This window comes from Microcoleus sp. MON1_C1, assembly GCF_036701945.1.
GTDB lineage: Bacteria > Cyanobacteriota > Cyanobacteriia > Cyanobacteriales > Microcoleaceae > Microcoleus.
Genome location: NZ_JAUBRO010000026.1, coordinates 1 through 57,671 on the forward strand (window position 1 = coordinate 1; position 57,671 = coordinate 57,671).

The window sequence follows — 57,671 nt, forward strand, 5'->3', positions numbered from 1 at the left end:
GCTAAATATAATCTTTTCAATTTTCCTAACTTGAAAAGATTTGATGCCTTTTCACAATTCATATAGGATTGCTATATGAATTGGCTTTATGGGCTAAAAGAGAATTTAAGTGTTCTATTTGTGAAAAATCAGCAGCCGATGCGGGAAAGTTAAAATTTGGACGCAAAAATCCCAATGATAGTTGGCATTTCTTAAATATAGAGATTGTTTGCGAAAAACATCACAAAATAAGGGGATAGTTATGACTGAACATAGGTGTTATTTTGGCAGTTTAATATCACAGCGCGCCGATAAAAATGTAACTCGTTTTTTTGTTTTTAATGCACGCGCAAAAGATTTGAAAGAGTGGTTGGGTATTCGACGAATAAAAGATGTCAAAAAAGGAGCGCAACGTGTACTAAGAAAAGCTAGAGCTAGTGCAGTTACAAAATTTATAGAGGCTAGTTCAATCAATACAATTCCTAATAGTATACTTATAGCTTTTGATCCCGGCAAAGCAAAGTTTACTTCTTTAAGTAAAGAAATTATCGAAGGTATTATTCAAACAAATAGTCCCTTAGAAAACCCTGTAAACATATTGAATGGCTGTGAGAATCAACTCAATTGGGGAGTTATTGAGTTTTCATTTGAACGCAATGAACAAGAGGATGCTAAACCAGCACTTATTGTAGACGGACAGCACCGTCTTTATGGTATGTCTAATTTTGATAAAGAGGATTTACCAATAACAGTTGTTAGCTTAATAGATGCTAATCATCAAGAACAAGCTTTCCAGTTTATTGTAGTAAATAATAAAGCAGTACGAGTTTCAGCCGAAAATGTCAAATCTATTATTGCAGATTTTGATGAAGATGAACTTGAGAAACGACTTGTACTAGCGCGTGTGAAATATGGTGATAAGCCACTGATACTTAGATCTCTTAATGATTCTCCATCAAGCCCATTTCAAAATTTATTAAATTGGTCTTATAACAGAGAGATTACAGAAGAAACTCAGCTAGTGCCAATTACTGCCATAGAACAAACAATGCGATATATTCGTAAGTCATTTACAGTGCTTGAAAATGATGAAGATTCCTTAATCGAGTTTTTCTGTGCAACCTGGAGAGCGGTGAAAGGAAATTACCCAGAGCTTTTTGGAAAAAATAATCAATTTATGACGAAGGCAAATATTAGTGCTTTCAATGAGTATATCACTGACCGATTAGTATATTTTTGGGAGATGGATTTACTAGATGTATTTGAAAGTGATGAAATTGAAGAAAAAGTGTTAGATATCATTAAACGTTTACCTAAAGAATTTTGGCTAAAAAATTGGAAGCTTAGAATTCAAGACACTCCCAATTTTAGAGACATCATAAAAAATGATTTAAAGACTATAATTACTAATTCAAAACTAGGCAAGGATTGGATGAATGGTTTAGAGTTGATTGAAACAGAGGAATAGAGAAGCTCCATATATTTGAAGCATTTGTTTTGCCCTTAAAAATCAAGTTCCAATTGTCTAACTAATCGATCGCGCCAGACAGACCTGGGCGGGCCGCGGCCCACCCTACGCCAGATCCGTTTACTTGACAGCAAGCTCGATCGCAGCCCCAACCAACTGCTCGTAATCCTCCAACAACCACGGAGGCAAACAAGTATTCGCATCCTGAACCCGCAACTGTCCAGGGCGACAATACAGCATCGCCGCCAACAAATTATTCACAGCTTTAGGCGCTCCAAACCCTTTACTCAACTCAACAACCAACGAGTTAAAAAACTCGCGATCGCTCTCATTCAGCGGCTCGTTAATAAACCCGCTGCCCAACATTGCTTTGTAACCCTTGCCAAAATCGCTCCGGTACAAAAGTTCCAGTTGTTCGTCGGAAACGCTCAGCCACAAATCAGCCATTTGCTTGCGAATATGCCGCAGATCTGCTATTGCCAATTCAGCCGTCGGATCGATTTCATAGAGATTGACGGCAGCAGTTAATTGATTGAGAAACTGCGGCAGATAATCTTGTTTGACAAGTGTTGGTTCTGTTGTCGCGAATACGCTTTCAAACACCTTTTCGTAATCTTCAAGCAACCACTGCGGCAAGCGGGTGCGAGCATCAGGAACCCGCATTTTTCCCGGAACAAAATACAGCATCGCACCCAGCAGAGCATTGATTGCTTGAGGCTGCACCAACCCTTGGCTAATTTCCGTCAATTTCTGCAAAAACTGCTGTTCGGCTTCAGTCATGGATTCTGCTTGCAAGCCGCAGCTAAGTATTGCTTGATATCCCTTGCGAACTTCTCCTCGGTAAAAACTTTCGAGTTTCTCTGAAGGAACAGTCAGCCAAAAATCAGCCATTTGTTTTCTGATTTGGCGGAGTTCCAAAACTACCGATTCGTCAGACGGATCGATGCGGTAAAGATTGACGCATCCTAACAGTTGATTCGCAAATTGCGGGGAGTGAATGTATTGAGCTAACAAGTCAGAAGTTGAATCATACTTGACAGCGGCTTCACTCTCAAAAACTTGTTCGTAATCCTCAATTAACCAGTGCGGCAAACGGTTGCGAGCATCGGGAATTCGCATGGTTTCCGGCGGGAAATACAGCATCGCCGCGAGCAAGGCGTTCACAGCTTTGGGATGCACTAATCCTTTGCTAATCTGGGTTAATTGCTGCAAAAATATTTGTTCGCTTTCGATCATCGGTTGACGTTGGAAACCGCTCTTGAGCAGGATTTGATAGCTGTTACCTGAGGCGCTTCTGTAGGCGGTTTCGAGGTTTTCGGCGGGAACGTTCAGCCAAAAATCAGCGATTTGTTTGCGGATTTGACGCAGTTCGGATATTGCTGAGATGTTTGAAGAGTTTCTTTGGTAAAGGTTGATGGCATTCGAGAGAAGATCGCCCAAGTCTGCCTGTTTGGGAATGCTATCCTGTAAGCTGCGGGATGCTTCCAGGTGGCTGGTTTGCCATTTACCAAAGAGTTCTTGGAATAATTTGCCGATCGCCCCAGAGTATGCAACACTGTCAAAACAAGCCGGATTAGCTTGCATTTTTTGCTGAATTTCCTGGCGATAGCGTTGCCGAAGTTCAGGATTAGTGCCGAGAGTAACTGCTAGCTGAATGTAAGATCCTTCGCTATTGGCAATTAAATCAGGTATAGAGAGCGATCGTAGCACCGCCGCCCCCATTCTCGATCGCAAAGTATCGCCATCCCTAACAACAGTGGGAAGTCCCACCTCTAACGGATCTACAAGGGAAGTAGTCCCCGCATAGGGATAGGAATCCAAATAAACATCCCCCAACTTCAAAACTTCTTTAACATCCGCACGGTTAGGAAAACTCTTCAACACCCGCAAACGATTACTCTCAATGCCATACTTAGCAAAAACGGCTTTCATATTATTCACAAAAGCCCCTCCAGGATAATGATTAGTCCAGCTAGGACCGAAGGGCATTAAAAACAGCACCGAATTAGGAACAGCAGCCATAATTTTGGCCCATGTTTCCCTTAACTCCGGCACTAGCTTATACAAATTAGCACTCGAAATAAAGACAACCGACTCCTCTGAAATGCCGATACTATTTCTGGTGAAATTAATGTTAGGAGTGTAAGGTTCGAGGGTATAGCTAAAACAGCAGCCAGGCCCGTCAATAGTGGCTAATTCCTCGCGATAATGCTCCTGTCCTTCAGGTGCAGGTTCCATCAACTTACCAGCAATGTAATAGTCAATGTGTCGCATTCCTGTGGTAACGGGAGAATTAAAACAGGTAGTTTGTACCCGCGCCAATCGATGCAATGCTAATAAACTAATCGGATGAGTAACCGCAGTAATATTGGTAGCAATCAGCAGAATATCTAAGTCATCAGCGCGGATTGTCTGAACTTGACTTGGCAAGTCATTAGACAGTTTAACCAGTCTGTCAGCACGACTCTGACAATACTGTTCTAGTTTATTCCCGTCGAGATTGAGAGCGTATAAAATAATTTCAAATTGCTCTCGATTCAGATATTCAAAAGCTGGCAAGGTAGCGAAAGTTTCCGTCATCGCCCCGAAATGTTTAGTCAGGACACCAAGGCGAATTTTCGGTCTGTTCGCAGGTCTAGCCGGAAAAATGCAATCAAGCGCAGCGCCACGATTTTTCATGGCATATTCAATAATATCTGCCCGTTTTGTGTATATATCCTTGAGATTTTCACTATTGAAGTACAGAGGAATAAAGTTAGCGCTTTGCGTGAAGAACGAGGCGATTTCCTGCCACACTTGTGAGTTTTGGTTCTTGAAGATATTGCTATGCAAATAACTGACCCATCCCTGCACATACCGACAATAATTGTCAGCTTCTCCTATTTCTTGAAAGAGAGTAGGCGCGGCAAACATAAATTTGAGATATTCGTTGACAAACCAATTAGGTATAGCTGCCTTTTCATAGTTCAGCATTAACTGATCTGCACGACGATAGAGGGCGGCTGCTAGTAGGTAGTTAATATCTTTGGGATTTTTAACTCCCTGGGACAGATGTGCTGCTAGTCGATCGATAACAGTCTTTTCGGCATCTGTCAGCGCTTCATCTTTGATGTTACTGTTGAGCAATAGCTGATGCGCCTTACCAGCATCACCGCCATAGGCATTTGCCAGTTGTTCTGCAGGCAGATTCAGCCAATAATTGGCAAGTTGCTGCCGGGATTGGCGGATGTTAGCGAGGTTTACTTCATTAGCTTGGTCTTTTTGATACTCTCCCACATATTGGGACAGCAAAGTTAAAAATTCTTCAGGTTGGTTAAATTCAACTAATTCATTAGCTATTAAATTGCCGTGTTGCTGCAAAATTTGCTGTGACCAACGCACTTCTTCTGGTTTGTAAAGTTGAGAGTGGAGGTGAATAATTGTGGCTCTCATTAAGTCTAATTTTGGGCGATCGCCAGCCATTTTTTGGGTTCTGCTAGATCCGTCGCCGTGCTGCCTGTAATAGAGATAAGGCTTAGGTAATCGATCGCCTAACCAGCCTTTTTCATAGGCCGAAACCCAAAATTCCCAATCTTCGCATCCCAGCTTCATCACTTTTTTCAAGCCGCCTACTTGCTCGTAAATCTCCTTTCTAAATAGGGAAGTAGCAGGGGCTTGATTGTCTCTCAAAAACCGATTGACATCAAAGTCACCGTGAACCACTAAATCGCAATTTGCTCCGAAGTGCTGCACATCTGTATAGACAAAACCAACATTCGGTTTTGCTAATAAAATTTCCACGCACTCCTCGATAAATTTGGGATGAAGTTTATCATCAGCATCTAGGAATAAAATAAACTTTCCTGACGACTGCTGAACGCCAACATTTCTCGAATCTGCGGGTCCCGTGTTGGGTTTATCTATGAGGCGAAGCGATTTTTGAGGATACAGTTTGATTAAATAATTGGCGAAGTTGCTGGTATCATCAGTGCTGCCATCATTGACAATTATGCACTCCCAGTTTGGATAAGTTTGACGGACAACACTTTCAACAGCTTCTCTGAGTAAAGTTGCGTGGTTGTAGCAGGGAATGATTACGCTGACGAGTGTTTCTGCGGAGGTGCGGTAGGGCATGGCATTTAGCTGTGATGGAGAGATTGAAACAGGTAATGTAGTGGCTGGTTTTACACCTCGGCGGGTGATCCCATATTCATCCCATATTTGCCGAGTTTCTTGGTACGATATTGGCGATGAATGTTGCAAACCTTGTTGATTTTCGTAGTACAACCCGAGAAGTTCTGGCAAGTGCACAATATTTTCGGTTTTGCCAATCCGCAGCCAAAATTCGTAATCGCCAGCCGCCCTAAATTCGGTTCGGAAATAGCGGTATTTTTCGTGCAGCAATTTTCTCCACATCGGCTGAGGGCCAATAATGCAGCGCCGTTCGAGTTCGCTGTAGTCAAATGCTGGCCAATTCCAGCACTTTTCTGCTTGGGTTTTTGCAAAAGTATCGTTAGCTGTGCTGGTGATTAATTGATCCGCATAAACCAGACTTACTGTGGCATTTTCATCCAAGTATTTCGCCATGATTTCTAGGGCATCGGGGCGGTGTCTGTCATCGGTATTAGCATTAGTCATGTAAGCTCCGCGCGACATCTTAATGCCTCGGTTCCAGGCGGCATATAGTGTTTCGCGCTCCGAAGAGCGATCGTACACAATATTCGGATATTTCGCTTGAAATTCCCGCACAACAGACTGTTCATTTTCTTGGGAACCGCTGTCAATCACTATGATTTCCAGTTTGCCTTGTTTGTACAGCGTTTGCTCTACCAAGTCCTGCAAGCAGCCGCGGATAAATTTTTCGGAATTGTAAGTAGAAACGATCGCAGATACTTTAAAAGCCGACGGGACAGGCTGGGAGTTCTCACCATTCCCTAATTCCCCCTGCAAGCCTGCATCAGTTGGCTGTTGAACGGAAGGATTCTCCGAATGTGCGCGCTCAGCTACTTGAAGCAAAAGTGAGCTAACAGTTGCAGCCATTTTCGACCAAGAAAACTTCTTAGCTTGCTCTAACCCCGCCGCAATTAATGAGTTGCGGACAGCGGGCTGCTGTATTTCCTGCAAAGCATTGACAAGCCCAATAACATCATCCCCGTTTACATAAACCGCTGCTTGTCCTGCTACTTCTGGAATCGAACCGTTTGGACAGGTGATGACTGGACAACCGCAAGCCATTGCCTCAAGGACTGGCAACCCAAAGCCTTCATATTTCGACGGATAAACTAACACTGAAGCACCAGAATAAGCAGCTCTCAGTTCGCTGTCGCTTAGTTGCAGCGTGTGGACAGTATTCCCAGAACAGTACAATTTCAACTCTGGTTCTAATACAGGTTTGCCACCTGCACAGACTATATCAAAGTCAAACTTGTTGGCAAGTTGAGAAAAGGCTTTGAAGAATAATATCCCGTTCTTGTAACCATGCCAGCCTACCCTTTCGCCTACCAAAAGAAAATAGGGCTTGGTAATGCTGTATTTTGACTTAAAGCCTGAAACTTCTTCTCTATCGGCTGGCGAAAAATTGGCATCAATGCCACAGTGCGCTACAGCGATAGAATTTGAAGAAATCTGCGGAAAAACCTTAATTAAATCGCGGGCTGTATTTTCCGAAATGGTGATGTAAGCAGAGGCGTGGCGGATACCGCAATGCTTTTCTCTCCACTCGGGATGACCAATATTTTGTCCCATCAACTCTGGAATCATGTCATAGGCCATGAATACCGATGGCGTTGACAAAGGCGTTGTATAATAAGTAGAAATAAATAAATCGGCTTTTTCTTCATTGCAGATTTGTTGGAGCATCGCGCGATCGCGATCGGTATTACCATAATCGTAAAGGGGAATAGTACGATAACGAAGACCGGGAATTTTTGGGGCAGTTCCCTTACGGTCTAAAAGGATAATATGTTGAGCAAAGTTCGTATTTGCCCATTCTTGCCAGAGGGATTTCCAAACGCGAGCAATGCCTGTATTATTATGTTGAAAAAATACACCATCAATGACAATTGTCGGATATTTTTGACTAGGGTTAACACCAAGTGCAGGTAAAGCAGACACAGTTTTAAAGTGCCAATTTTTTGTACTAATATCTCGTTGTGCAAGGGGTTCTACTCCACAAGCGATCGCGCTATTGACTTGACTCTCATCCTTAACCCAATCAAAGTATTGACGCAATAAGACAGGAAATTGAGTCTGTTGTTGCAGATTTAACCATTGAGAAGTCGCATTTTTATAACCATAATATTGCTCTTTAAAGCGCAATTGATTCGGGGTAACGTAGGCAAAATGTTGGAAAACTAACCCCTCTTTTTCGGTTTCTTGATGTCGAAAAGGATTAACAAACGCGACATCACGCCATTTACCGTTAGGTAAGGGTTCCGCTAATCGGGGCGGTTCATGGGTTGCCCATACCATACCTGGTTTAAAACGCCAAGTGCGTAGCCATTCATATTGAGGATTATTTGCATAACAATTACGAGTGCTAATAACTAAATTTTCCCCAACAAAATACCAACACCAATAAAAAGCCGCTGTTTTTTCAGGATGTTCAATAAACATCTGTCGAGTTTGGCAAATCTGCTCAAAAGTCCAGAGTTCATCTACATCAATTTGCCACAATAAACACTCTTCAGAAATCCGGGCAATAGGAGCATTTATCATTTCTCGTTTCCCTTCCCAAAATTGGCCTTCTGGCTTACGATAAATGCTAATATTTTGGGGATAAAGACGAGCCAGTTCCTCTAAATATTCGGTAGTCCCATCCAGGCTGCGCCCGTCGCGATGAACATCATCAGAAATGTTACCGCCCAGAGTTACACTCCAAGCCGTATCATGTTTTAAATCTGCCACCCCCTCGACAATATGCCAGTGCCATCGAAAGGGTAATTTTTTCAAGACATCAATATGATAACGGATGAACGGTTCACCATTGAGAACGATGGTAAAGAAATGAAGGGGAAGTGATGGAAATGCAATATAATTTTCATAGAAAGCATTAGAGTTGACAACTGCTCGACCAATCGCACCCGTTTTTTCTATACAATGACACTCATAACCATTGGCCATCAGGAAATCAAAAGTTTCTTTGGCGGTGTGCTGCATTCCCTCTAACATTTTTTGAGATATTTCAAATTGAATAAACTCAATTGCTTTTCTTGCTAAAAGATTCAGGCAACCATTAAGAACATCACTTTCAGCTCCTTCTACATCGATTTTTAAGTAATCTATTTTCTCAATCTTATGTTTTTGACAAAATGAATCAACTGTAATCCCGCTAACGGTTTCGCTTTTTACAATAGGTACATATTCCTGGGGATTTTCTGGATTTTCCATCTGCGGTCTGCCGATGCTGTTCCAAACCGAAAACTCATCAGGAAATTCATTAAATTCAATCAGTTTATTCTCGGACAATACTGCAGTCTGAAACAGGAAAATATTCGGCTTATTTTCTGTTCGTTGTTTAAGTGTATTAAAAGTAGTTGAATTAGGCTCAAATGAATATACTTTTCCTTCACGTCCGACTAAATTACTAAACAAAAGAGAATAGTTACCAATATTTGCTCCAATATCAAAAACAGTCATCCCTTGACGAACTAATCTTTGTACAAGCCGTTGTTCGATTTGTTCTTCATTAAACGCAAATTTTTCTTTCTGGAAAATGGCATAACCATTTCGCAGATGAACATTCTGCAATAAGAGTTGATAATTAGGATCTTTGAGAAGTTTATGGTAATTTTTATGGTTTTTAAAGGTATTAATATCATCTAGTAATATAAATTTAGCCCCATAGACTTCATCTAATTCCGCTTCCCCGGTAAATTCAGAACCATCTATTAAGACCACATCAAAAAAAATGATTTTATTTTCTGATTTTATTTGCTTAATTCCTGCCTGAGATCCTCCCGAATCTTGAAGATACTTGAGGTCCTGTTTGAGCCAATCTAATACTCGTTCTCTGGGGTATTGATTCAGTGCTGTTTGGTAAGAATTATAAAAATCAATAACTTCTTTTTCTTGAGCAAATTTATTCATTCCTACTGAGGAAACATTATAACATTTTACAAAACCATCCTTAGCATATCTGTTTTGTAATGCGGTAAATCTTGCCTGGGAAATTTCCATGCAAAAAAGTTGAGGATGATGGGGATTTTCTCTAATTCCTGTGACAAATGCTTCTGTACTTCCCTCACCGGAAGATGACCCTATTTCTAAAATGGTTTTGATATCTTCTTCTTTGGCTATTTGTTTAATAGCCTGATAAAATTGATCGTACTTAATTTCTGCGGGAATGATTTTATTGATTTCTGAAGTCATGATAAAATTTTCTCCTTTATTCATTGTGTTATTAATCTGGGAATGCGTTTTCTAAAAACAACCCTGAAGTTAAATTTAGTTACGAAAGAAAGCAGATTTTTGAGATCAGAGTATTGGGGTAAATGACGATTTGTGATAAACACACTTGGTTTCTGGGTCAGTCCTACTTTACCTTACCTAACAGTTTAAAATAACTTAGGCGTAACTACCACATCAACCGGGTTGTTCACTCCTGTTAAAGACTCAAGTGCAGTATTTCCGTCAACCAACCCGGTTTCTGCATGGCTATTTAACCGAAAAAGGGATTAACGCGATCGCCACCAGTTTTGATAATCTTGACAAATTATGCCTTATAGTGTAATAAGACACCCAAAAATTAGGACAACACCCAACTCTCCTGACGCCGCGCAGGGCTGTTCCGTTCCCGCGACCTCAGACCGCCACAGCATGGCCGGGATTCCTCACCACACAAAAACAAGTTACAATTACGTTAAGATTGATGAACATAAATAAAAATTCCCAAATCACAGGGACTAAAAATTAGGAGGATCGACCTCGGTGAATAAACGCTGGAGAAACGCTGGCCTGTACGCACTGCTGGCTATTGTAGTCATTGCCTTAGCAACGGCATTTTTTGACAAACAGCCCCCAAGTAGGGAAGTTTGGAAGTACAGTCAATTCATTCAGGAAGTCGAAGGCAAGAGAGTAGACAAAATAAATATCAGTTCAGATCGCAGCAAAGCCCTGGTCACAGCCCAGGACGGCAACAAGGTACTCGTTAACCTGCCGAACGACCCCGAACTGATCAACATCCTGACCAAAAATAACGTAGATATTTCAGTTCTGCCCCAAAGCGACGAAGGCTTCTGGGTAAAAGCCCTCAGCAGCCTGTTCTTCCCGATCCTGCTTTTGGTCGGACTGTTTTTCCTGGTGCGGCGCGCCCAAAACGGGCCCGGCAACCAAGCCATGAACTTCGGCAAATCCAAAGCTAGAGTCCAAATGGAGCCGCAAACTCAGGTGACTTTCGGCGACGTGGCCGGCATCGAACAAGCCAAGCTAGAGCTCGCAGAAGTCGTGGACTTCCTGAAAAATGCAGACCGCTTCACCGCAGTCGGAGCAAAAATCCCCAAAGGCGTGCTGCTGGTCGGCCCTCCCGGAACTGGCAAAACCCTGCTGGCAAAAGCAGTGGCTGGAGAAGCAGGCGTTCCCTTCTTCTCGATTTCCGGTTCAGAATTTGTGGAAATGTTCGTGGGTGTCGGTGCTTCCCGCGTCCGCGACTTGTTTGAACAAGCTAAATCTAACGCTCCTTGTATCGTATTTATCGATGAAATTGATGCCGTAGGCCGCCAGCGGGGCGCTGGTTTGGGCGGTGGTAACGACGAACGGGAACAAACCCTGAACCAGTTGCTGACCGAAATGGACGGCTTTGAGGGCAATACTGGCATCATTTTGATTGCTGCCACGAACCGCCCCGACGTGCTTGATGCAGCGCTGCTGCGTCCGGGTCGCTTCGATCGCCAAGTTGTAGTCGATCGCCCCGACTTCGGAGGCCGCCTAGAAATTCTCAACGTTCACGCCCGCGGCAAAACTTTGTCGAAAGACGTGGACTTGGAAAAAATCGCCCGCCGGACACCCGGTTTCACCGGTGCGGATTTGTCCAACCTACTCAACGAAGCAGCAATTTTAGCCGCCCGCCGCAACTTGACCGAAGTCTCGATGGATGAAGTCAACGATGCGATCGACCGCGTGCTCGCTGGCCCGGAAAAGAAAGACCGCGTGATGAGCGAAAAGCGCAAAACTTTGGTAGCTTACCACGAAGCCGGTCACGCTTTAGTCGGCGCGCTGATGCCCGATTATGACCCCGTGCAGAAAATTAGCATTATCCCCCGCGGCCGCGCTGGCGGTTTGACTTGGTTCACACCCAGCGAAGATCGGATGGATTCTGGCTTGTATTCTCGGTCTTACTTGCAAAATCAAATGGCCGTAGCTTTGGGCGGCCGCATTGCTGAAGAGATTGTCTTCGGCGAAGAAGAAGTAACAACCGGTGCGTCGAACGACTTGCAGCAAGTGGCAAGAGTAGCGCGGCAAATGGTGACTCGCTTCGGAATGAGCGATCGGCTAGGCCCTGTAGCTCTGGGTCGCCAACAAGGCAATATGTTCATGGGTCGCGATATCATGGCTGAACGGGATTTCTCGGAAGAAACCGCAGCGACGATCGACGATGAAGTGCGTTTGTTGGTAGAGCAAGCTTACCGCCGCGCTAAAGATGTACTCGTCGGCAACCGCCACGTCCTTAATGCTTTGGCAGATATGCTAGTGGAAAAGGAAACTGTGGATGCGGATGAATTGCAAAATTTGTTAGCTAATAGCGATGTGAAAATGGCGACGATCGCCTAATCGATTTTGGGTTTTGGATTTTGGATTTTGGATATTCGAGGAAATCTAAAGTTTGAAATCAATAATTGGGGTGATTCTGGGATGTCTGGAATCGCCCCGATTTTTTTATGAGTGCGATCGATTTTAGATTTTCAATTGGGGATTTTAGCTTGAATCTCAAGAATGACCAAGTAATCAGACATTCCCCCTACCTTTTTCCTGAAGCTGCCGCTTAACTTCTTCCCTGGGAAATCTTCTTTCATCTTTTCTCTATTCAATAATCCGACAGTCCTCAACATCCTCCCAGAGCTCGTCTGGGTAGTGGAAGTCAAGCAGCACCACGAGTTTTTAGCATTGAGAATCAACTAAAAAGTGAAAGTGTGTCGGTTCGTGGCATTCAGCCAGAACCTCAGCCAAAAATTCGCTGTGTTCTTTGAGATCAACAATTGCAGCAGTTTTTTTGCCTAGATTTTCAGTTCAAAATTGAAGGTGGAGCATATTGTAATTTGGCATATATCGAAGTTAGTAACCTGTATTAAAATTATATGCGAGTCAACATGAGACGAGTTCCCAATTCGGGAGCATTCCCAAATCTAAAATCTAAAATTTCCAATTGTATGAATCAATGATACAACTTCCCAATCCGGGAGCGTTCCCAATTCTAGAATCTAGAATCTAGAATCTAAAATCTAAAATCTAAAATCTAAAATTGTATGAATCATCTATCTTGGTTGACACTACTAAAAAAACATCGGGCGATCGCCGTCATCCGTTCCTCCGAAAAAGAACTCGCTCGGCACATGGCATCATCGGTAGCAGCCGGAGGAATCCAGTTTATTGAAATTACTTGGAACACCGACAAAGCCGCTGAATTAATTGCCGAACTCCGCTCGGAATTCCCTAGTTTTAGTATTGGCACTGGCACTTTATTAAACTTAGAACAGTTGCAACAAGCAATAGACTGCGGCGCTCAGTTTCTGTTTACTCCCCACACCGATTTAACTATGATTAAAACAGCAGTTGATGCCGGAGTGCCGATCGTCCCCGGTGCTTTTTCTCCTACGGAAATTGTGACCGCGTGGCAAGCAGGCGCTACCTGCGTTAAAGTGTTTCCGATATCGGCTTTGGGAGGCGCCGCCTACCTGAAAAGCCTGCAAGGCCCCCTGGGAAACATTCCTTTAATTCCCACTGGCGGGGTGACGCTGGAAAATGCGAAAGTATTTATTGAGGCCGGGGCGATCGCCGTTGGTTTAGCCGGAGACTTATTTCCTAAACACTTAGTGGAAAATCGCGATTGGCGCGCAATTATCCAAATTGCCCGAGATCTTACCCAAAACTTAACAACTTGTTAAGCCCTGTTTCCCAATCCAACATTTCAAATCTACAATCTAAAATAGGAGAAGCCAATCTAAAATCTAAAATCTAAAATCTAAAATAGTACGAGGTGTAAGAAATGAACAGCATTATCAACTCAACTTACTTCCGCCGCGTTGGAACTTTCTGTGCCGGCTGCGCCCTCACTTTTGCTACATTCGGCGGCGGTTCAATGACGGCATTTGCCAACGAACAGCACAACATAATTGCCAATAAAATTATGTTGTTGCAGCAATCCAGCGAACGCTGGATTGAAATAGATTTGTCAAGACAAAGGTTAATAGCTTGGGAAGGAAATACACCCGTTTACGCGGTAGTTATTTCCAGCGGCAAATCATCGACTCCCACCCGCACGGGAACCTTTGCCGTTGAAACCAAACACCGCGTTACTAGAATGACTGGGCCGGACTACGACGTGCCGGACGTTCCCTATACAATGTATTACGACGGAGGCATGGCAATTCACGGCGCTTACTGGCACAATTTGTTTGGCAATCCCGTTACTCACGGCTGCACAAATGTAGCTGTTAATCACGCTAAATGGCTATTTGAATGGGCCTCGGTGGGAACACCCGTGGTGGTGCACAAATCTCAGGTTTAGGGCATTGGGCATTGGGCATAGTCAAACACTATTCAATCTGTTAGAACCCCGACCTCTTAAAGAAGTCGGGGTTCTGGGTATTATGTTATTTTAGGGGTGCTTACTTAACTGCTGCTTTTAACCACAATCCCAATTGTATAAAACCTTACTGAAATCTAATTCTCTGAGTGCTGATTCATCAATAAAAAAGTTACCTACACCACTGTCTCCCCACATGATATCTACTGTCTCATTGGAATCGGTATCCATTTGTAACAGAAGAATGTCTGGCTTTTGTTTTTGATCGGAGTTACTACTATATTTTCTTACGTCGTCTTGTGTAAAATCAGGATAACCACCTATTTTATGACCAAAGGAATGCGATATTTATCGGTACTCATCCTCAATTTCAGGGTTCATAAATAACTCGTTAATTTCTTCTCCTAATAGTTCAATAAATTGGTAGTCATTGGTACTAATCGGCGCAGATTTTTTAGTAAATTGCAAGCCGCAACAGCCATGAACAGGAAAATATGCTGGTTGCGGAACAAAATCATAATTGGTAATGATGTTTTCAACTTGGAAGTCGGGCTGAGGAAAATAGATTATTTTGAATCTGTCTTCGGCTGTGGGATTATCTACATCGGCGGAAGTGTCCAAATCTAAACCATATAGGTCATCGTCGGCTATATAAAACTGCAAAATTCCCCGATCGGGAAAACCATCTAAAGGCGGTATTTCATCAAAGTTGAGTTGCGCTAGCAAAAATAAATATTTACCCTCACAAGTTTTGGGATATTCAAAGCCTTTAGGTAAATAAGGAAATCCCCCAAATTTACTCTGCCACCAATTAACGTCATCATTATTCTGGGTTTGAATTTCGATGTAAGGTTTAATGGTAGCTTCGATTCTGTCGCGATACTTTTCTAATTCGGGAGAGAGGGGAAATTCTAGTTTGTAGTTCATTTACTTTTAAAAATATGTTTTGAACGCAATCAGTAGGGTGCGCCGAAGCGCACCTTACCTGTAAAGCCTATTCCTAACTTAGCTGCGCCACGGGTTTATCCTGTAACGATGTTTGATTTGTCAGCAAGTCTTCCACGGTAATTCGCAAAAAGCGCTGTTGGTCAACGCGGAACAAAACTTTTATGCGATCGCTCCCCGGATACCCAGGCCGCGTCAAGCGAAAGCAAGCGTCTCCCTCGCTTTCGCTACTTATAGCGACGGAGACGCTTGCACTGCAACTCGAACAATTATTTATAATTCCGATTCCAGCGGAAACGATATGACCTCTTCCTTTGATTAATGACTCACTGGACATCCTCCTGTCGTTAACCCTGTTAAGAAATTATTGGTGTCAAAGAAATGTTCTACAGACTCAATCTTTAAATCCTCTGTGACTTTAGCAATGCTAAGACCAATAATTTCAATAGTTTCTCCTGTCCCTTGATGATCTTTGTAAGCTCCCCTAAAAGTACCCCAGTGTCTCCACTTAAACACAACGTTAGGAGGCCCTGCAACGACTTCAACTAATTCCCAGAGAAAGCCATCGGGAAAAGCTGTGTGAAAGAGGTTGTAGGAGGATTGAAAGGTTTCATCAGAGGCGCGGTAGTGCTCTGAGTTTTCTAGAAAGAGATTATAGGTTCCCTGATCTACAACTTCTTGGGCTGTGTATTCTTTTCCTCCATTAGTGCTCATACGGAATTTATCCGTAACTACAGATATCCATTGTTGGGGATTGGTTTTGAAGGATGCTTCCATTTCAAATGTTCTCACCAAATTATAGGCGATCGCATTCAAAGACCCTTCGGCATGATTGTGTTTCTTTTCCTTTTCCAAGAAAGCATTAGTGCGAGAATAGTTGGGACGATTCCCGTCCCGCCATTCTACTCCCTCATCCTGTTTCAGAACTTCTTCTCTATCTTGCACCCAGAGGGGTAAGCCGGGAGTTGTACTCATACCTGTTAATCTCCTAGGATTTGGGTTAATAAAAATCTTGATACTACAATGAAAGACTGGCGGTTTTGAGGCGGGTGGATTTCACAAATTAGTATACACGAAAATTGTCCCCATGTCAAGCCACGCCAGACATAAACTTAACTATCTGCATAGGTTGTCGTCTCCAATAGACATCTCCAAAAACTAACTGGTTCCTAGGAAGAGCTTGGGAAGCGATGTCCAGAGGAAGAGCCTCGCTTTCTGAGCCGGAAAATTCGAGGCTCTTCCTCCGGATCTGCATTCCTAGGAAGAGCCTGGGAACCAGTAAACCAGTAATTTCTTAGTCCCCCTCTGCTAGGACTAAAGTTTGACTCTATGCAGGGATTTCAAGAGCCGAATTATCTACCAAATTATCTAAAGTCTATCCTTAACTTAACTGCACCACGGGTTTATCCTCTAACAATGTTTGATTTGTCAGCAAATCTTCCACGGTAATTCGCAAAAAGCGCTGTTCGTCAACGCGGAAGAAGATTTTGATGCGATCGCTCCCCGGATACCCAGGCGGCGTCAATTGAGCGATGCTGCGTGCTCCGTCTTTATCATTTAAGGGCTGTACCGATGTTTGACCCGCGAGTTGCCGAGTAATTAGCCTGTCCCCGTCAAAATATATCTCCGTGCCACCTGTTTCCGCTCCCAATTCGCCGATAATTAATTCTATACTTGGCTGATTTTCTAAAGAAGCTCCCAAGACTAATTCTACCGGTTCGCTCATCGGATAGGACTGGCCGGATTTAATTAAACTGTGCCAACTGTGGCAATTGTCGCGGCGGTTCCAGTAGCGAATTCCGTAACTGTGATAGAGAAAATCTTTGATTTCTATGCCTTGACTCAGTTGCAGAGCACCTTGGGCGATCGCCTCAAAGGGTTTGTCGCAGCGAATTTTTGCCTGATCGAAATATTGCTGCACCCAACGCCCGACAGCGGGAATTTGTACAGTACCGCCAACTAGCAAAACTGCATCGATATCCCCAATTTCTAAGCCTTGGCGCCGCGCTTGCTGCAATACTTGATTCATGCACTCGTCGAGTTTGTCAAAAAACTTATGTTCAGCGAGGATAGATTCAAAACGAGTTCGGTCTAATTCTAATTCGTAACTCTCAAAATTTTCGTCATCAAAATAAACCTCAACTGCCTGATTCACTAAAGACAACTGAATCTTTAACCGTTCTGCCAATCTCGTTGTAATCGGAGATTTTGCCAGCCCTTTTGTTTGAACAAAATAGTCAACCAGCCAATTATCAATATCAGAACCGCCTAAATTTTGTCCGGCTTTAGCCAAAACCCGGGCAACTTTTGTTTTTTGCGCTGAAGATTCAGCTAATAGCTTTTCGCCCCACTTCAGAATAAAACCAAGGGGCTTTTTGTCGGCGGAAGCGTCCAAACGCACCAAAGAAAGGTCTAGAGTTCCGCCGCCGAAATCAATGACTAACAGATTTTCGCGATCGGCCAAACCGTAACCCAAAGCAGCCGCCGTAGGTTCGTCCAACATCCGCACCTGTTCTACTTGCAGAGATTGTGACACTTTGCCCAACCAATGGCGGTAAGCTTCAAAACTATCTACCGGCACAGTAAAAATCAAAGAATCGATCGGCAAGGGAAGTTGGCGAATTGAGTTCACAATTTGGCTCAAATACCACTCACCTACTTGTTCAAAAGTAATAAGTTGCCCGTCAAGTTCCGGCACAAAACCCTGAACTGAAGTGCCAATTCCTCGCTTAAAATTGCGGAAAAACCGAGAATCTCCACTCAAATCCAGGCCTCTGTCGCGGACTTGCTGACCGAGTAAGGCTTTACTTTGAGCAGCGTCCTCAACGTAGAGTAAACTGGGAATTAGGGGCGGGTTTTGAGCCGAGATTGCCGACAATCCCGGTAATTTCAAAGTTTCGGGCTGCTGGAGGACTTGATTCCAGCGAGCGACGACGGTGTTGCTAGTTCCAAAATCAATTGCGATCGCCATTCAGCCAAAATACACAGCTACGAGGGATTAAATCATATTATGGTATTTGGAGCCCCAAATGCAAATAGATATCAAAATTATGCTTGGATAAATACTTTGTTGCAACCAAAACTGCTTTAGTGGCGGAGTCTTCCATTTTGTGCAACTGCATATTTTTCGTTGCAACAAATAAGCGCCACTTTTATAAGAGTCACAAAACTCATACCATTTTAGATTTTACCTTAAAAGCTTTGGAATAAGTGACTGCATAAGGGTTTGGAGTACGGGTCTACAGTTGCATTTTTTTTAAAAGTGGTATCACCTGTCCGGCGCCGCCAAGGTTTGACCTTTGATATCAATCCTATTTTCAAAGGAAGCGTGAAAAATGCTGGATATGGGCGATCGCAAATCAGCACTATTGGCTCTAACACTGCTTGTCCCTGCGGCTAGTATTGGTATCATAGCAGCCTTGTATATTGCCCCGGGACGCTGGGGACAAACACTCTCAGTCTTTTGTCAACTTTGGTTGCTGGTTTTTCCGATCGCGTGGTCTGTTTTTGTCGATCGCAAAAAGCTGCGTTTATCCGTTCCCAAGCGCCAAGAATTGCTGGCTGGAGCTATTTGGGGAATATTCATGTTTGCGGTAATTCTGGGTATCTATAGCCTTTTTGGCCAGCACTGGATCGATCCTGTAGTTGCTAAAGAAAAATCGTACCAATTAGGTATTAGCAGCGCTAATATTTACTTGATTGTAGAAGCATATTTTGTGCTAGTTAACTCATTGATCGAAGAATTTACTTGGCGGTGGTTTGTCTGCAACAAGTGCCAGATTCTCATACCGGGAACAAAAGCAATATTTCTGAGTTCGCTATTTTTCACGCTCCACCACATTTTTGTAATAGCCGCTTACAGCGACTGGCAGGCTGTGCTCTTAGGCTCCTTAGCTGTCTTCGCCGCCGGGATAATTTGGTCGCACTCTTATGTGACTTACGGTTCGCTTTGGTCGAGTTATATTAGCCACGCGATCGCAGATTTAGCCCTAGCAACTATTGGCTGGCAAATCCTCTTTAACTAGCTGCTTTTTCAACGACTATCGCCGGCAATTCTACAGTAAAAATTGACCCTTTTCCCAACTCGCTCTCCTGACTAATATCTCCCCCCATCATCTGACAGAATTTCTGGGCGATTACCAGTTCCAAACCCGTACCGCCGTACCTGCGAGTAGTAGACTCGTCCGCTTGCGTAAAAGCTTGAAATACTTTCTCAATTTGCTCTGCCTTCATCCCAATTCCAGTATCGCTGACTTTGAAACTTATCCATTCGGTAGTGTCTTTTCGTAAAGGATGAAGAATAATCGACCTTTCGAGGAGTCTTACCCAGTCTGACTTCCAAAATAGAGTATTTTACTCTGTCCTTTACGAAATACCACTACCATCCATTCTTCACCAGCCGAAATATCAGATTCTGATTCTTTCTTCCTTTTTTCTCCTTCTCGCTTCGCTTCTAAACCTAAAACATCCGATTCTACGTGTTCCTCTCCCAGAGAACTAAATTTTTATTCTGACTTCCCCCTTTCCTCTTCCTTATTCCGTCTAAAGCGGCTTACTTCTAAAGTAATTTTCCCAGATTCGGTAAATTGGCTGGCATTGCTCAGCAGGTTTAAAACAGACTGATAAATCTTAGTAAGATTAGTATAAATCGGGTTCATACCGGGCGGATACTTGACAGTCAAAATATTGCAAATTTTGTCAATTAAAGGTTTAAGAGTAGTAGCCACCTCGTAGATTTTTGCCGAATTTTTGCAAAGTTATCAGGAGAATTTTATTCTTCCATATTTAAGTTAATAAATTTTAAAAAATTATTAATGACAGATAGCAAATGTTGGCTTGCATGATTAATTTTTGTAAACTCGGAAGTAATTATTCACAATTCAGGTCGCAGGCTTCCTATTCTAATATGTCGCTGGAGCCGATAATCGCATTCAGAGGCGTGCGGAGTTTGTGGCTCAGGTTGGTCAGAAATAAGCTTTTTGCATTGCTAGCTTTTTCCGCTTCGTTGCGAATTTTTTCTGCTTCCTAATTTTTGGCTTCCCAGCTAGAAAATAACTTTTGCAATTGCAAAGCCATTCGATTGAAAGCTTTGGCTAACGTTCCCAATTCATCTGGGCGATAGATATTTACTCTCTGATTCCAGTCGCCGCCCGAAAGCAGTGCAGCGGCAACTGTCAAGTCCGCGATCGGCCGAACCAAACGGCTGGTTAATATCCACCTGAAACCGCCGGCTCCCAAGACGACAAGGGCGGTAATAATAATTGCAAACTGCCAAAACAACTGTTCTTTTTCTAAAGCCTCGGCTTCTTCCTGCAAGATAATTACGCCCCAGCCCCTGTCTAATTAATTCAGACATGAAAGCCATTTCACTACCCGCTCATCGCCGAATAAAAATGCACCACTTTTGCCTGCTAATAGAGTGTTGAATGCGGAGAGTTGCTGAGGTTTATTAGTTGCTTTTTAGCAAGTAAGTTTGGGTCGAGATGACCGATTAATTTACCTTTTTTTTCCAAAAAAAGCGAATCTAATTTTCCAGATGCGGACTGTTCCGACCGAGGGACGGCGCTTAATAATATACCTATAATAGCTACTCCTTGAATTTTCCCCTCTTGGTCGGCAGATTTATCAGTTGAATTTAATTGATGTGTGTGAGAAAATTGTTGTTTAAAATTAGTTGCTAGTTCGAGAAGGTGCTTGGTTGTAAAATCGACGCTGCCACCAACTGGCAAGCCTAAATATTTTTTTGGAAATTGCTCAACGGCGTCGGCGTTGGGGTTTCCGTAAGTTCCCGTAATTTCGTTTTTGTAGTACCCGAGTTGTTTGAGTTGCGGCTGCAATTGGCTGACTGAATTTCCTCGATCGCCCAAACTTAAAATAGCAAATTCCCGAATGGGTGTTGAGAAAATAACTGCGGGTTTTCCAGTTAAGCGATATGTCAAAGCTTCGCGGGTAATTTCAGTGCCAGCAACTCTACTTTTAAACCAATACCGATCGCTGCGGTTGATGCGATCGGGTGGCGTGCCGCTGCCGCGGGCGACAACGTACCTTTCTAAATTGTCAGCTTCGGCAAGGTATATGTGGCTGTAGCTGCGGTTGATGCCAACTAGCAGCCACAAGTGTTTGCTGGCATTCCTGCTGATTGTACGGGGTTCTTGACTGATGCTGTGCAATAATCGAAGGTTCATATCTTCCTACCGGAAGATGCTTTCCGTTAAGCCATCTGAATTTAATTCTAGGTTTTGTTTTGCTTGCGATCGCATAATTTTAGCTGCATGAAAACTGGCCAACATATCGCTGCAAGCATCGGCGGCACAACCCCCAAGAGCACACCGATTGTCATCGGCAATTGCAAACTTAGGAAAAATAATGCTTTCATAACATGAAATTTTTTGTACGCGAAATCGTTTGATACATACCACGAAGTTGCTGCTACTGCTTAGGAGTCAAGGTTTGCACGATATAAACCGCTCAACCTTGAGTATTCCTTTGATCTTTATAGGGTCATTTGATAATTTGCTGCTGAACTTTTGTTACGGTAATTACTTAGACAGGAATAGGAGCGGAACGCTACATATACTCTGCCCCCCAGTGGCAGTATCTTTTGGGAACTTTTTCATGAGATAGCCTTTTATTAACAAATTTAAAACTCACGCAGCTAATTAAATTTATATCGGTGAAACTCTATCTTCTGTAGGACGATTGAGAAACCTATTTTTTCAAATAGTGGACGCAGCAACCAGTTTTTTTGAGGAACATACGACAACTGATCGCAAGGGATATCGCTTTAAAAATCGGCTTTCTCTCCTCCTTCGCACGTCCACGACAGTGATTCGCGCGATCCCGCCCCAGGAGGTATCTGAGAAAACCACCATCTCATAATCTTGATAAAATAGGATATTGTGTCTTGCCATACCGACAGGACAGTTATCAAAAAATCCAAGCCACCGATCGATGTTTAGCTCTGTTAGAGGGATGGGCAATCAACATTTTTAAGGTAATAATTACCTTCTTTAATGCAGTATTTTTTTTACAAAAGGCTATGTCAACCCACTGAAAATTGTTGCAACTGCTACCTTTATCTCCCACATTAAAACTTGGATGATCTTCGGTTTACCGTATATGCCTATCTCTGGGTTAGTAAATGATGTTATGTTGAACCGAGGGTGTTGTCTAGCTTGGTGTTTGTAGCGAAAAAAAGGTTTTATTTTATGAGGTATCTATCTTCAGGATGAAATTTCGATTACCTGCAAATTATCCCTATGGGAACTGTTTGGCGCTCACATCAATCGTTACTATCAATGCAACGACAGTGAAGTTTTGACAGATAGATACTGGGGTGTTGCGAACAGTCGGTCGGTTTGATTCTATGTAAACACCAGGAAAGCGGTAATTAATATTCACCCGCCCCTCTTTCCTTTTGCGCTCTAACATCAGCGCTGGTAACAGTGCCGAATGAGAGTCAAAGTCTTCAGCGGGACTTAAAAATGAAAATCACCTTTGTTCTTCCTACTCTGTCTCTGACTGGTGGAATACGAGTAATATCTATTTTCGCAGAACTTTTGAGAAAGCGAGGACACTCCGTGTTCGTCATCTCTTTACCCCATCCCCAGCCGAGTATGCGCCAGCAAGTCAAGTCGCTGCTGCGGGGAAGGGGTTGGATTTCCCCACCTGAAAACGAACCCTCATTTTTCGATAACTTAGGTGTAGAACACAAAATTATCGATCGCTACCGCCCCGTAGAAGACAAAGATGTACCTGACGCTGACGTAGTAGTTGCCACCTGGTGGGAAACCGCCGAGTGGGTAGCCAAACTCTCTCCTAGCAAAGGAGCAAAAGCTTATTTTATCCAGCACCACGAAATTTTTGACTATCTACCTCAAGGAAGAGTAGAAGCAACCTGGATGCTGCCCATGCACAAAATTACGATTTCTGAGTGGTTAGTTGAGTTAGCTAGGACTAAATATGGCGATCGCCAAGTTTCCTTAGCTCCTCCTACCGTGGACACCAAGCAATTTTACGCCTGTCCTCGCAACAAACAATCGGTTCCTACAGTTGGCCTAATGTACTCTACAGTCTACTGGAAAGGAACTGACATCGCCCTCAAAGCTTTTTCCCTAGCGGCAGAAAAGATCCCCAACCTGCGTCTGGTTGCCTTCGGTACAGAGGCCCCATCCTCGGAATTGCCACTACCGGCAAATGCCGAGTATGTAATTCAACCCGACCAAGACAAAATCAAAGACTATTACAGCAAATGCGATGCTTGGCTGCTGGCGAGCCGCTCAGAAGGCTTCGGCTTGCCTATTATCGAAGCGATGGCGTGCCGCACTCCCGTCATCAGTACCCCAGCAGGCGCTGCTCCTGAAATTTTGAGCGGGGGTACTGGCATACTTGTAAGACCTGAAGATCCCCAAGAAATGGCAAAAGCCATAGAGTCTATATGTCAGTTGCGAAATTCCAAGTGGCAAGCCCTGTCTGAAGCAGCTTATGCCAAGGTGAACAATTATACGTGGGAAGATGCCACGGATCATTTTGAAGCTGCATTGAAAGTTGCTATAGACAAATCTAAACAGCGCGACGTTAAGATAGTTTCGTTTTCTCCCTATGGAAAAATTCCGGTTTGCTAACTGCTGCAATTGGAAATTCGGCGCTACGGGCGTTTTCGGCGCCGGATTTCTGGGCAGAAACTGAATATCATATCATTTGGTGGGGTGCTTCTGCCCCAACTAAAATCGCATCTGTCCTGTTTTTTACCCAGCAGTCTCGACACGAATTCTGATCCCACCGACGAGCGAATGCTGGTTGTAAAGCGATCGGCAAAAATCTGAACCAGAATGCAACGGAGGTTTTAAGGCTGGCTCCGTTACAGGTTAAACTTGTGTAGTCCTCAAACATATCCCGATTGGTAATTGGGAAAAGTCCCGGACAACCAAGTAAGATCGGCTCGACTATCGAGTTACGATCGCCTCCAGCACAGATCCGCACCCCACAGAAAAGCCAACCAGAGGCTGGTAAGTGCCAACTTGCTTTAAGGAGGAGTTTTAACCAGTATCAATCTTGAGCATCTATTTATGAAAATTACTTTTGTCCTCCCTACCCTTGGTCTTACAGGTGGCATGAGGGTGTTATCTATATACACAGAACTTCTCCAAAAACGAGGGCACAAAATATTTATCGTCTCTCTGCCCCTGCCACAACCGACTTTAATCCAACAATTGCGAGCGCTGCTGAGGGGTAGGGGTTGGCTGTCGGCTCCCAAAACACAAAAGTCTCACTTTGACAAGGTGGATGTCGAAAGCCGAGTTATCGAAACCAACCGTCCAATTACCGATCTTGACGTACCTGATGCCGATATTGTCATGGCTACTTGGTGGGAAACTGCTGAGTGGGTGGCAAAACTCTCTCCCAGCAAAGGAGCGAAAGTATATTTTCTCCAACACTACGAGGCTTTTGACTACGTACCAAAAGGTCGGGTAGAGGCAACTTGGCGGCTGCCGATGCACAAAGTCGCTGTGGCCCAGTGGCTGGCCGACATAGCTCGGAATGAATACGGGGATTTGTCTGTATCTCTCGTCCCTCCTACGGTGGACACCAAACAGTTTTACGACCCCCAGTCGCGAGCTAAGCAGCCGCGAGGCAAGCAATTAGTTCCTACAGTGGGGATGTACTATACTACAACTCCTTGGAAAGGCTGCGATATTGCCCTGAAAGCTTTCTCTATAGCTGCTAAAAAAATTCCTAACCTTCGTTTAGTTGCATTTGGTTGCGGCCACGATGGTCCTCTTGCCGATTTGCTCCCTGAGGGTACTGAGTATAATAAGGAACCTACTCAAGACCAACTAAAAGAATTTTACAGCAAATGCGATGCTTGGCTGTTTTCCAGCAGATCCGAAGGCTTCGGCTTGCCAATTTTAGAAGCTATGGCTTGTGGCACTCCAGTCATCGGCACTCCTGCGGGTGCGGCTCCGGAACTACTTGCTGGCGGGGGTGGCATACTTGTCAAGCCAGAAGACCCAGAGGATATGGCAAAAGCGATCGAGCAGATTTGTCAGTTGTCTGATGCCGAATGGCGCGCAATGTCCGAGACTGCATTGGAGACGGTGAGAAATTATACTTGGGAGGATGCAACTAATCTCTTGGAGGCGGCATTCTACACTGCTGTGGAACGTCAGGCACAATTAACGAACAAGACGTAAAAGTGAGGCTAATTTAAAAGATAGGGGTTGGGCGCTCGTTTAATCGAGAATTTTTATCCGGCAATTTGAGTTGTCTTTCTATAGTTTTACTGCCAAAAAAGACCTATGGTTGCATTAATCCCACTTGCTATGTTCGGCTTTATTCCAGTCGTTTTTTACCTGTTTGTGAGGTTTCCGCCTCTACGGGCGGTAATTATAAGTTTTGTTGCAGCGTGGCTGTTTTTGCCGCAAGCTTCTTATCCCATCCCCTCATTGCCACCGTATACCAAAATCTCCGCAGCTTGCTACGGCATTTTGCTGGGGACTCTTATCTACGATACTGCGCGCCTCACCACTTTTAAGCCCGGTTGGCTGGACGTGCCAATGGTAATTTACTGTTTGTGTCCAATTATTTCACAACTTAGTAATGGCGGCAGCCCGATTTCTCCGACTGTCAACCAAATCGTTACTTGGGGTCTGCCTTATTTTTTAGGACGCTTGTATGTGGGTAGTTTAGAGGGGCTGCGACAATTGGCGATCGGGATTTTTGCAGGTGGGTTAGCCTACATTCCTTTTACTTTAGTTGAAGGGGTTAGGGGCCCAATTCTGCACCAAATGATTTACGGCGTCAATGCCTTTGAGGACTGGGGTCAAGCAAGGCGTTTGGGGGGGTGGAGACCAGTAGTATTTATGCAGCACGGTTTAATGGTGGGCCTGTGGATGATGACAGCCGCCTTAATTGGTGTTTGGCTGTGGCAAACTGGCACCCTCAAAAAGTTTATGGGCCGTAACATCAAGACTTTAGCAATTATATTAACTATCGCTTTTTTCCTGTGCCGTTCTACTGGCGCCTACACTTTATTTGGAATGGCGTTGCTCGTATTATTCTGTGCCAAGTTGTTTCGCACCTCTTTGCCCTTGCTCTTGATAATTGGATATATAGTGTTTTATCTGTACCTAGCTGCAGCGGGTCAATTTTCGAGCAAAGAGGTGATTGACTTCATCACTCAAGTATTTGGCGAAGAACGAGCCGGCTCTTTGAAGTTTAGATTTGACAATGAAGAGATATTGGGGGAAAAGGCGCGGCAAAGATTTATGTTTGGCTGGGGAGATTCGGGCGGAAACCGCGTGTATAACGAATACGGTGATGATATCTCGGTCACCGACAGCTTATGGATTATTGCATTTGGCTTCCACGGTGCAGTCGGTTTAGTTAGTTTATTTTCTTCATTGTTACTTCCTGTTATCGTCTTTTGCGTGTTCAAGTATCCCGCCCGAACCTGGTCTAATCCCAAAGTAGCGCCCGCTGCCGCCCTGGGAGTAGCCTTAACTATGTACGTGTTTGACTGTGTTTTGAACGCTATGACTAACCCGATTTTTGCCCTGATTGCTGGAGGAATATCAGGTCTGGTCTTAAAAGCTCCAGAAAGTCTTAAGGCCAAGAAAACGAGTTCGCCACCAAGAAGACAGTCGCTGGTTCACCAAAAATCAGGATGATTTTCGGCAATGCGATCGCTGCTTCACTTCAAGCTTGACACTATCTTGCCTTCCCTGGAGACAAAAACTACAAAATATACCATTTTTGCATAAAATCAAGTTCGGAAGTGCCGAGATCTTTTTCACTAGGTTAAATTTTTAATCTCATAAACTCTTTTTTACATTCATTTGCAATGCTCCCAGTATTAGCACTGGATGGCTTTTTTCTTGAAATTGTGTTGCGAGTTGTAAACAAAAATGGGCTTTATACACTTTTTTTAAAAGTAGCTGATTCTTTACATAATCTTTAAAAATCCTGAGTAGACAGGTATGGTCTAGGAGGATATACTGAGAAAAGTATGTTCACTGAAGCGCCCAAGTAGTGAAAACACGAAAATCTATTGTGGGCTATAATAGTGTGAGTTGTAGTTTAATATAAAGCGGGAAGGGCATCATAAATGAAAACAGTTAATTTATTGAATGTCTCGATAGATAACTTTTCCATCACAGAGTTGTTTGAAAAACTCGACGGCGAAGGTGGTGTCGTATTTACACCCAATGTAGACCACTTGATTAAGTTGCAGTATGACCGCGACTTCTATGAAGCTTACAATACATCTACTTATAGAGTCTGCGACAGTCAAATATTGATGTATGCATCCAAGTTTTTGGGTACTCCTCTCAAAGAAAAAATTTCTGGTTCTGATTTGTTCCCTGCATTTTATATGTATCACAAAGATAACGAGAAAATTAAAATATTTTTGCTAGGAGCTGCTGAAGGTATAGCTAAGAAAGCCCAGGAAAAAATTAACCAAAAAATTGGAAGAGAAATAATAGTTGAAGCACTTTCTCCTTCTTTTGGCTTTGAAAAAAATGAAGAAGAATGTGAAAAAATAATTGACGAGATAAATAAATCAGGAGCTACAGTTCTCGCCATAGGAGTGGGAGCGCCCAAGCAAGAGAAGTGGTTGGTTAAATACAGGAGCAAATTAACACACGTCAAAATATTCTTAGCGGTAGGTGCAACCATTGATTTTGAAGCTGGTTGCAAAGCAAGAGCTCCCAAATGGATGAGCGAAGTCGGCATAGAATGGGCGTACCGACTGTTAAGTGAACCGAGAAGGTTGTGGAGAAGATATTTGATTGAAGGTTTGCCTTTTTTCCGATTAATCTTAGAACAAAAATTAGGGTTTTATAAAATGCCTTTCATGGAGAGCAAAGCCAGCAATCTAAAATGGGAAGGTGGCTCCTAAAAAAGGCAGCGACAAATCTCTAGCGTAAATTAAGCTGAGTATCAGAGAAAGTGCGTTTGACTTCCAGGTAAGACTGATGCCATCTGTGGATAGTCCGATCGCACTTTCTCTCAAAATAATTCATTTTTGCTTTCAAGTCCAGGTAAAATCGGAAAGAAACCTTTTGTGGAAAATCCTAATTAGGGATGCAACCGATGAATCTGCCTTCTTTCTTGTGGTTGTGGAAAATAGCGGCTTGGTCAATGGGTGTTTCCCTGTTGGCTTACCTGTTGCTGGCCGTTACTGGAACGTGGATGTTTGCCACTAGGAGTACCAAACAACCGCGCCCAAAGTGGCTGCGTCCCTTTCATTTAGCCACTGGTGTGGGGATGGCGACTTTGGTAATTTTACTGCTGGGAATTGGTGTAGTCGGTACGCTAGGAGAGTACGGCAATTTGGGTCACTCGGCTCATTTACCGGCCGGGTTAGCTGTTGTGGCTTTGGTGTTGGTTTCTGTGGGAAGCGGGCTACAAATTGGCCCTAAACATCCTTGGGCGCGCCCCCTCCATATCGGCACTAATTTGGCCTTGTGTGGGGGATTTGTGACTGTGTTGCTCACAGGATGGACGATAGTACAAAAGTATTTGCCGAAAGTTTGAAACCTGTCTATTTAACCTCAAACTATACCAAATGTGCCAGGGAAACCATATATGTAAGTATGTAAGGTGCGCCACAGCGCACCCTAGGTTTAATTTTTTTGCGTGAGTCCGCTTTTTGTGATGAATTCTAAAATATGCTGCGCGGTAGTCTGTGGCTTTTCTAAGTGGGGAACGTGCCCGCAGTCGGGTATCCAAATTAGTTGAGAATTTGCGATCGCCCTTGCAAACTTTTCCGCATCCGCCGTCCCCAAAATCCGGTCTTGTTTTCCCCACAAAATCAGCGTCTGCTGCTGAATTTGCGATAATTTTTCCCCAAAACCTCCATAACCGCCGCTTTTGGTAAACGCAATTAAAGCTTGATTCCAGTTGGGCCTTTCCAAGTGCAAAGCAGCACAAGTTTGAGCGTCTTGAGAAGCCAAATTTTTATCGAAATAAGCATTGACGCTAATTCGCTGGCGAATTTTGGGATTGCGTAAAAATGAAGTTGCTAGATATCCTAAAGGAGGAATTAAAAACTTTCCCTTATTAGAACTGATGGCAAAACCTGCGCTATCTATTAACACTAATTGTTTCACAGCTTCGGGATAATTGAGAGTGAAATCAATTGCTGCTGCACCTCCCATTGAAGCACCGACTAAGATTACAGGCTGCGAAATTAGCGTTTTCCAAAAATAGTAAAGATGACTTTCAATTGCCCTCGCGCTGAAGGCCAAACCTGGCGATCTTTCTGTAAATCCGAAACCCAACAAATCAACCGCCCAAGTTTCATTTTCGGCAGCCAGCAGCGGCAACAGGCGACGGAATTCAAACAAGGAACTGTCGAAGCCGTGAATTAGCAAAATTGGTGTGTTGCCGCTGCCTTGGCGCACGTAGGTTGTGGCAATTGGCCCAGAAGATAGGGGAGTAGTAATTGCCTCTCGTTGAATGCTTTGGGCTAAGGCAATTGAGGTAGATTCTGTGAGTTGTGCGATCGATTTTGGGAGAAAACTTGCTGGCATAATTCTTGATAAATTGTGAATCGGTAGGGGCGGTGCCACTGTGTTCGCCCTAACATTTAAGTATATATGCTTGCTCGATCGCTATTTGAGGAGTTGGGGCCAGTCATTAAAATTCGATCGATACTCAATATCCCTCAGCCTAGGCTTAGGTTTGTCGTGCGATCGCCAATATAGCAATTCTCAATTTCCCGCAATACAGTAATGATACGGCGTGTTGCCGTGTCCCCACGGAATATCTGTATGCACTCCACAGGATAAGGTGTACCGCGGCCTGCGTACCCTAAAAAATGCAATAGAGGCGGGTTTTAGCCGGATTTGTCGATCGCAAAAATCCGTCTCCCACTCGCCCCAAATGACAACAGTTAACAATTAACTGACTAATTCTTCGCCCCAACGCCCACATACATAATCGACTGATCCTCATTAATTTTGATTTTAAACAACCCAGACTTTTTGTAATCCATATAGTTAGCTACATTAGATGTTAGAGTTTGAGATACTTGTTTTAAAATACCCGCCGAAGGAAACACCTGCTTTCCGCGTGTAAAATCTTCCCAAAAACCGTGCATCTCCGCTAACATAGCGCCCATTTCTCCAAACATATCAAAACCTTTAATTTCAATCTTGCCAAAACCAATATCCTGCATTACCACAGACAGTTCATCCGGGGTAATAAACTTTTCCCAATCGTGAACGCCCCGCCTAATCTCCTGCAAAATATTTTCCATCAGTCCAATCATTACAATTTGCGAGGAAAAAGTTCGGTTAATTGTATCAAAAAAGAACAGTCCCCCAGGCTTTAGAATCCTGTGCACCTCAGACACAACTTTTTTGTAATCGGCCACGTGTTCCAAAACATCCACGCAGATTACAACATCAAAGGTATTGTCGTCGTAGGGCATATTTTCCGCAAAACCTTGCCTGTAGTCAATCTCAAAACCGCTGGTAACTGCGTGATTTTGAGCTGCTGCAATACATTTCTCCGATCGATCTATTCCAGAAACAATAGCGCCTCTCTCGGCCATAAACTCGCAAGAAAAGCCGCCGCCACACCCGACATCTAAGGTTTTCAGCCCTTGCCAATTAGTCGCGTGTCTGTCGAAAAACTCAAATCTGGGTTTGTTTAGATGGTATAAGGCATAAATTTTAGCATTTTCGTCCCACCAATTATCGGCATTTTCCTCATAAAATTCTAAATCATTTTTTACTTCAGTTTTCTGCACGATTTTCTCAGTCCTGATTAGTGGAAAATATAGAGGGCGATTGCACTTTTTTTCTGATTTTATAGGAATGACTCTAACAAACCCGGTTTCTGTGACAAATCCGAGGTTTCCTGACGAGTTCGCAGGCAGACACCGGGTTTCTAAATCGGCGTGCATAAGTTCTATTTTCTCGTTAGTTGTGAATCGCCACAGTTTTTTATTATAATATCTCTGGCATAAATTTCAACCCGATGGATCGCGTTTCTATTATCATCCCAGCCCTTAACGAAGCGACTTGTCTGGAACGCACCCTCCGCCAACTCAGCATTCTCAATCCTCCCGCTTGGGAAGTGTTGGTGGTAGACGGCGGCAGTCAAGACGACACAGCGGCGATCGCACTTTCCGCCGCCACCCGCGTTATTTCTAGCAGTATAGCGGGACGATCCCTGCAAATGAACTTAGGTGCTCAAGTCGCCACCGGTGAAATTCTGTGCTTTCTGCACGCCGATACTTTAGTTCCCGATGACATTGTAGCAGTCATCCAGAAAACATTGTCCGATGCCGAAATTTCCGGCGGCGGGTTTATCTCCCTGATGGCTGGTTCGCAGCAAACAAGATGGGGTTTTTCCCTCCACAATTACCTGAAAACTTATTACGCGCCGCTGTTATTTCGACCTCATTTATTTTTCCAAGGATTGCGCCTGCTGTTTGGCGACCAAGTTATTTTTTGTCGCCGTACCGATTTTTGGGAATGCGCCGGTTTCGATGCTGCGCTGCCAATTATGGAAGAAGCGGATTTGTGTTTGAAGTTAGTGCGACGGGGGAGACTTAAGTTAGTCAATCGGGTAGTGGAAAGTAGCGATCGTAGAGTTGCGAATTGGGGCGAATTTAAAGCTATTGCGATCTATCTTTCGATTGGCTTTTTGTGGGGTTTTGGCGTTTCTCCAAGGTATCTCAAGCAGTTTTATGAAGACATCCGCTGAAACACCAAATTTGATTAAACTCCCAAAATGTACTGCCTGTAATTTTTGGGCAAAAGTTTTTCCAACAGGTAAATAATCGCCCAACAACCTAACAAAGTCCCCGTAACTAAAAAGCCGAGCTTCAGCAGCGGATTTACCGGGTCAATAAACTTATAAAACACTAACAAGACATATTTCGCTACTGTCGAATCCAGGAGATATATAGGGAATGAGTAAGCAGCCAATATTTTGACTAACCCAGATACTCTACTGGGAAGTGCGATACTCTTAGAAAATGCGAGGAGCGATAATACGAACAAAATTGCGTATCCTTGAGCAGATAGTTTAAAAAACGATCGGAGAAACCATGCCTCCGAATTAACTTCACTTTTCAGGTAATATTCCCAAATGCTAGCTAGATAAAAAAGGATCGTTGCCCCTAAAATTGGCATTTTTTTCCGTTCGAGAACGGGTTGAAGTCTGTCATACGAGCCGCCCAAAAATAGACCCGTTGAAAATGGCAAAATCCAACTGAAAATCACGCGCTCCATCAAAGGTAGAGGTATTGATATATATTTGAAAGCGGTTAAGTAGAAGAAAATTGTAAAAATTGTTTGAATTGTTAAGCCCAAAGCCAAAACTTTTCGGGAGTCTAAAAATCTTAGTTTCACGAGAAGCCACCACCAGCCGTAGCATTGAACAATCACAACAATGAAGTAATAGGGAGGCATCACTGAACCAGTCAAGATATCTCTGAGTAATGAAAGTAAATCAAATTTTTGGATTTGTCCCAAATTATTTAAGATGTACAAAGCTACTGACCAAAACAGATAAGGGGGTAGAATTTTTGACAGTCTTTTTTTGACTACCAGTGCGGGATTATTTTGATTTTCCAGTTTGTTGGTGAGAAAAAAACCGCTCAACAGTAAAAATGCAGGTACGCAAAATAGTTGAAATGTATCGATCGCGACAAATAGAATTCTGCGATCATCGCGAAATGCGAAGAACCCAGCATGAGTAATCACCACGCTGACGATCGCTAAAGCTCGGATCAAATCAAATTCAGCGAACCGATTAGACAATTTTTGCATCGTAAAAATTAGATTGTAAAAATTGGAATCAAGTTAGGAATTTTTTGTCTGATCCCAAATCCCGATTTGCTACCCCTTGTATCTTCGGCGGTTGAAACCGCTGCATAGAGTCAAACTTTCGTTCGAGCCGCCAAGGGGGACTAAGAGATAAAGGGGGTCTTTAAGCCGGATTTGGTATCAGCAGTACAATAGCATAAAAGGTTATATTTGCTCCTATCTTCACAAAACTTATGTCGGCAAAAATAACTCACCGAGTGCTGGGATTGAGGAATAAAGACTATAGAGACTATGGCAAAAAAAAATCTACCTAAATTAGGTAGACTTTTAGAAATATTCCAGCAAAGAGTTCACTGTGGGCTAACCGTTGTTGTGATTGATGTGCGACGTAGAAACACTATCCAACTGATCGCGCCCGTTGCGGATCACGCGCAGCATATCGCTCAACTTGTGCTCGATATTATCGAGCACTTGGTCGGCATAATCATCGGCTCCGTTTTGAATTTCCTCGCATTCCGCCATCGCCCTGAGTCTCATCTCTTCCAATTCCTCTTGAGCCTGGTAGCGAATTTGTTCCACTTCCGCCAGGGTGGCCTGCTGAATTGCCTCGCAGTCGAGCAAAACTTGCTGCCGCAACTGATCTGCCTCTATCTTCGCCTGCTGGAGCAGGCCCATATCGTTTAAAATTTCTGCTGCTCTCTGTTCTGCTGCTTCTATCACTTCCTGAGCGTAAAGTTCCGCCTCTTGAAGCAAGTCGTCCTTGTGCCGGATGATCGTCTCGGCTTCCTGAAAGGCGATCGGCAAATTTAGCCTCACCAAGTCTAATTGATCGAGCAACTGTTCTTCATCCACCAGAGTGCGTCTGGTCAGGGGAATTCGCGGGCTGTCGAGAACAATTTCCTCAAGCCTGTTCAATTCCCGCTGGATGTCTACTCCTGCGGTTCGGGTGGGATCTCCGAAGGCGGCTGTGTTCTGAGGTGGTTCGTTCTCAGTGCCGAGGCCGGTACTATCGGGTTCGATGCGAGTTGGTTCCTGCTGGCGTAACATTTGTAAATATCTAGGGCGACGTGTTTCGGAACAAGATGATCTACGGAGCCACCAAACTTGGCTATTTCTTTAACTACACTACTACTTAAAAAGCTGTACTCGTTAGAAGTTGCCAAAAAAACTGTTTCAATTTCACCCAGAAGGGTTTTATTGGTGTGGGCCATCTGGAGTTCCATTTCAAAATCTGTTAATACCCGGAGCCCCCGCAGCAGCACTTTGGCTTGTCGAATCTTAGCATAGTTTACTGTCAAACCCTCAAAACTGTCTACTTCTACATTTGGCAAGTGTTGGGTAGAGCGCAGGATCTGCTCGATCCGTTCCTCTACGGTGAAGAGAGGGGTTTTGCTGGGGTTTCTGACTACCGTAACAATTACCCGGTCAAACAGTTTAGATCCCCGCTCGATAATGTCTGCGTGACCGAAGGTGATGGGGTCAAAGCTGCCTGGATAGATTGCAATCACGAGTTTGGCTCAACGGAGTGGGGGGGAGTGGGGGAGTGGAGGAGTGGGGGAATAGGAGAGTGGGTAGAGTGGGGCAGTGGGAGAGTGGGAGAGTGGCAAAGCCGGAGATGTGGAAAATCTTCCTTCTTCCTTCTTCCCTCTTCCTTCTTCCTTCTTCCCTCTACTTTTTCATGGAATGAGCTTTGTAGAAAGTTTCGAGGCTTTGCTTGTCGCCCACAAACCGCCAGTGCCAAGGCTCGTAACTGACGCCTTGGCGATTGTTTTTGGGGAAGGACATTTCAAAGCTGAAGGCTACGGCGTTGGCTTCTAACCACTTGAATGCTTCGGTATTTTCAAAACTGGGGCTGAGGTTGTGTTCCGGGGCGCTGCCGTCGCCGATGTCGATCGCATAACCGGTGTGGTGTTCGCTGTAACCTGGTGGGGCGCTGACTTCGGCTCGCTTGCTGGCGTTTTGCCTGCGTTCGGCTTTCACGTCAAAAAATACGTGCTGTTGGTCTTGCAGGGAGCGAAAGCCGGATATGGGAGCGAAATAGATGCCTGATGCCGCTGCGGCGTTGGCCATTTCCTGATATTTTGCTGCTGCTGAGGTGCGGAGTTTGACGCTACCGTCGGGGGTGACGCTTACCAAGTCTTTTGCTGGTGCTTCTGGGTACGGCAAATGTCCCAGCAGGTTCTCTGGGGTTGCGGGGGCGGTGGCTTTGGGGTTGGTAGCTGGACTCGCGACCGATGCAGACGGCGAACTGGTCGGTGCTGGGTTTTGTTGAGTTTGCTCTGCCTGACTGGTGGCTGGGAACAAGTTAAAGTTGAGGTGCAGCCAGATGCTGACCCCACAGGCTAATGCGGCCAACCCTAGCAGTTTCCAAATCAGCCCTTTTTTCTTAGACTGACTCTGCCCTGCTTCTGGGTATGGATGGTCTCGCACTGCTTCTGGAATTTCGTCGGCGACAAGCTCCGAGGCTTGCGGGGGTTTTCTTGACAGACTAGCGTTATCCAAGCCAGCTCCACTCCTGCACTTCAATAAGGCTCAACGTTAAAAATTGTAGACCGATATGGGCGATCGAACAGCTACAATTGCCGCTGAGAATATATCATTTCTTTCACACTTCGCCCCGTCCCATCCGCCAACTCTCGAATCTGTTGCTTGGGCCCACAGTCGATCGTCCCTGCGAGGCCGAACTGGTTGGCGCTGGTAGCGCTGGTTTATTTTAAGTGTAATTTGTTACTGTTCCACAAAATCCAACAATTCTTCGATCGACACATCAAACGTCCGCGCCAATTTTAGCAGAGCACCGATGTCAGCCATTGCCATACCGGGCGATCGGGCATAACTTTTAACAGTATTGTAGGATACCCCGGAGGGATCGGCTACTTCATTTAGCGCTCGGGGTTGGAGGGCCGTTAAGGTCTAATTAGTAACTTAAAGCTCGATCGCCCAAAATCAAACATTACCAACTTCCGCCAACTCAGTAGCACTAACAGAATCTTCCTCTTCCCCTTTATCCCCTTCATCAACCGCAACAGATAACTTCAATCCCAGAGCCTTCAGCCAACTTACCAAAGCATAAATTCTCGCACTTCCTTCTCCCGACAACAAAAGATCTAATTTTTCCAAATGCAATTTAGCATCCTCTGCAGACATATTTGGTTCGCCAAGAGCCTCAAATACATTGCTAAGTGCGAGTTCCAGCAAACCAGGTTCAGGCTCTTCGTCTTCCAAATGCGCTGTTAGATAAGCCGCAGCGTGTATTTTATCCTTGAGCGCTTCTATCAGATAGCCCTGGTAACTATCGCTCGTTGGCATTTTCGCGTTCTCCATATTCTTTCCAATACTCATACGCTTTGCGGATATCTTGTTCTTGAGTGCTTTTATCCCCACCGCAGAGAAGAAGAACTATTGTTGACCCCAATTGTCCGAAGTACACGCGATACCCCGGCTCAAAATCAATTTTTAATTCGCAGACTCCTTCCCCAACAGAGTTGCTGTTTCCTAAATTCCCTAAGCGAACTCGGTCAAGCCTTTGCTCAATTTTAACTACCGCATTCAAATCTCGCAGGGAACTAAGCCACTCTGCGAAAGGATTTCTACCGTCTGGGGCAATATAACGTCTAATTTCCCTCGGCTGTACTTCCATAAAGTCGATCGTACTTGCACCCTCATCATTAATACGGGCGATCGACCCAAATCAAACCTTCTTCACCAGGGCTAACTCAAAATCACCGATCGAAAGGAACTCTGCCGTCAGGGGTAGTGTAATGCTCAATTTCTCTCGGTTGCGCTTCCATAATCTTGATTCTAGCGACGATCGCACTCCAATCTGGCAGCCGCGCCCGATCGGCCCTTGACTCAATGCGCTACAATTATTAAGAAATCTTTAGTTAGATCCGTTTAACGTTCCAGACGCATTATGAGTCTTCCCATTCGCAACGTCGCCATCATTGCTCACGTCGATCACGGCAAAACCACCCTTGTGGACGCTCTCCTCAGACAGTCCGGGATCTTCCGCGAAGGGGAAGAAATCCCAGATTGCGTCATGGACTCCAACGACATCGAGCGCGAACGTGGCATTACCATCCTTTCCAAAAACACCGCCGTCAGGTACGGAGAAACCCTGATCAACATCGTCGATACCCCCGGACACGCGGACTTCGGCGGAGAAGTCGAACGAGTTCTCGGCATGGTTGACGGCTGTCTGCTGATCGTAGACGCCAACGAAGGCCCGATGCCGCAAACGCGGTTCGTGCTCAAAAAAGCCCTAGAAAAAGGACTGCGCCCGATCGTCTTTGTGAATAAGATCGATCGCGAGCGAGCCGACCCCCACAAAGCCGTCGATAAAGTTTTGGATCTGTTCCTCGAACTAGGTGCTGACGACGATCAGTGCGAATTTCCCTATCTCTTCGGTTCCGGCTTAAGCGGTTACGCCAAAAAACACCTCGAAGACGAAGGGGTAGATATGAAGCCCCTCTTTGAAGAAATCCTCGACCACGTACCACCCCCTGTAGGCGACCCCAACAAGCCACTACAACTGCAAGTAACCACCTTAGATTACTCAGAATACGTCGGTCGCATCGTCATCGGCCGCATCCACAACGGCACGATTAGGATCGGTCAACAAGCAGTCTTAATCACCGAAAGCGGCGCGATTGTCAAATCAAAAATTACCAAATTGATGGGCTTTGAAGGCCTGAAGCGGATTGATATCCCAGAATCTTCTGCTGGTAATCTTGTCGCCGTTGCTGGTTTTGCTGATGCGTATATTGGCGAGACAATTACCTGTCCGAACGACCCGCAAGCGCTGCCTTTAATCAAGGTGGACGAACCGACTTTGCAGATGACTTTCTCGGTGAACGATTCGCCGTTCTGCGGTCAAGAAGGAAGTTTGGTGACATCTCGGCAAATTCGCGATCGACTAATGCGAGAACTCCAAACCAACGTCGCCTTGCGCGTCGAAGAAACCGAATCTCCCGACAAATTCCTCGTATCAGGCCGTGGCGAACTCCACCTCGGAATCCTGATCGAAAATATGCGTCGCGAAGGATACGAATTCCAAGTATCTCAACCGCAAGTAATCTTCCGCGAAATCGGCGGTCGTCCCTGCGAACCCTTTGAATGTTTGGTGTTAGACGTACCCGAAGAAGCAGTCGGCGGCTGCATCGAACGCCTCGGTCAGCGGAAAGCAGAAATGCAAGATATGCACGTCAGCAGCACCGGTCGCACCCAAATCGAATTTTCGGTCCCCGCTCGCGGTTTGATTGGATTCCGAGGCGAGTTTATGCGCTTGACTCGCGGTGCTGGAATTATGAACCACAGCTTCCTCGACTATCGCCCCCTCGGTGGAGAAATTGTCGCCCGTCGCAACGGAGTATTGATTTCTTTTGAAGAAGGAATTGCAACTACTTATTCACTGAAAAATGCTGAAGACCGTGGCGTATTTTTCATTACCCCTGGAACCAAGGTTTACAGAGGGATGATTATCGGAGAAAACAACCGAGATGAAGACATGGAGCTGAATATTTGCAAGTCGAAGCAGTTGACAAACCACCGCGCATCTGGCGGTGAAGAATTGGCGCAATTGCAAGCACCAGTCGATATGAGTTTGGAGCGCGCTTTGGAGTACATCGGCCAGGATGAATTGGTGGAAGTAACTCCTAAATCAATTCGCTTGCGGAAGGTTTCTAAGAAGTTGGTGAAACGCTAAAACCAGTGTAGGGTTGGCATTGTGCCCATTGGTGTCAACTTAAGCCCAAAGACCACCAGGGAATTAATTCCCTGGCGTCGAGCTAAATTCCTCTTGCATAGGACTAATGAGTTCTTCATTCAGTCTTATGAAGAGGAATTTAGCTTTGAGGCGGGGGTTTCAACCCCTGCTGGATTGGAAGCTTTAAGGAAGGTAGCAATTACTCTTTTTATCCGTTTACTAAATGCGCTCGCTCTCAATCTTCTTGCTGAAGTTCTTCTATTATATCAAGTAACTTTTGGTAATTTTCTTCTTTACCATGCCGACGATATAAATTTTTAGCATTGTAAAAATCCTCCTCTGCTCTTTGAGAATAGCCCAATTCATAGTGGACAATACCTCGGTTTTGATAAGCTTGGGCAAAGTCTGGTTTAAGCTGAATTGCCTGGTTATAATCCTCAAGCGCTTTCTCTTTGTTCCCCAAGCTATAGTAAATAACCCCCAGGTTGTAGAATATTATAGGATTATTAAGCTTTAGCTGAGCTGCCCGGGTATAATCTTCAAGCGCTCTTTCCAGATTTCCGGATTCCAAGTAGACATCACCTCGATTATTCCAAGCAAGGGCATAATCAGGATTTAGTTCGATTGCTTGGGTGAAATCTTTAAGTGCCCCTGGCACATCCCCCATTTGTACACGAGCAAAACCTCTGCTATTGTAGGCTTGATCATTGTTAGGATCTAGTTGAATTGCTCGGCTGTGATCTGCCTGTGCTCCTCGGTAATCACCTAATTCACAAGAAATAATACCCCGGTTTTTGTGAAAATCTGAACACTTAGGATTGAGCAATATCGCCTCTGTGTAATCTTCAATTGCTCCCGGAGAGTCTCCTAGTTCATGGCGAACATTAGCCCGGTTATTGTAGGCATTTGCATAATCAGGATTGAGCTTAATTGCTCGAGTGAAATTTTCAATAGCTCCCTCAAAATCTCTTTCCTTAGCCTTGTTTATTCCCAGTTCATCGAAATCCTCAGCACAGAGAGGAGAGTGCGATCGCACTCTATCCACTACAGCCTCAATGTCACAAAAGTTGTCCAGCACTTCCTCAACTTGCTCAGGTTCAGCATTTGCAGGTTGTGTGTTGCTTTGTTCTTTCTGCTCTAGCTGCGATTCAGGTTGACTGATAGAAGGACTAGCTATCTTTTGCCAATCTAACTCTAGTTTTTGGCAAATATTAACAAAAATTTTACGGTCAACGGTCTTGCCAGTAAAAAAATTTACAACAGGCTGACGACTTATGGCTAATTCGTCTTCCAAATTATCATAAACCCAACCCTTGTGGGTCAAAGCTATTCTGGCTTGTTCGATGCCTGCTACAGATGCTATAAGCGATCTCTTTGCCCGCGGTTTGCTTGCCATAGTCTCACTACCGTATTTGTGACCATTTTAGCTGCTCCTATTAAAAATCATACCCAACTTATACCAAAGTCATCCCTTACTTAGGCTGAACTTTAAAAGTGTGACTGCGAAGCTAGGGATGTAGTGATTCACTACTCAAAACTTAGCTGACGGAATTAATCATGTACAACAACAATCAGCACAACGAAGCGGAATTCTCCCAGCAACTACCCCCGCTTTCCCAAAAACAGGAATACGACTTCCAAACTCAAAAGAAAGTAGGAAAGACAGGAGAGGCGATCGTAGACAAGTGGTTGCAGATTCATGGCTATCGTATTGAGGATGTCTCAGATTTGCCGCAGTATCAGAAAGCAGGTATTGACCGCGTACTAATTCGCCCAAACGGTTCAACTGCAACTGCTGAGTACAAGACTGATATAAAAGCCAAGCAAACTGGAAACTTGTTTTTTGAAGCTTGTGACGATCGCAACCGTCCCTGTTGGGGATGGACTTCTCAAGCCGATATCTGGATATTTTTCATTCCTCAACAGGAGATATTGGTCGTCGAACCGGGTAAATTCAGGTTGTTAGTTTCGCAGCAACAGCCAGAACTCCCGCAGAAAGTAGTACCAAATCGAGGCTACAGTGTAACTGGATTACCTGTTCCATTAGCAAAGGTGCGGAATATTGCTAGTCACGTTTTCAAGTTTCCTGACGTTCTTTTCTAAAAAGAGACTCCCTGTTAATCTGGCGATCGCCTTGAGTAGGCGATCGCCATTATTCGAGTAATAATACTTAGCAAACGCTAATTGGGCGATCGTTATGTTTTAATTTATATTTGAGCAAAACCCAAACAAAGCCAGCCATGAGTCCTAAATCAATAGCCGTAATCAACTTCAAAGGCGGTGTCGGAAAGACTACCGTCACTTGGAGTCTGGGAAATATTATATCCCAAGGAACCGACTTAGAAGTCTTGATGTTAGACTTAGATCCGCAAATGTCGCTCACAGAGGCGATCGGACTTAACGAAAATACAGGTCATTTAGATGACAAATTTGGTAAGTGGTACGAAAAATCTCTCAAGCATAGACTTACAATTTACGACGCTCTAGAAGTCTTTAAAAAAGCCGGACAGAATTTTAAATTTCCCGTTGGTTTCGAGACCATTTATCAGATTGACGAACAGTTGCATTTTGTCCCTTCAGTTGAAGAATTGTATTGGTTGGATATCGATGGATTTGAGGGAAAAAGTGTTAAAGACTTCATCCGCAGATTCATCGGCAAAATCGCCAACTCTCCCAATCTCCCCAAATACGACTTGATGCTTTTTGACTGTTCGCCTTCCTTCAGTCTCCTCACCTACAGCGTACTCTCTTGCTGCGACTTAATATTGATTCCCGTCAATCCCGATTATTTTGGTTCTAGGGGATTGAGTTTAGTTTTAAACTCGCTCCAGAAACGGATTGAGCCTTATCCGTTTCCCAAGATAGCAGTCTTTATGAATAAAGCTAAAACCTATGGAGGATTGCTGACAAATGAAGTTCAGTTTTACATGAGAGAAGTAAAGAGACTTTGCGCTGAGATATCAAAAGATAATAACATAGAAGTTAGATTTTTAGAATCGACGATTCGGGAAAGCGTCGGGCTAAAACGGGCGATTAATGAGGGAGAACTGCCGCGAGAATTAGTTAGAGAATTTGAACAACTATGGCGCGAGTGTGAGGAGTATCTGAAATGAGTAAAAAAGAAGTTTTGGCTGCTTCCGAACAAGCAAGCGGGGGGTTAGTTGAGGAAATTGGCGAACTTAAGGAAATCTTGCGGGACGTGGCTCGAAAATTAACCAGGCTTGAAGCTCAAGTCAAGCGGGGAGGGCTTTCTGCTGGGTCAAAAAATTCCGATATTTCCAGTGGTGCTGATGTTAATAAACCTGCTAATTTATCGGCTGGAAATGTTCTAGAAACTTATGAAGAACTGCGTTTACAAGCTAAAAATGGAAATGAAGAAGAGGTGAGGAAAAAATTGTTGGCAATGAGTGCAACTGACTTGAACTTGATGTGTTGCGAGTTAGGGATGCCGCCCAGCAGCAAGAATCCGTCCCGCAAAAAAATGTTCGAGCTAATTATTGGCAGAATTAAACAGAGTTTGAGGCTGTCACGACATATCGACAGACAAACACTGTGAACTACAGATAAACCAACAAAATGCGTTTGAATAAATTATGGCTGGTAAGGGCGATCGCTCTTATCTCCCTAACACTCTCAATCACCTTGTTTTTGAGCCTTCACAGCCCTCCCCCAACCGCAGCCCAAAAACCAAGGATACTAGCGTTTACCGCCCTCCAGATGCGCGGCAGCGAGAACAGATCCACTTTATTTGCGGTCAATGCTACCAGTTCCGCTCGCCGCGAACTTACACGTAATATAGATGTTATCGCTCCCCTAGTGTGGTCGCCCAACGGCCAGCGACTGGCTTTCGTTGGCGGATACAGCGACATCTATACAGTCAATGCTGACGGTTCTCGACTAACTAAACAGTTTGCTGAGGCTGGTTGCAAAGCAGCTAATTTTGAAATAGCTTGGTTTTCCAACAGCCAGAAACTTGTTTTTGCCCGTTCTTGCGACGGTTTTACCTCTGATGCTCCCGGCAGCCAATCACTTTATACAAGCACCACTTCGGGCATTAAAGGAACTAAATTAGTTAGGAATTTGGAAGTAGGAGGACAGCCGCCTAAAACAGAAATTTCATCGGAATTTTACATTTCATCCGACGGCCAGCAGGTAGCATTTGTCAAGGATAAAAATATCTACAAAATGAATGCCGACGGTTCGGGAATGACCAAACTAACTAAAAGTCCCGGCGAATATATATCGGGCGGAAGTGAACTTGTGTGGTCGCCAGATGGCACAAAAATTGCTTTCCTGGTCGGCGCTTATCCGAAACAGCAAATTTACACAATTAATGCCAATGGAACCAACCTCAAAAATTTGACAAACAACCCGCAAAATGAGGTTTATAACGTCAAACTATTTTGGTCGCCCGACAGCAGCCGCATTGCTTACTATTATAATAAACCCGGCGATTCAGCAGGCGAACAGCAAGATATCTACCTGCTCGACATTAACCGGGGGACAGCCAAGAACCTCACCCAAAAACCCAGAAACTACGACGAAATTTCGTGGTCGCCGGATGGCAAATTTATTGCTTTCGTCGCTGGAGAGTTCAATAATCAAAAACTCTACACAATCAATGCTGACGGGAACCAGCTAAATCAACTAGCTACCCAGCTAAAACCGTCGGGAATTTCAGAATTAGCTTGGTCTGCTGACAGCCAGCAAATTGCTTTTATATTTAACGAAATCCAAGGAGACAAAAGCAACTTGTATTTAATTAATCGGGACGGTTCGGCATTGACTAAATTGACAAACGACAAAGATTTGAATGCTAGCAATCCGGTTTGGCAACCGCAGTAAAGTTACGAGTCACAATATGCTGTAGGGGTGGGTTTTAGTACAGATAAACCATGAACGGCGGGCTATATTTGCACCGCCTTGGATCGAAAGCGGGTTACTGAACAAGAAAGAATCCACCCAACTCAACACTCAAAACTCTTCTCAAATGGGGGCAGATGCAATAATTTTTTTCTCCTTTAATTGCTGGTGAACTTGCAAATCATTTGACTCAAGTTCTTGGGGTTTTTCATCCTGCACCTGTTTGTCAATTTTGGGCAACTTTAAAATCGCCCCAGCTAAAACCCAATAATACACCGACACTGGATCTACATCCAGGGGATAGTATTGAGGATTGATCGTAATAAATCCCACAAATACCCAAAAACTAGCTCCGTAACTCCGCAAACTTTTGTCTTTCACAGAACGGTAAGCTCTAAAAGTTAGAAAAGCCAAGTGTAAAACCATGATCTGAAAAGCAATCATTCCCGGATAACCGAGTTCGTAAATCAACTTAGGTTGGAAAGTTTCAATTAGCTGCGTAGCACCAAATATTCGCGTTGAATTAGTTGCTCGTCCCACACCTCTACCGAGAGGTCTGTCAATGATAAAATTGTGGCTTTGCTCGAACTGATTAAAGAGAAACTGCTGGGGCGGTGCAGCCTTCCAGCGGTTAACAAAACTCTCCCGCTGCTGCTCGATAATTTCCGGGTTAATTGCTGCACCGACAAACAGCAGAATCGCCAGTCCTGCACCGATGGGAATAAATCGTTTTAAATTAACTAATTGACCGGTGAGAACTAGCAGGATTGCCGTAGCAACGGGAACCAGAACTAAAGCAGCTCTTTGACCGGAAATAACTGCATTGGCAAATACTAATGCCATGCCAAATAAACCGATAACTCGCCACCAGAATGAAGGGTCGCAAAAGGCAGAGGCAAAGGTTAAAAAAGCATTAGAAATTAAAAACCAAGCCCACTGCCAAGGGGCTACAAAAGTTCCCGGCAAGCGGATAAACTTGACTTCTGGACTGAACACTAAAGAACCGCCGACAAAACATCTAGCTTGCAGCGTTGCTTTATATAAGTCGTTTCCGATCATTCCTCGGGTACCCGCACATTTTCCACTTTGCAGCAACAGGTACTGAATCAAACCGAGAAGGCAGCAAACTATCGCCAAAACGATGTGCATTCGACTAAAAAATACTAAATCCTTCTTAGTGCGGAGCAGATAATAGGTACAACCAATCAGCGGTATGTAACCTATCAATACTTTTAAGCCGAGAATTCCTTGCAGAAGTGGTTTCTCACCCTTCATAGGGTTGAGCTGCATATCGCCGTTGACAAAAATTAAAGTTAGCATTGCCATCATCAACAGGATGCTAAAGGTAGAAAGCATTTGTTTGGGGATGAACAGGGGCAACTGTTTCTTTTTGCAGCTTTGAATTAGGGCGATGAGAGCTGGTATGTAGAAAGCATCTTTGGCTAATTGAAATGCAGCATTCCCGCCGCCAATTGCGTAAGTAATTGTACCGCTGAAAGGCAGGTAAATTAGAAAAGTCCACAAAGCTTGACGGGGGTATTTGTAGGAAAGCAGCAAGATGGCTGCGGCTGCGCCTCCTGCAATAGCAATCTTAGGGCCGGCCACGAACAACAGGGGGATGCTGAGAGCAACGGTGACTAAGCAGCTTATGGCGATCGCCTGCACCAATTCATTGCGCTTTTTTGAAATTTTGCGTTTTTGTGCAGCTACTTCTTTTTTGCTTAGCGCGGTTGTTTTTTCGCTGTGCTTGTGTTTGGATTTCTTGGATTTGCGCTTGGTTTTCAACAACATATACAAGAAGGAAGAAGGAAGAAGGAAGAAGGAAGAAGGAAGAGGGAAGAGGGAAGAGGGATTTAGTGGTCTAGGAGAGAAATAATAAGTAATTCCTTATGTTTCAGCAATTAATAATTTCCTCTGCATCAGGGGGATTACTATAATTTTTATAAGGCACTTATGTAGAAGGCTGAAGGCAATATGATGTAGAAGGCTGGACATCGAGAAGGTAGAAAGCAGAATGAATAGAAGCAAAAATATTTTGGTAGAGTTGGTTACTTATTCTTAAAGTCAATATCGCCAAAAAGTCTCTGTCGAGATTGTGGGTGTGACGCGGGCACAAATTACACTGGCGACCTTGTAGAATATAACTGCTGCATCTATAATGTACAAATCTCGAAAAAATAATTTTAATCTAGCGGTGAATATGAAATTAACAAAATTTGTATCGATCGGGATTGTCCTCTTTTTAGGAGCAAGCGGGAGCATATTATCTAGCAGCAGTAGAGCATTAGGGGCCGAAAAAGTTGTCCTCACATTTGGCCCGATCAGACAAGCCATCAATGTCAGCGACTTAGAAGACTTTGCTAAAGAGGGCACGACGACGCCAACCCTGCAACAAATTATCCGGTTCTCCAAAATGGACGCGCAAATATTGCGGGGGTTCATGGGTCTAGAAATCGGTTTAAAGCCTGCTAATCTGGCTAGGGTAGTTTACAGCACCCCGGGAGAAAAAATCACTGACCAAATCGGTCAAGCAATTCGCACTCAGCGCCGCACAGAAAGCGGCAAAGCTCTGCGGGCAGCGGTGATCCTGGCAGCCGGGGACGACGGTAAGGTATCGCTGCTAGAAATCCTGAAAAAGTATCCTCTCAACGAGGTTTACGTAGATGTTGCCAGCCTTCGCACCGCTGTTGGGAAAGTTCAGAGTATAGCCGGAACTCTGCAAAGCCTGCTTCAAGATGTGATGCGATCGACAACTCGCACAACTGAAACAACTCGCCCCGAAAGTCCGATCGAACCTCGCCGCAGCGTGCAGCCAACAACTCCGCCTCCAGCGCCGCGCCGCGCCGCCCCTTTGCCAGCACCCGCACCGCAGCCTGTGACGCCGGTCAGAGGGCTTTGGTAAAAAAATCATAAATGTGTCCTAAAGGCGGGTTGAAGCGGCTGTTGTGCCATTCTGCCGAGTCTTTTGAGACCAAACCCGCCCCCGCCCTACCCCTATCCCAACCCCCAAAAGGGTTAGGACTTTTGTGAAAACTCCCAAAGCAATCAATTTTTCTTTAGCAATTTTTTGAGCAACTTAGGAATCTCTGAAGGTCGAGCCGCCACAGGTATGTCCGCCTCTTCAAAGGCAGCCATTTTGTTTGGGGCCGTAACTCCAAAGGCTTTCTGGGCAGCCGCCCGAGAACTGATCAGGATGCCGGCGTGGCCCAAAGACGGCCCCTTGGGAGCGTAGCGGCCGGCCAGATAAGCAACCACGGGTTTGTCGATCGCCGAGGCGATGTAAGAAGCAGCAGCTTGTTCACTCCACCCGCCAACTTCCCCCACCAAAACTATCGCTTCGGTACTGTCGTCTTCGTCCAAAATTTGCAGCCACTGCATAAAAGAAGAACCGACAATCGCGTCGCAGCCAATACAAACCGCCATCGACTGTCCCAACCCAGCCTCCGTCAGTTCTAGGGCAACTTCGTAAGTCAAAGTGCTGCTGCGGCTGATCACTCCCACCGGGCCGGGAGTGTAAAATTCCTTGGGGTGAGTTCCCAGCAGGAGTTTGTCGGGCACAATAATCCCCGGACTGTTGGGCCCGATTACCAAAGTTTCGGTGGCTTCTGCTTTTCTGACTAAGTGCACCATATCCAGAGGAGGCACTCCCCCAGTAACGATCGCGATTTGCCGAATTCCTCCGGCGATCGCTTCTAAAGCAGCATCCAGCACCGAGTAAGCGTCTACCAAAATTACCGCAGTGTCAACGTGACCCACTGCCGCCACTGCTTGTTCTACCAAATCAAAAATCGGAATTCCCTCCACTTCCAGCCCCCCCCGACCGGGACTAACACCGGCGACTACATTCGTGCCGTATGCTTTCATCATCAGGGCGGCGCGGGTGGACGCGGGAGATTCTGTAATGCCCTGTACTAGGACTTTGCTTTCAGGAGTTAAATTCATTTTTTCCCACTTGACACTCGATCTGTAAAAAGCAGAAGACCTTCATCTGTACAGAAATCTCATTTTTTGCCGATCGACTGCCGCTACTTGGCGGAGGATACAGAAGCGGCCGCGGCCTCATCCAAAGTGCTAGCTAGCTGCACCGGCAACTGTCCCAAACGCTTTTTAACAGCATCAGCATCGATCTCTACCAGCCGCAGCACCACTTGGATGTGGCGGTTAGCGCGAGCTTTCCGTTCCAAATAGCCGGCTACTGCAGCGATTATTTCCTCGGTCTTGGAGGCGCTGCCCAAAATATTTACAAGTATCACCTTAACGCTTTTATCCTGAGCGACTAACTCCAGACCCAAATCCGCGCGATCGCGCAGGGCATTTGCTGCTTCGTAGCGGTCTAGGGAACCAATATTCACAAAATTAGCTGGTTTTCCTCCTTGGTGGGTTACAGCATCTAGAGTTGCCATTGTCAGGCCCACTCCGTTGCACAAAATCGCGATATTCCCGTCTAGTTCGATTAATTGCAGGGATTCGGAATTCGAGATTGGCGATTTAGATTTGGGGTCAAACTCCGGCGACTGCTGAACCTTCGAGTGGGAATGGGGGCGATCGCCAGGGGCGTGGAGACTTCTCCTTTCCCGTGCCAACCCGCTGTTTTGCCTCTTCCCCGATAGTGCTGCCAAATCTGGATGTCGCCCCAAGGCATCGTCGTTGGCGGTGACTTTACCGTCTAAAGCCATGACCTCTCCCGTCGGACTGATGCCGAGAGGATTGATTTCTACTAGATCTAAATCTTTTTCAACAAACAGCCGGTACATTTTTTCGACAATGGTGCTCACCGATTGAATCAAGTCTCCCTGCAATCCCATTTTCAGCGTGAGACGCCTCGCGTAGAATGGCGAAAATTCTTGATCTACGGCAACTTGCTGCATTTGCTCGATCGACCGTTCGACATCCATACCTCCTTGTCTCGATCCCAGAAGCACCGGGCGGCGGGCTACGGGGTCTAGGAGTACCGCTAAGTACAATTCTTGGTCAGCGTTGTACTTTGCTTCTGCCAGTAGAACTTGGGGATATTCATCCTCGATCGGCAAATTAAAAATTGTTTGGGCGGCTGCTACTGCATCGATCGTATTTTCCACAAACTTGATACCGCCCGCCCGGCCCCGTCCCCCAGCCCGCACTTGCGATTTGAGTACAACGGGGTAGGGAATTTTCAGTCCTTTGAGGTCGGCGGGATTGTCAATCTGCTGCGACGGCAAAATCGGAATTGCCATCTGGCGAAATAAAGATTTAGCTTGGTACTCTAACAAATCCATTATCAATTACGGGTTACGGGTAGTTGGCAACAAGCAATTCGTCCTAATTGGCAATTCATAATTAATAGATAGTAATTGGTTTTTTGTCAAGTTAAAAGTTAAAAATTATCGATTTTATCTTTTATTTTTCGACTTGTGTATGACCGATTACTTATTCGCTATTACCGCTCGCCCATTACCTATTACCTAAGCTGTTTCAAAGTGTTTTTTTCTCAAAATTGCCAAATTTTACTGTCGGCTCTGGCGGGGAGATATTTGGCGAGCGTTGGTGTTTTTTTGTCTCGGAAAATCTTCGGAGGTTCGGCCTGTGCCGAGATATTTTTGCGAATTGTTTACTTGATGCTATTAACAGCGCCTTGATGGACGGTTTTGACCCATTTGAGCCGCTTGGGCCGTACCGCAATCCGAGCCGTCACAGTCCCTACCAGCAGCCAGTGGAACATATACACAGTACCCCGCAGCGTTTGCAGGAAGGTGACAAAAACTCTTTTAACGTCAAATTTGGTCTCTTTGCGAGTGCGGCGCAAACCGACAAACATTCCCACCACCGACAATGTAAGGGTCATAAAAGTTATGGGACTGGCGATCGGCATCCGGCGCAGCGCAATTGACATCACAAAGTCGGGTAGCGCTACTGTGGGTAAGAAATATTGAGATACCCAAAATCCAAATAAATCCCAAGTTTTCCCAGTTCCCATGCGGTTCCGCAAAATTAGCCGCCAGTAGTCAAGATAACGCTGATACCCACCTTCGGCCCAGCGATTGCGCTGGTGCCACAGAGCGCGAGCGTTAGTGACTCCTTCTTCTGACACGGCTGGGAAAGCGAGAAATTCAATGTCCCATCGGTCTAGGTGCAGCCTCACAGTCAAATCCAGGTCGTCGGTAATCGTCTCCTCGTTCCAGCCTCCGCAGCTTTCCAAGGCGGTGCGACGCATGAACTGGCCGTTACCCCGCAATTCCCCAATGCCGCCGATCGCAATCCGCTGCTGCTGGAAAAAACTGTCCAGAGCCATTTCAGCTTCTTGGCCACGAGTCCAAAAATTTACCGAAGCATTGGCGATGGCTTTTCTGACTTGCACAGCCCCTACCTTTTCTCCATGGAACACTGGCAGCACTCGGCGCAGCAAATCCGGCGTTACCGTCGCGTCGGCGTCAAATATTCCCACAAATTCCCCGCGAGTCAGCGGTAACACTTGATTGAGTGCTCCCGACTTCCCGCCACTGGCATTTGCTCCTCTGCGAAATACTTTGAGCTGGGGGTACTTTTTGGTTAGCTGTTCCAATACTAGCGGCGTGGCGTCGCTGCTGTGATCGTCGATCGCCCAAACTTCGTAGCGGTCGATCGGATAATCTACATTGCAGATGGATTCTACGAATCGGGCAATCACCGCTTCCTCATTTTTCGCTGCCACCAGCAGCGACACGTAAGGCCAATCCTCTCGGCTTTCATCGGCAAGAGGCGGCAGTGCGGGCTTGGGTTCCGCAAACAAAACTCGAAATGCTTGCATCCACAGCAGTCCCGTCAACCCCCACACTACCCACGCACCCCAAGAAATCAAGTGCAGGGCGATCGTGCCGGCCCAAATCGCAGTCAGCACTGCGGCAGCTTTTCCGCGGCGTCCCCGGTACAGATTTTGAGGAAAAGAGGGAGTTCCCGGCACAGACACCGCAACCGGAAGCTCTGCTTTTGTTTCCGCGTCAAACACCCTGTCGCCAATGTCTGGTATAGCAAATACTTTGCTGAGCTTCGAGTTCGAGGTCAAACTCTTGAGCTCTTCTTGAGCTAAATCAGAGATGTCCAAGTTAAGCTCGCTGCGAGCGTCGTTTTCTGGCCAAGAACTCTCCTGCATAGGTTACTTGATTCAACCACCAATAGTTTTTGATTTTAGATATAAGCATCTACTGTATCAGTTTCTGGACTTTTGTCGAAAGCGGACGGGAGGACAACCAGCGGGTTCGGTGCTTGTACTACCCTGGTAAACGGGTACTGCATCGAGTATTTTGGTTGACTTTTGCTTGCGATCGACCAGGAATATCTGTTAGTTTTTTCTGGGGATCTAAACTATCTGTTAGTAATAATTGTCTGAGGTGGAAATATGTCTATTCCTCAACTCAAGCCAGCCGATGACAAAGAAGTGAAAGTCTACGCGCCTTTCTGTCAAGAGCCCAGGCGCAAGTTTTTACCGCACGCTATTGGTCTCTACAAGCTCAAAAGCTTGGAGGGGGCAAGAAAAATTGACGGTGGGGAGAGCGTGCCGTTTGTCGCTAGTTGGAATATCTCGTCGCTGCCGATCGACTTAACCCGCTGTCGGGTGTTGTTTGACGGCAATGCTGAACTCAGCTACGAAGTGACTATGCAAAGCTCTGAGTTTGTTAGTTGCTTAATTGAGGTACTCCTGACTTTCCAGCGGACTCGTACTGTCGATTTTTCTAAAACGTTTTACCGCAAGCTGATGCGAATGGATGAATAACTTTCACCGCCGCCGCACTCCCGAAAGTCCGCAATTGACCATCAAGCAATTTAATCCGGGGCACCCGGATTGATTCGCGGATCGAGAAAAAAGCTCCTCGCTCCCGATCGCCAGCCCCCGGATTTATCAGTGGGGTCGCTTTCTTCAATCTAAAATCTAAAATCTAAAATCTAAAATCGATTGACGGGCGCTATAACTGGCGCACCAATAGTGTAACGCCTCGACGGCAACATTACATGATTGGTGCGCCAGCCCTATTTGAGAAGCGGAAATAGTAAGTGAGTTGTTGGATCATTCTCAATAATCCCTTTGGGGATCAGCACTTATCCCCATTGCTAAAGTAAATCTACAGCAGTTTTCTGTTGAGCGTGATACAGATTTCGCGTAGGGACTCAGGCTTTGCCTGAGTCCCTATCTGTATTTCATCCAATTGAAAACTGCTGTATTTGTTGTGGGACAAGCCCAAAAGCCTATTTCGGACATTGGTGCGGTGCGAGTACGCGCGAGCGAAGCTATCGCCGTTAGGCGAATCGCGCCGTCCGATTTCGTTCAAATTTTGCGACTCGGTAGCTGAGAGGAAAGCGCTGTAGATCCGCCCAAGGAAAATCAATCTACAGTCCTTGAGCTGCGATCGGGCTAGCATCGCAATCAGCCTTTGATCTGCCCAAATTCCAGCCCACGCCGCCCGACAATTTATGTGTTTAGAAGCTAGAAGCCCGATCCTAAGCAGCTTCTTGCTCGCAGTGCTACCGATCGGTTTGAACGCGGGCGATCGCACTAATAATTAATAACTAATAATACAACCTATCGATTTTCGATTATATGCAAAAACGATCGAACCAACACCGGACTTTCTTCCTACAAAATACCTGTATGATAGCAATCATAAATGAGTCGTATTTTTTTCACCCCACCCCAACCCTACCCTTCGTAAGGGGAGGGGTAAGAAATTAAAAAATAATTTAGAATTGCTATATACCCAACAAAAACTTCACCAAGCCCTCTCAATAGGTTTTTATAGTGAAATCACAACTTATCCCCGGTTATTTAGATTTTATAAGACTCGGTATCACTATCTAAGTTCAGTAATAAAAAAAGTGGCTAAAATTTTTATAATTAAGATTGGTTTTTAAAGGAAGCCGGGGCGATAAATCATTATCAAAAACGGCGGATAAAACAAACAATTTAAAAACTGCTTTCCCAAAATCAAGTAAAAAGAATGGGAAGAAAAGGGTTGCTAACAGGCGAATAAAAATTCTTCGCGAAAAAACAATCTGCCCAAAAGCGACAAAATCGAGTATAATAGTATTGCCAAATTGAGTCGCAGTTCAGAAATACTGTAGAAAAAACTAAATTTATTGAAATAGACAGGTGCAAATTGAGGATTGAAGGCGTACCCAAATTGACTAAATATTTGCTGATCGGTTCCACAAAAGCTTACAGCGGCAAGTCGGCCATCGCCCTGGGGATGGCACTCGGACTCCGGGGAAAAGGACTGGCCGTCGCCTACGGCAAACCTCTGGGAACCTGTTTCAGCTCCGAGGGAGCTGCGATCGAGGAGGAAGACGTGCGGTTCGCGGTAGAGACGCTGAAGCTCTCAGAAAGCCAGATGCCGTCAACACTGCTGTATTTGGATGAAGAGACCGTTCACAAGCGTTTGCGGAGAGAAGACAAGACAGATTACCGCCAGTCTTTAGCGCAATATTTGCAAGCTCCCAGCGGAGACTTGGTGCTGTTAGAAGGCCCAGCTAATTTGGAGGAAGGCAGTCTGTTTGACTTGTCTTTGGCTCAAGTCGCTGAGGCAGTTGATGCCTCTGTGCTGTTGGTAGCCCGCCCGATCGATCTTTATATAGACGATTTGCTGTCGGCTAAACAGCGTTTGGGTTCGCGGTTGCTGGGCGTGGTACTCAATGACGTTCCCTCGGACAAACTCGAATCGGTAACGGCGACTGTGCGGCCTTTTCTGGAGGCTGCGGGTATTCCTGTTTTGGGAATGCTGCCGAGAAGTGCTTTGCTGCGAAGTGTCAGCGTCAAAGAATTGGTGCACCAATTGAAAGCTGATGTGCTGTGCCGTCGAGACCGTTTGGACTTGATGGTGGAAACCTTGACAATTGGCGCGATGAATGTTAGTTCTGCTCTGAAGTATTTCCGCAAAGCGAGAAATATGGCGGTGGTGACGGGGGGCGATCGCACGGACATTCAGCTAGCAGCTCTGGAGAGCTCGACTCAGTGCTTAATTTTGACAGGTCACTTGCCTCCTTCTCCCCTAGTGATCGGCAGGGCAGAAGAAATGGAAATTCCGGTTTTGTCTGTTGATTTGGATACCTTAACCACGGTAGAAATTATCGACAGCACCTTTGGCAACGTGCGCCTGCACGAACCGATCAAGGTGGAATGCGTTACTCAGCTAATGGCAGAACATTTTGACCTTGAGGGTCTGATGGCATCCTTGGGTCTGAGCGATCGAGTCCATTAATAACAGAGCCGGAGCTGAGGGAAGAAGGTATTCGGCAGAGAAAACTTTTTGTTTAAATAAATAAAAAGCCAAACTTCTTAAATTCTCAATTTTTCTTGAATTCTACCTTGAGCTCCGGCTGGCGAATGTCTTGAGACATTCTGCCTTCTGGCTTCCTCAAATCTCCAGATCCTCTAGCCCGATCCCGTAAATCAGCAATTCTTAACTTCTTTTTGGCGGCAATGGCTAGTGAGTCTGCTAAAATCCACAACGTAGTTTTATTTAATTTAATAAATTCTTTGAGTCAATCAATTGAGCTACCCAGAGTAGATGATTTTTTACAAGAACTTGCGGCGATCCAGCAAACCAGCTCCAAGCGGCTTGCTCTTTTGGGTTCTCGCCACGTTCCTATTACCCACCAGCAGCTAATTGAGATGCTGAGCTACGCCCTAGTTCTGGGAGGCAATCAGCTCATCACTTCTGGCGCTACAGGCACCAATTCAGCCGCAATTCGGGGGGCAATGCGAGCAGATCCTAATCTGCTGACAGTGATTTTGCCACAAAGCATGAGCCGCCAGCCTCGCGAGTCTCGCGACCAACTCGAACAAGTGATACATTTGGTAGAAAATCCCAAAAATGATAGCTTGTCTCTCCCGGAAGCAAGCGCCATGTGCAATCAGGAGATTATTTCTCGCTGCCAGCAACTGATATGTTTTGCTTTTCACGAAAGCCACACTTTGCTGAAAACTTGCCAGGATGCGGAGGAACAGCGCAAGGTAGTTACTCTGTTCTATTTTGATTGAACTGCGAGGCGGATGATGCTGTTGGGATTACCTGTGTCGGTTATTCTGCTTGAGTGTATTGCTGCTGCTGCTGCGCTGGTTTACGCACCGTTTTTGGTGGTTGCGTTCGCCCGCTTGCAGCTAGGCTATGACCAAGCAGCCCCCCGCGCTATGTTTGAGAGGTTGCCTGCTTACGCTCAGCGGGCAACTTGGGCTCACCAAAATTCGTTTGAGACGTTTATGCTGTTTTCAGCGGCGGCTTTGATGGCTTTTGTGACGGGGGTAGATTCGGAATCGGCGGGTTGGGCTGCGATCGCTTTTACGATCGCCCGGTTGTTGTTTTCGGTTTTCTATATTCTGAATGTGCCGCTGGCGCGATCGCTCATGTTTGCGATTAGTTCTTCTTGCACTGTTTCTTTATTCTATTTCAGTTTGAGAGCTGTTAATGGCTAATTGTTATTAGTCACTGGTCATTAGTCATTAGTTAAGAGACGCTTAATTAATGACTAATTATTAACTACTAATTACTAATTACCCATTACCAACTACCAATTACCCATTACCAATTACTAATTTATGGCTGCTAGTTATTCCTTTGATATTGTCAGCGAGTTCGATCGGCAAGAATTAGTTAACGCTGTTGATCAAACTGTGCGGGAAATTCAAAGCCGGTACGACTTGAAAGATACCAAAACTACCGTGGAATTGGGCGCAGAATCAATTACTGTCAATACGGACAGCGAATTTACTCTGGACGCAATTCACACTGTTTTGCAAACTAAAGCCGCCAAGCGGAATTTATCTTTGAAAATTTTTGATTACGGCAAAGCTGAACCTGCTAGCGGCAGTCGGGTGCGTCAAGAAATTAAACTTAAAAAAGGAATTAGTCAGGAAATCGCGAAACAGATTACTAAATTAATTCGCGATGAATTTAAGAAGATTCAAGGTTCGATTCAAGGAGATGCAGTGCGGGTGTCTGCTAAGGATAAGGATGATTTGCAGTTGGTGATTCAACGCTTGAAGCAAGAAGATTATCCCGTGGCTTTGCAGTTTACAAATTACCGCTAGATTTGAGAGTTTATCGGGACTTGAGTCCTCATAGTTCTGGCGAATAAGGACTCAAGTCCTGATTAGAAACAACTTTTTACCTCCTTAATATTAAATATCTAAACCCGTAACTGTTAAGTCGGGAGGATGTTCGACAACAAACTGGTAATATAACTCTTGCTTTGCTTGCGGCGGCAGATACATTATCCATTCTAGCAGTCCCATTTCACCTGCTACTATCTTCGGATTAGTGAGAGTCGATCGCACTTTAATTTGTTCGTTGCGGCTTACTGGCAATTGCTCTTTTAGTGTCAGGTGTACCTGCACCTGATGCAAGTTTGTCACATTTAAGCGATAAGCGTAACTCATGCGCCGCTGCTGGCCGATCAGTTTTTTATCTACTTGTCTTTCCACTAATTCCCGCTCTATTTTTAAGCGTTCATCAATTCCTAAATTAACTTTATATTCTTGCCCGGGGGAAACATTTTCTAACTGCACAGTACCGACAAAAGTGTTGTCGCGAAAGATATTTGCTTTACCTGGAAGCAGAGTTGCGCCTGTCATCGGATTCACAACAACTGCTTGCAAATAGGCAAAACTGACTAATCGCGGAACGGCTATGTATTCAGGTTTAAATGGATAATTTTCGCTGAAAATAGTGACTTTGTGCGGCGTGCCGTCGCTGGGAATGTTGGTATTTCCGCCTACTTGAAATGAAACAGTTCCGCCTTCTCTGGAGACTTTGGCTGTGGCTGTTTCAGCTTGTATGGGTGCGAGTGCCATGTCGGGTGTAGCGCCTGCAACGTCTTCAAAGAACATATCGTTTACGTCTATATCATAGTCTGATGAAACGCTAAGAGGTTGGTCTAATTCGGCTTTTTGGGATCTGCCTCTACGGCGTCCAGGGTATAAACCATCGATGTACCAAGGTTCTAGTTTTGGTGGCAAAGTTCCGATTCCCGGTTTTGCTGTGGATAAAGTCAGCCCTACTCCCGTCCAATCTTCCCCTGTATTTTGATTGACTTCGGCTAAGTAATTGAGATTAATTTGGTTTTTGGTAGTGTTGACTCGCAAGTCGTAAAGGGGAGTCCAGCGGGCTCCCATGACTACATAGGAAACTTCTAGTTCAAAATTGCCGGTGCCACTGGGTTCTATGGCAACAATGATGTTAAAACTTTGCTGAGAATGGGGAGTTTGTACTTGCCGCAACTGCTGCAGCAAAGCTTCTATTTGCTTGTCTAATTCGCGCTGCTGTTTTTCGTGCTGGGCGATCGCACTTACATATTTTACGTAATTAGTTCCTAAAAAGTTGAGCAATTCGCCAGTTTCGTTTAAACCTACCTGCTGTTTGGCGATGCTGCTGGAAAAGAAACCGACGCTTTTTTCGCTCAAATCTTCCACAAATTTGAGCTGAATTTTTCGGGCGGTTATTTTGTCGTTAATTCCCCGTCTTTGGGTTTGTAATTCCTGAATTTGTTGGGTTAATTCGGCAGTACGATCGCCCACAGGTTCGCTGCTAAACACTGTTTCGGTTCGCACTCCCAGCAATCGCACTGCAACTGTACCCGCACCCGTGGCCCTGACTGACTCTGTTTCGAGGGTTGCCGGTACAGAGGCGATCGCCAATTCTCGCTCGTTTCCCGTCAGAGATACCGTACCGCGCCGCGTCACCAAAGCGCGATCGGTATAAACTGTAACTGCTGATATGCTAGTATTTAGTGTTTTAATGGTATCAGAATTAAGTATTTCTGAGTCAGTCATTGCCAGTTGCTCCTATTTAATAACCGTTTAGTCGATCGAGCTCTTTCAAAAATAGTTTATTGGTCAATTTTTCCGCTCGCCCATTCCTTTAGCCAACTCCTCAAGCGCATCCAAAGGCGAACCAAATAAAATGCACCTTTTCAGCAAAGATAAGTCTAACTCAGGCAGCATTTCGCTGCTAGCAATTCGCTCGTAATCTTCCTCTCGCAGATGGTAAAGCTCTAGAGTGCCATCTTCCCAAAACCAGACTTCCGGGACTCCCATCAGTGGGTATTTCTGAAGTTTAATCGGACTACCGCTAGTCATAACAATCTCAATACATAAATCTCGAACATCTTTAATAGTTCCGAAACAATAAGACAAATCTGCCTGATACTCGACTTGCTGTTCGACAATCTGACTATAAGTACCGCTGGGAAAAAATACAATTTTTT

At 45.0% G+C, this 57,671-nt stretch carries 48 protein-coding genes and 1 pseudogene (1 of these 49 running past the window's edge); 22 read left to right on the top strand and 27 right to left on the bottom strand.

What is annotated here, in order from left to right; genetic code table 11:
- Positions 1-241: 241 nt before the first annotated feature.
- Positions 242-1,447: a DGQHR domain-containing protein gene (locus QUA62_RS16095; RefSeq protein ID WP_333405373.1), complete on the top strand. Its 1,206-nt coding sequence runs from the start codon at positions 242-244 to the stop codon at positions 1,445-1,447.
- Between the two features lie 120 nt (positions 1,448-1,567).
- Here the strand turns inward: QUA62_RS16095 and QUA62_RS16100 are convergent, their stop codons facing one another.
- Positions 1,568-9,796, bottom strand: coding sequence for an FkbM family methyltransferase (locus tag QUA62_RS16100; RefSeq protein ID WP_333405375.1), 8,229 nt, complete (start codon positions 9,794-9,796; stop codon positions 1,568-1,570).
- Between the two features lie 558 nt (positions 9,797-10,354).
- On the opposite strand from QUA62_RS16100, the gene ftsH3 reads away from it, so the two are divergent.
- The 3 genes from ftsH3 to QUA62_RS16115 all read left to right on the top strand — a co-directional run bounded on the left by ftsH3 (position 10,355) and on the right by QUA62_RS16115 (position 14,147).
- Positions 10,355-12,193, top strand: a complete 1,839-nt coding sequence (gene ftsH3, locus QUA62_RS16105; protein ID WP_006633639.1) for an ATP-dependent zinc metalloprotease FtsH3 — start codon at positions 10,355-10,357, stop codon at positions 12,191-12,193.
- 692 nt (positions 12,194-12,885) lie between these two features.
- Complete coding sequence (locus QUA62_RS16110; protein WP_333405377.1) at positions 12,886-13,524, top strand: bifunctional 4-hydroxy-2-oxoglutarate aldolase/2-dehydro-3-deoxy-phosphogluconate aldolase; 639 nt, start codon at positions 12,886-12,888, stop codon at positions 13,522-13,524.
- Between the two features lie 101 nt (positions 13,525-13,625).
- Positions 13,626-14,147: a L,D-transpeptidase gene (locus QUA62_RS16115; protein WP_333405379.1), complete on the top strand. Its 522-nt coding sequence runs from the start codon at positions 13,626-13,628 to the stop codon at positions 14,145-14,147.
- Positions 14,148-14,264: 117 nt separating this feature from the next.
- Here QUA62_RS16115 and QUA62_RS16120 read toward each other — a convergent pair.
- The 4 genes and pseudogenes from QUA62_RS16120 to QUA62_RS16135 all read right to left on the bottom strand — a co-directional run bounded on the left by QUA62_RS16120 (position 14,265) and on the right by QUA62_RS16135 (position 18,081).
- Positions 14,265-15,092 (bottom strand): annotated as a pseudogene (locus QUA62_RS16120) (YwqG family protein).
- A gap of 73 nt (positions 15,093-15,165) precedes the next feature.
- Complete coding sequence (locus QUA62_RS16125; RefSeq protein ID WP_333405502.1) at positions 15,166-15,447, bottom strand: hypothetical protein; 282 nt, start codon at positions 15,445-15,447, stop codon at positions 15,166-15,168.
- On the bottom strand, positions 15,429-16,085 hold the full coding sequence (locus tag QUA62_RS16130) for an ester cyclase (RefSeq protein ID WP_006633643.1): 657 nt from the start codon (positions 16,083-16,085) through the stop codon (positions 15,429-15,431). Before QUA62_RS16130 ends, QUA62_RS16125 begins: the two co-directional genes overlap by 19 nt.
- Positions 16,086-16,491: 406 nt before the next feature.
- Entirely contained in the window at positions 16,492-18,081 is a 1,590-nt protein-coding gene (locus QUA62_RS16135) for an Hsp70 family protein (protein ID WP_333405382.1), read from the bottom strand.
- A gap of 364 nt (positions 18,082-18,445) precedes the next feature.
- On the opposite strand from QUA62_RS16135, the gene QUA62_RS16140 reads away from it, so the two are divergent.
- Positions 18,446-19,135 (top strand): CPBP family intramembrane glutamic endopeptidase, encoded by a 690-nt coding sequence (locus tag QUA62_RS16140; protein WP_333405384.1) that lies wholly within the window; start codon positions 18,446-18,448, stop codon positions 19,133-19,135.
- On the opposite strand, the gene QUA62_RS16145 is transcribed toward QUA62_RS16140, so the two are convergent.
- From QUA62_RS16145 to QUA62_RS16170, 6 genes are all read right to left on the bottom strand, one after another.
- Positions 19,128-19,415, bottom strand: a complete 288-nt coding sequence (locus tag QUA62_RS16145) for an ATP-binding protein (protein WP_333405496.1) — start codon at positions 19,413-19,415, stop codon at positions 19,128-19,130. The two genes, QUA62_RS16140 and QUA62_RS16145, sit on opposite strands and share 8 nt — an antisense overlap.
- 200 nt (positions 19,416-19,615) lie before the next feature.
- Entirely contained in the window at positions 19,616-19,837 is a 222-nt protein-coding gene (locus QUA62_RS16150) for a hypothetical protein (RefSeq protein ID WP_333405386.1), read from the bottom strand.
- 169 nt (positions 19,838-20,006) lie between these two features.
- Positions 20,007-20,123, bottom strand: coding sequence for a histidine kinase dimerization/phospho-acceptor domain-containing protein (locus tag QUA62_RS16155; RefSeq protein ID WP_333405498.1), 117 nt, complete (start codon positions 20,121-20,123; stop codon positions 20,007-20,009).
- Positions 20,124-20,135: 12 nt separating this feature from the next.
- The gene (locus tag QUA62_RS16160; RefSeq protein WP_333405387.1) at positions 20,136-20,426 is read right to left on the bottom strand and encodes a HAMP domain-containing protein; all 291 of its coding nucleotides are present in this window, start codon (positions 20,424-20,426) and stop codon (positions 20,136-20,138) included.
- Between the two features lie 95 nt (positions 20,427-20,521).
- Complete coding sequence (locus QUA62_RS16165; RefSeq protein ID WP_333405389.1) at positions 20,522-21,295, bottom strand: peptidoglycan-binding protein; 774 nt, start codon at positions 21,293-21,295, stop codon at positions 20,522-20,524.
- 6 nt (positions 21,296-21,301) lie between these two features.
- Positions 21,302-21,529 (bottom strand): hypothetical protein, encoded by a 228-nt coding sequence (locus QUA62_RS16170; RefSeq protein WP_333405391.1) that lies wholly within the window; start codon positions 21,527-21,529, stop codon positions 21,302-21,304.
- A 1,065-nt stretch (positions 21,530-22,594) separates the two neighbouring features.
- Between QUA62_RS16170 and QUA62_RS16175 the strand changes: the two genes are divergently transcribed.
- The 5 genes from QUA62_RS16175 to QUA62_RS16195 all read left to right on the top strand — a co-directional run bounded on the left by QUA62_RS16175 (position 22,595) and on the right by QUA62_RS16195 (position 28,649).
- Positions 22,595-23,734, top strand: a complete 1,140-nt coding sequence (locus QUA62_RS16175) for a glycosyltransferase family 4 protein (RefSeq protein ID WP_333405393.1) — start codon at positions 22,595-22,597, stop codon at positions 23,732-23,734.
- 444 nt (positions 23,735-24,178) lie between these two features.
- On the top strand, positions 24,179-25,303 hold the full coding sequence (locus QUA62_RS16180; protein WP_333405395.1) for a glycosyltransferase family 4 protein: 1,125 nt from the start codon (positions 24,179-24,181) through the stop codon (positions 25,301-25,303).
- Positions 25,304-25,408: 105 nt separating this feature from the next.
- On the top strand, positions 25,409-26,779 hold the full coding sequence (locus QUA62_RS16185) for an O-antigen ligase domain-containing protein (protein ID WP_333405397.1): 1,371 nt from the start codon (positions 25,409-25,411) through the stop codon (positions 26,777-26,779).
- Between the two features lie 437 nt (positions 26,780-27,216).
- Positions 27,217-28,011 (top strand): WecB/TagA/CpsF family glycosyltransferase, encoded by a 795-nt coding sequence (locus QUA62_RS16190; RefSeq protein WP_333405398.1) that lies wholly within the window; start codon positions 27,217-27,219, stop codon positions 28,009-28,011.
- A gap of 194 nt (positions 28,012-28,205) precedes the next feature.
- Positions 28,206-28,649 (top strand): DUF4079 domain-containing protein, encoded by a 444-nt coding sequence (locus QUA62_RS16195; protein ID WP_190655512.1) that lies wholly within the window; start codon positions 28,206-28,208, stop codon positions 28,647-28,649.
- An 89-nt stretch (positions 28,650-28,738) separates the two neighbouring features.
- On the opposite strand, the gene QUA62_RS16200 is transcribed toward QUA62_RS16195, so the two are convergent.
- Both QUA62_RS16200 and ubiG read right to left on the bottom strand, forming a co-directional pair.
- Positions 28,739-29,647: an alpha/beta hydrolase gene (locus QUA62_RS16200; RefSeq protein WP_333405401.1), complete on the bottom strand. Its 909-nt coding sequence runs from the start codon at positions 29,645-29,647 to the stop codon at positions 28,739-28,741.
- Positions 29,648-30,024: 377 nt separating this feature from the next.
- Positions 30,025-30,870, bottom strand: a complete 846-nt coding sequence (gene ubiG, locus QUA62_RS16205; RefSeq protein WP_333405403.1) for a bifunctional 2-polyprenyl-6-hydroxyphenol methylase/3-demethylubiquinol 3-O-methyltransferase UbiG — start codon at positions 30,868-30,870, stop codon at positions 30,025-30,027.
- A gap of 230 nt (positions 30,871-31,100) precedes the next feature.
- Here ubiG and QUA62_RS16210 point away from each other — a divergent pair, with 230 nt between their 5' ends.
- On the top strand, positions 31,101-31,832 hold the full coding sequence (locus QUA62_RS16210) for a TIGR04283 family arsenosugar biosynthesis glycosyltransferase (RefSeq protein WP_190655515.1): 732 nt from the start codon (positions 31,101-31,103) through the stop codon (positions 31,830-31,832).
- 14 nt (positions 31,833-31,846) lie between these two features.
- Here the strand turns inward: QUA62_RS16210 and QUA62_RS16215 are convergent, their stop codons facing one another.
- The 6 genes from QUA62_RS16215 to QUA62_RS16245 all read right to left on the bottom strand — a co-directional run bounded on the left by QUA62_RS16215 (position 31,847) and on the right by QUA62_RS16245 (position 36,539).
- The gene (locus QUA62_RS16215; protein ID WP_333405405.1) at positions 31,847-32,902 is read right to left on the bottom strand and encodes an acyltransferase; all 1,056 of its coding nucleotides are present in this window, start codon (positions 32,900-32,902) and stop codon (positions 31,847-31,849) included.
- A gap of 357 nt (positions 32,903-33,259) precedes the next feature.
- A complete protein-coding gene (locus QUA62_RS16220) occupies positions 33,260-33,946 on the bottom strand; it encodes a DivIVA domain-containing protein (protein WP_333405407.1) in 687 nt (228 codons plus the stop codon).
- Positions 33,829-34,407: a pantetheine-phosphate adenylyltransferase gene (coaD, locus tag QUA62_RS16225; RefSeq protein WP_071587822.1), complete on the bottom strand. Its 579-nt coding sequence runs from the start codon at positions 34,405-34,407 to the stop codon at positions 33,829-33,831. The genes QUA62_RS16220 and coaD overlap by 118 nt, the downstream gene beginning before the upstream one ends.
- Positions 34,408-34,567: 160 nt before the next feature.
- The gene (locus tag QUA62_RS16230; RefSeq protein WP_333405409.1) at positions 34,568-35,401 is read right to left on the bottom strand and encodes a M15 family metallopeptidase; all 834 of its coding nucleotides are present in this window, start codon (positions 35,399-35,401) and stop codon (positions 34,568-34,570) included.
- Between the two features lie 444 nt (positions 35,402-35,845).
- Positions 35,846-36,208: a transcriptional regulator gene (locus QUA62_RS16240; protein ID WP_333405411.1), complete on the bottom strand. Its 363-nt coding sequence runs from the start codon at positions 36,206-36,208 to the stop codon at positions 35,846-35,848.
- Positions 36,192-36,539, bottom strand: coding sequence for a type II toxin-antitoxin system RelE/ParE family toxin (locus QUA62_RS16245; RefSeq protein WP_333405413.1), 348 nt, complete (start codon positions 36,537-36,539; stop codon positions 36,192-36,194). Before QUA62_RS16245 ends, QUA62_RS16240 begins: the two co-directional genes overlap by 17 nt.
- 273 nt (positions 36,540-36,812) lie before the next feature.
- Between QUA62_RS16245 and typA the strand changes: the two genes are divergently transcribed.
- Positions 36,813-38,603, top strand: a complete 1,791-nt coding sequence (typA, locus tag QUA62_RS16250) for a translational GTPase TypA (protein WP_333405415.1) — start codon at positions 36,813-36,815, stop codon at positions 38,601-38,603.
- Between the two features lie 235 nt (positions 38,604-38,838).
- Here the strand turns inward: typA and QUA62_RS16255 are convergent, their stop codons facing one another.
- On the bottom strand, positions 38,839-39,999 hold the full coding sequence (locus tag QUA62_RS16255; RefSeq protein WP_333405417.1) for a tetratricopeptide repeat protein: 1,161 nt from the start codon (positions 39,997-39,999) through the stop codon (positions 38,839-38,841).
- Positions 40,000-40,160: 161 nt separating this feature from the next.
- On the opposite strand from QUA62_RS16255, the gene QUA62_RS16260 reads away from it, so the two are divergent.
- The 4 genes from QUA62_RS16260 (at position 40,161) to QUA62_RS16275 (ending at position 43,448) form a co-directional block, all read left to right on the top strand.
- Positions 40,161-40,706: a hypothetical protein gene (locus tag QUA62_RS16260; protein ID WP_333405419.1), complete on the top strand. Its 546-nt coding sequence runs from the start codon at positions 40,161-40,163 to the stop codon at positions 40,704-40,706.
- A gap of 137 nt (positions 40,707-40,843) precedes the next feature.
- Positions 40,844-41,716 carry a ParA family protein gene (locus tag QUA62_RS16265; protein ID WP_333284242.1) on the top strand — a complete coding sequence of 291 codons (873 nt, stop codon included), beginning with the start codon at positions 40,844-40,846 and terminating at the stop codon, positions 41,714-41,716.
- Complete coding sequence (locus tag QUA62_RS16270; protein WP_333405421.1) at positions 41,713-42,159, top strand: hypothetical protein; 447 nt, start codon at positions 41,713-41,715, stop codon at positions 42,157-42,159. Before QUA62_RS16265 ends, QUA62_RS16270 begins: the two co-directional genes overlap by 4 nt.
- 20 nt (positions 42,160-42,179) lie before the next feature.
- Positions 42,180-43,448 carry a hypothetical protein gene (locus QUA62_RS16275; RefSeq protein ID WP_333405423.1) on the top strand — a complete coding sequence of 423 codons (1,269 nt, stop codon included), beginning with the start codon at positions 42,180-42,182 and terminating at the stop codon, positions 43,446-43,448.
- 141 nt (positions 43,449-43,589) lie between these two features.
- Here the strand turns inward: QUA62_RS16275 and hpsL are convergent, their stop codons facing one another.
- Positions 43,590-45,257 carry a hormogonium polysaccharide biosynthesis protein HpsL gene (gene hpsL, locus QUA62_RS16280; protein ID WP_333405425.1) on the bottom strand — a complete coding sequence of 556 codons (1,668 nt, stop codon included), beginning with the start codon at positions 45,255-45,257 and terminating at the stop codon, positions 43,590-43,592.
- A gap of 409 nt (positions 45,258-45,666) precedes the next feature.
- Between hpsL and QUA62_RS16285 the strand changes: the two genes are divergently transcribed.
- Positions 45,667-46,368: an alpha/beta hydrolase gene (locus QUA62_RS16285; protein ID WP_333405427.1), complete on the top strand. Its 702-nt coding sequence runs from the start codon at positions 45,667-45,669 to the stop codon at positions 46,366-46,368.
- A 143-nt stretch (positions 46,369-46,511) separates the two neighbouring features.
- On the opposite strand, the gene QUA62_RS16290 is transcribed toward QUA62_RS16285, so the two are convergent.
- The 3 genes from QUA62_RS16290 to QUA62_RS16300 all read right to left on the bottom strand — a co-directional run bounded on the left by QUA62_RS16290 (position 46,512) and on the right by QUA62_RS16300 (position 50,571).
- Positions 46,512-47,408, bottom strand: coding sequence for a succinate--CoA ligase subunit alpha (locus QUA62_RS16290; protein WP_006634683.1), 897 nt, complete (start codon positions 47,406-47,408; stop codon positions 46,512-46,514).
- 83 nt (positions 47,409-47,491) lie between these two features.
- Positions 47,492-48,721 (bottom strand): succinate--CoA ligase subunit beta, encoded by a 1,230-nt coding sequence (locus QUA62_RS16295; RefSeq protein ID WP_333405429.1) that lies wholly within the window; start codon positions 48,719-48,721, stop codon positions 47,492-47,494.
- Between the two features lie 332 nt (positions 48,722-49,053).
- The gene (locus QUA62_RS16300; RefSeq protein ID WP_333405431.1) at positions 49,054-50,571 is read right to left on the bottom strand and encodes a glycosyltransferase family 2 protein; all 1,518 of its coding nucleotides are present in this window, start codon (positions 50,569-50,571) and stop codon (positions 49,054-49,056) included.
- A 246-nt stretch (positions 50,572-50,817) separates the two neighbouring features.
- On the opposite strand from QUA62_RS16300, the gene ebsA reads away from it, so the two are divergent.
- The 5 genes from ebsA to QUA62_RS16325 all read left to right on the top strand — a co-directional run bounded on the left by ebsA (position 50,818) and on the right by QUA62_RS16325 (position 55,497).
- Complete coding sequence (gene ebsA / locus QUA62_RS16305) at positions 50,818-51,192, top strand: type IV pilus biogenesis protein EbsA (RefSeq protein WP_006634686.1); 375 nt, start codon at positions 50,818-50,820, stop codon at positions 51,190-51,192.
- 1,378 nt (positions 51,193-52,570) lie between these two features.
- Positions 52,571-53,668, top strand: coding sequence for a phosphotransacetylase family protein (locus QUA62_RS16310; RefSeq protein ID WP_333405433.1), 1,098 nt, complete (start codon positions 52,571-52,573; stop codon positions 53,666-53,668).
- Between the two features lie 278 nt (positions 53,669-53,946).
- Positions 53,947-54,450: a DNA recombination-mediator protein A gene (locus QUA62_RS16315; protein ID WP_190656016.1), complete on the top strand. Its 504-nt coding sequence runs from the start codon at positions 53,947-53,949 to the stop codon at positions 54,448-54,450.
- Between the two features lie 15 nt (positions 54,451-54,465).
- The gene (locus QUA62_RS16320) at positions 54,466-54,882 is read left to right on the top strand and encodes an MAPEG family protein (RefSeq protein ID WP_333405500.1); all 417 of its coding nucleotides are present in this window, start codon (positions 54,466-54,468) and stop codon (positions 54,880-54,882) included.
- Between the two features lie 123 nt (positions 54,883-55,005).
- Positions 55,006-55,497: a YajQ family cyclic di-GMP-binding protein gene (locus QUA62_RS16325; RefSeq protein ID WP_006634691.1), complete on the top strand. Its 492-nt coding sequence runs from the start codon at positions 55,006-55,008 to the stop codon at positions 55,495-55,497.
- Between the two features lie 90 nt (positions 55,498-55,587).
- Here QUA62_RS16325 and QUA62_RS16330 read toward each other — a convergent pair whose 3' ends face one another.
- The 3 genes from QUA62_RS16330 to QUA62_RS16340 all read right to left on the bottom strand — a co-directional run.
- The gene (locus QUA62_RS16330; RefSeq protein WP_333405435.1) at positions 55,588-57,237 is read right to left on the bottom strand and encodes a mucoidy inhibitor MuiA family protein; all 1,650 of its coding nucleotides are present in this window, start codon (positions 57,235-57,237) and stop codon (positions 55,588-55,590) included.
- Positions 57,238-57,300: 63 nt separating this feature from the next.
- Positions 57,301-57,543: a hypothetical protein gene (locus QUA62_RS16335; RefSeq protein WP_333405437.1), complete on the bottom strand. Its 243-nt coding sequence runs from the start codon at positions 57,541-57,543 to the stop codon at positions 57,301-57,303.
- A gap of 94 nt (positions 57,544-57,637) precedes the next feature.
- Positions 57,638-57,671, bottom strand: partial view of a hypothetical protein gene (locus QUA62_RS16340; RefSeq protein WP_333405438.1) — the final stretch only. The gene runs 227 nt beyond the window's last position; only the last 34 of its 261 coding nucleotides appear in the window; its start codon lies off the right edge, out of view; the stop codon is at positions 57,638-57,640.

What these genes read in the sequence shown, in the direction of transcription:
- QUA62_RS16095 (WP_333405373.1), top strand. Translation starts at nt 242, where the DNA reads ATGACTGAACATAGGTGTTATTTTGGCAGTTTAATATCACAGCGCGCC.
- QUA62_RS16100 (WP_333405375.1), bottom strand. Translation starts at nt 9,796, where the DNA reads ATGACTTCAGAAATCAATAAAATCATTCCCGCAGAAATTAAGTACGAT.
- QUA62_RS16110 (WP_333405377.1), top strand. Translation starts at nt 12,886, where the DNA reads ATGAATCATCTATCTTGGTTGACACTACTAAAAAAACATCGGGCGATC.
- QUA62_RS16115 (WP_333405379.1), top strand. Translation starts at nt 13,626, where the DNA reads ATGAACAGCATTATCAACTCAACTTACTTCCGCCGCGTTGGAACTTTC.
- QUA62_RS16125 (WP_333405502.1), bottom strand. Translation starts at nt 15,447, where the DNA reads ATGTCCAGTGAGTCATTAATCAAAGGAAGAGGTCATATCGTTTCCGCT.
- QUA62_RS16130 (WP_006633643.1), bottom strand. Translation starts at nt 16,085, where the DNA reads ATGAGTACAACTCCCGGCTTACCCCTCTGGGTGCAAGATAGAGAAGAA.
- QUA62_RS16135 (WP_333405382.1), bottom strand. Translation starts at nt 18,081, where the DNA reads ATGGCGATCGCAATTGATTTTGGAACTAGCAACACCGTCGTCGCTCGC.
- QUA62_RS16140 (WP_333405384.1), top strand. Translation starts at nt 18,446, where the DNA reads ATGCTGGATATGGGCGATCGCAAATCAGCACTATTGGCTCTAACACTG.
- QUA62_RS16165 (WP_333405389.1), bottom strand. Translation starts at nt 21,295, where the DNA reads ATGAACCTTCGATTATTGCACAGCATCAGTCAAGAACCCCGTACAATC.
- QUA62_RS16175 (WP_333405393.1), top strand. Translation starts at nt 22,595, where the DNA reads ATGAAAATCACCTTTGTTCTTCCTACTCTGTCTCTGACTGGTGGAATA.
- QUA62_RS16180 (WP_333405395.1), top strand. Translation starts at nt 24,179, where the DNA reads ATGAAAATTACTTTTGTCCTCCCTACCCTTGGTCTTACAGGTGGCATG.
- QUA62_RS16185 (WP_333405397.1), top strand. Translation starts at nt 25,409, where the DNA reads ATGGTTGCATTAATCCCACTTGCTATGTTCGGCTTTATTCCAGTCGTT.
- QUA62_RS16190 (WP_333405398.1), top strand. Translation starts at nt 27,217, where the DNA reads ATGAAAACAGTTAATTTATTGAATGTCTCGATAGATAACTTTTCCATC.
- QUA62_RS16195 (WP_190655512.1), top strand. Translation starts at nt 28,206, where the DNA reads ATGAATCTGCCTTCTTTCTTGTGGTTGTGGAAAATAGCGGCTTGGTCA.
- QUA62_RS16200 (WP_333405401.1), bottom strand. Translation starts at nt 29,647, where the DNA reads ATGCCAGCAAGTTTTCTCCCAAAATCGATCGCACAACTCACAGAATCT.
- QUA62_RS16210 (WP_190655515.1), top strand. Translation starts at nt 31,101, where the DNA reads ATGGATCGCGTTTCTATTATCATCCCAGCCCTTAACGAAGCGACTTGT.
- QUA62_RS16215 (WP_333405405.1), bottom strand. Translation starts at nt 32,902, where the DNA reads ATGCAAAAATTGTCTAATCGGTTCGCTGAATTTGATTTGATCCGAGCT.
- QUA62_RS16220 (WP_333405407.1), bottom strand. Translation starts at nt 33,946, where the DNA reads ATGTTACGCCAGCAGGAACCAACTCGCATCGAACCCGATAGTACCGGC.
- QUA62_RS16240 (WP_333405411.1), bottom strand. Translation starts at nt 36,208, where the DNA reads ATGCCAACGAGCGATAGTTACCAGGGCTATCTGATAGAAGCGCTCAAG.
- QUA62_RS16245 (WP_333405413.1), bottom strand. Translation starts at nt 36,539, where the DNA reads ATGGAAGTACAGCCGAGGGAAATTAGACGTTATATTGCCCCAGACGGT.
- typA (WP_333405415.1), top strand. Translation starts at nt 36,813, where the DNA reads ATGAGTCTTCCCATTCGCAACGTCGCCATCATTGCTCACGTCGATCAC.
- QUA62_RS16255 (WP_333405417.1), bottom strand. Translation starts at nt 39,999, where the DNA reads ATGGCAAGCAAACCGCGGGCAAAGAGATCGCTTATAGCATCTGTAGCA.
- QUA62_RS16260 (WP_333405419.1), top strand. Translation starts at nt 40,161, where the DNA reads ATGTACAACAACAATCAGCACAACGAAGCGGAATTCTCCCAGCAACTA.
- QUA62_RS16265 (WP_333284242.1), top strand. Translation starts at nt 40,844, where the DNA reads ATGAGTCCTAAATCAATAGCCGTAATCAACTTCAAAGGCGGTGTCGGA.
- QUA62_RS16270 (WP_333405421.1), top strand. Translation starts at nt 41,713, where the DNA reads ATGAGTAAAAAAGAAGTTTTGGCTGCTTCCGAACAAGCAAGCGGGGGG.
- QUA62_RS16275 (WP_333405423.1), top strand. Translation starts at nt 42,180, where the DNA reads ATGCGTTTGAATAAATTATGGCTGGTAAGGGCGATCGCTCTTATCTCC.
- hpsL (WP_333405425.1), bottom strand. Translation starts at nt 45,257, where the DNA reads ATGTTGTTGAAAACCAAGCGCAAATCCAAGAAATCCAAACACAAGCAC.
- QUA62_RS16285 (WP_333405427.1), top strand. Translation starts at nt 45,667, where the DNA reads ATGAAATTAACAAAATTTGTATCGATCGGGATTGTCCTCTTTTTAGGA.
- QUA62_RS16290 (WP_006634683.1), bottom strand. Translation starts at nt 47,408, where the DNA reads ATGAATTTAACTCCTGAAAGCAAAGTCCTAGTACAGGGCATTACAGAA.
- QUA62_RS16295 (WP_333405429.1), bottom strand. Translation starts at nt 48,721, where the DNA reads ATGGATTTGTTAGAGTACCAAGCTAAATCTTTATTTCGCCAGATGGCA.
- QUA62_RS16300 (WP_333405431.1), bottom strand. Translation starts at nt 50,571, where the DNA reads ATGCAGGAGAGTTCTTGGCCAGAAAACGACGCTCGCAGCGAGCTTAAC.
- ebsA (WP_006634686.1), top strand. Translation starts at nt 50,818, where the DNA reads ATGTCTATTCCTCAACTCAAGCCAGCCGATGACAAAGAAGTGAAAGTC.
- QUA62_RS16320 (WP_333405500.1), top strand. Translation starts at nt 54,466, where the DNA reads ATGCTGTTGGGATTACCTGTGTCGGTTATTCTGCTTGAGTGTATTGCT.
- QUA62_RS16325 (WP_006634691.1), top strand. Translation starts at nt 55,006, where the DNA reads ATGGCTGCTAGTTATTCCTTTGATATTGTCAGCGAGTTCGATCGGCAA.
- QUA62_RS16330 (WP_333405435.1), bottom strand. Translation starts at nt 57,237, where the DNA reads ATGACTGACTCAGAAATACTTAATTCTGATACCATTAAAACACTAAAT.
- QUA62_RS16335 (WP_333405437.1), bottom strand. Translation starts at nt 57,543, where the DNA reads ATGACTAGCGGTAGTCCGATTAAACTTCAGAAATACCCACTGATGGGA.